This window comes from Pantoea sp. Taur (genome assembly GCF_009830025.1).
Taxonomy (GTDB): Bacteria; Pseudomonadota; Gammaproteobacteria; order Enterobacterales; family Enterobacteriaceae; genus Pantoea; species Pantoea communis.
In genome coordinates, this window is sequence record NZ_SZZZ01000007.1 from 173,015 (window position 1) to 230,685 (window position 57,671).

Here is a 57,671-nt window from a genome sequence, read left to right on the forward strand (position 1 = left end):
CGACGTTTTGAATCTCCAGCTGCTCCAGGGTTTCACGCAGATCGTAGGTGGCCTGATCGATATTCTGCTGCATCTCTTCGTGATAAGCGGTGAGCGACATCGCCATGGCATTGATGCCGTTTTTCAGGATGCTCAGTTCGCCCAGCATGTAGCCATCAACGCGGCTGTCGAGTTGGCCGCGACGAATGCGGTCCACGGTGGAAACCATGTTACGAATCGGCCCGGTGACGTCGCGCATCAGACGATAGGCAAACAGCATGGCGATGCACAAACAAAACAGTAAGAGCAAAGTGGCCACAAACACCTCTTTGTACTGCTCCAGCCGCACCGATTGCAGATCGAGTTCAATAGCCACATACCCCAACGGATTACCCGCCGGTTTGGCATCTTCTCCGGGCAGTTCGTCTACGGAATAGCGTTCGGAGATAATCGGGGTTCGCAGCACCATCAAATTGCCGTGGCGCTCGACGGAGACACCATCTTCCAGCGTCGAGATGTCTTCTTTCTGCAACAACGCCAGATTTTGGTTGTTGTTCGAAGTGACGTAGATGTGATTGTTGTTGTCGAAAACGGTAATGGCACGGACAATATCGGAATGACGACGATGCAGCAGGCTGACCAGCTCGCGAATCGCATCACGATTGTGCCAGGTCATGCCGTATTCGCTGGAGACTGCCAGCGGTTCGATAATGTTCGATCCGGCATCGCGCACCTGATGTTGTAATTCGTTATAACGGTGCACCACGAAGAAGGTACTGAGCAGCAGACCAATCATTAACGTTGGCGCCAGTATCAAAATCATCATTCGCGCCCGCAGGCTATATTTGGTCATAATTGTGGCCTGGCAACTCCTGGCATTGATATCCCTGTGCACAATCCGCTTGCGATGGCACACCCCATTAATTTAGAGAATTCACAACACTATGGCGCAATTTTACTCCGCAAAACAGCGTGTGGCGACAAAGCAGCGTATTACCGTCACTATCGAAGACCTTGACCCCTTTGGACAAGGTGTTGCGCGCCATAATGGCAAAGCGATGTTTGTCAGCGGCGCACTGCCGGGTGAACAGGCCGAAGTTATGGTCGTGGAAGATAAACGTCAGTTCTCGCGGGCCAAAGCCAAAAAGATTATGCAGCCAAGCGCACAGCGGGAAAAACCGCGCTGTGTGCACTTTGGCGTGTGTGGTGGCTGCCAGCAACAGCATGCCGCGATCGCGTTACAGGAGGACAGTAAAGCACGTGCGCTGAGTCGAATGTTGAGCCGGGATGCGCCTTTGCCGGTGCAGGTGAATGAGATCATCAGCGGTAACACCTGGGGCTATCGCCGTCGCGCCCGTCTGGGACTGCAATGGCAACCTAAACAGCAGCGTTTACAAATGGGGTTCCGCCAGGCGGCCAGCAACGATTTGGTTGAGTTAACTCAATGCCCCATTTTGGTGCCCGAGCTTGAAGCGTTACTGCAGCCGTTGCACCAGTGTCTGAGCAGCTTACAGGCCGCACGGCGACTGGGGCATGTCGAGTTAGTGCTGGCAGATAATGGCCCGGTGATGGTGCTGCGTCATCTTGATGCATTGTCCGCAGGCGATCGTGTAAAACTGGAACGCTTTTCGCATGAGCATCAGCTGATGTTGTATCTGGCGGACGGCAGCGAGCATTTGCAGCCGTTGGGGGATTACGCACCTTTCTACCAATCGTTTGATTTGAAACTGACTTTCAGCCCGCAGGATTTCATCCAGGTGAATGATGGCGTGAATCAGCAGATGGTGACAAAAGCCATTGAATGGCTCGATTTACAGCCCGAAGATCGGGTGCTGGATCTGTTTTGCGGTATGGGTAATTTCACTTTGCCTGTAGGAAAGTTCGTACAAAATGCTGTGGGTGTGGAGGGTGTTGCAGCATTAGTCCACCAGGCAGCGTATAATGCTGAGCTGAATAATCTTAAAAATGTCCGCTTTTTCCAGCACAACCTGGAGGAGGACGTTGCCCACCAGCCTTGGGCAGCGCAGGGATTTAACAAGGTGTTACTGGATCCAGCACGTGCTGGGGCCGCGGGTGTGATGTCGCATATCGTTAAACTTGCGCCGCAACGCGTGGTCTATGTTTCCTGTAACCCAACAACACTTGCGCGCGACAGTCAGGCATTACTGTCGGCGGGCTACCATTTGGAAAGGGTCGCGATGCTGGATATGTTCCCACATACCAGTCATCTCGAGTCCATGGTGCTGTTTAGCAAAGCATAAGCGGCGTTTTCGTCGTTATGGCAGGAGAGGATATGGTTGCGGTTAGAAGTGCGCATTTAAATACGGAAGGGGAATTTGCCCTTGACCAGTGGATCGCCAGTTTAAATATCAATAATCCGCAATCCTGTCAGCGATTGGCGGACACCTGGCGCTACTGTGAAACCGAAACGCACAACCATCCAGATCAGGCTCTGCTGCTGTGGCGCGGTATTGAGATGGTGGAAATACTCACCATGCTCAGTATGGACAACGATAGCCTGCGCGCGGCCTTACTGTTCCCGCTGGCCAACGCGGATGTGGTCAGTGAAGAAGAGCTGGAAAAGTCGTTCGGCAAAGGCATTGTCTCGCTGGTACACGGTGTGCGCGATATGGACGCTATCCGCCAGCTGAAAGCCATCCACAATGATTCTATGGCCTCCGAGCAGGTGGATAACGTGCGCCGCATGCTGCTGGCGATGGTGGAAGATTTCCGTTGCGTGGTTATCAAGCTGGCCGAGCGTATTGCCCACCTGCGTGAAATGAAGGATGCACCAGAAGACGAACGTGTTCTCGCCGCCAAAGAGAGCACCAACATCTATGCGCCGTTAGCCAATCGTCTGGGTATCGGTCAGCTCAAATGGGAGCTGGAAGATTACTGCTTCCGCTATCTGCACCCCGATGAGTACAAACGCATCGCCAAACTGCTGCATGAACGCCGTATTGACCGCGAAGGTTATATTGATAATTTCGTGAGTAACTTACGTGCAGAGATGCAGAAGGAGGGCGTGCGTGCTGAAGTCTATGGCCGCCCGAAACATATCTACAGCATCTGGCGCAAGATGCAGAAAAAGTCGCTGGCGTTTGATGAGCTGTTCGATGTGCGCGCGGTGCGCATCGTGGCAGAACGTTTGCAGGATTGCTACGGCGCGTTAGGCACCGTGCACACACTGTATCGCCATCTTCCCAGCGAGTTCGACGACTACGTTGCCAATCCAAAACCCAACGGTTATCAATCCATTCACACGGTGGTGCTCGGTCCGCAGGGCAAGACGGTAGAGATCCAGATTCGTACGCGCCAGATGCATGAAGATGCGGAGTTGGGCGTGGCCGCGCACTGGAAGTACAAAGAAGGCCCGACTTCCAGCAACGCGCGCGGTGCGGCAGGGCACGAAGAACGCATTGCGTGGCTGCGTAAGCTGATTACCTGGCAGGAAGAGATGGCGGATTCCGGCGAGATGCTGGAAGAGGTGCGTAGTCAGGTATTTGACGATCGGGTGTACGTGTTTACCCCGAAAGGCGACGTGGTCGATCTGCCATCGGGTTCTACACCGCTGGACTTCGCTTATCACATTCACAGTGATATCGGCCATCGCTGCATTGGTGCCAAAATTAGCGGTCGCATTGTGCCGTTCACCTATCAATTGCAGATGGGCGATCAGATTGAGGTGATTACCCAGAAGCAGCCGAACCCGAGCCGCGACTGGCTGAACCCGAACCTTGGCTATATCACCACCAGCCGTGGCCGTTCAAAAATTCACGCCTGGTTCCGCAAACAAGATCGCGACAAGAACATTCTGGCTGGCCGCCAGATTCTTGAAAGCGAGTTGAGCCAGCTGGATATCAGTTTCCGCGATGCAGAAAAAATTCTGCTGCCGCGTTATAACGTCAGCTCGCAGGATGAGCTGTTGGCGATGATTGGCGGCGGCGATATTCGCCTCAATCAGATGGTCAACTTCCTGCAGGCCAAACTCAATAAGCCGAGTGCGGAAGAGGAAGATCGTGAAGCGCTGCGCCAGCTGACGCAAAAATCACATCAGCCCTCATCTGCGCGCAGAGAAAGTGGACGCGTGGTGGTGGAAGGTGTGGGCAATCTGCTGCACCACATTGCGCGCTGCTGCCAGCCGATCCCGGGTGACGATATCGTGGGCTTTATCACCCAGGGGCGCGGTATTTCCATTCACCGAGCCGACTGTGACCAGTTAAGCGAACTGATCTCCCATGCGCCGGAACGTATTGTCGATGCGGTGTGGGGCGAAGATTACTCGAGCGGCTATTCGCTGGTGGTACGCGTCACCGCCAACGATCGCAGCGGGTTACTGCGCGATATCACTACCATTCTGGCGAATGAGAAGGTTAACGTGCTGGGCGTTTCCAGCCGCAGCGACACCAAAAAGCAGCTGGCAACCATTGATATGGATATCGAAATCTACAACCAGCAGGTGCTGGGTCGCGTGCTGGCGCGTCTTAATCAGGTGCCGGATATCATCGACGCACGCCGTCTGAACTGATGTGGCCAGGCCGCCATGAAAGGGCAGCCTGGCATTTACTGTACGCCCGAAATGGCACGTCCAGGTTGTTCTGCGCGTCGTCGAGATTTCGGTGCGCCTCAGGGTCGCCATTTTGGCGACCTTTTCCATTTTAACCCCTAAGGATTTCCCCATGACAGCCCTGAATCGTCTGCTCACCATCATGCAAACCTTGCGCGACCCGGAACGTGGCTGCCCGTGGGATCGTCAGCAGACCTTCGCCTCCATCGCCCCTTACACGCTGGAAGAGACCTACGAAGTGATCGACGCGATTCAGCGCGAGGACTTTGATGACCTGCGCGGTGAACTCGGCGATCTGCTGTTTCAGGTGGTGTTTTACGCGCAAATGGCCGATGAGCAACAGCGTTTCAACTTCGATGACATCTGCAATGCGATTAGCGACAAGCTGGAGCGCCGTCATCCGCACATCTTTGGTGATGTGCAGGCCGACACCACGCAGGAAGTACTGAAAAACTGGGAAGCGATCAAACACAGCGAGCGCGCAGAGAAGTCACAGCATTCGGTGCTGGATGACATCCCTAAAGCCTTGCCTGCACTGATGCGTGCTTACAAAATCCAGAAGCGCTGTAGCACGGTGGGATTCGACTGGAACAACCTGGGGCCAGTGCTGGATAAAGTGCATGAAGAGATCGATGAAGTGATGCACGAAGCGCAGCAGGCGGTGGTCGACAATGACAAGCTGGAAGAGGAGATTGGCGATTTGCTGTTTGCCACCGTCAACCTTTCGCGCCATCTGGGCAGCAAAGCCGAAATCGCCTTACAAAAAGCCAATGATAAATTTGAGCGTCGCTTCCGTCAGGTTGAATCCATCATCAGCGGGCAGGGACTGGCGATGCAGGATGCGACCCTGGATCAAATGGAAGCCGCCTGGCAGCATGTGAAATGCAGTGAGAACAAAGACTAAAGGGTTATTCTTCAAATTGTCGATTATTCCTGCATTGCGCATAAATTGTCCGCTTGAGCTTACTCGATTCAGCCAAGCGGCAACTTTGTGACGCACGTCAACATTTCCCCCTCGTCTATTCGCTATGTTATCGGCTGCAATGCGGGGGGGTGATGTGATTCATCAATTGTGGCTGAGGACGACTTCGGGTATACTATTTTCCCGTCTTGGTTATTCCACCGTCTTTAAACCTAAACTCTCAGGTTCAGCATGACAACGAATTATATTTTTGTGACCGGCGGGGTCGTATCCTCTCTGGGCAAAGGCATTGCCGCAGCCTCCCTCGCAGCCATCCTTGAAGCACGTGGTCTGAATGTGACCATCATGAAACTCGATCCGTACATTAACGTCGATCCGGGTACCATGAGCCCAACGCAGCACGGTGAAGTGTTTGTTACCGATGATGGGGCCGAAACCGATCTGGACTTGGGTCACTACGAGCGCTTCATCCGTACCAAAATGTCGCGCCGCAACAACTTTACGACCGGTCGTATCTACTCAGAAGTGCTGCGCAAAGAGCGTCGCGGTGACTATCTGGGTGCCACGATTCAGGTTATCCCACACATCACCAACGCCATTAAAGAACGTATTATCGAAGGCGGCGAAGGTCATGATGTCGTACTGGTGGAAATCGGCGGTACCGTAGGTGATATTGAATCCCTGCCGTTCCTCGAAGCGATTCGCCAGATGGCGGTTGATGTGGGCCGTGAACACACCATGTATATGCACCTGACTTTGGTGCCGTATATGGCCGCTGCAGGCGAAGTGAAAACCAAGCCAACCCAGCATTCAGTGAAAGAGCTGCTGTCGATCGGTATCCAGCCTGATGTGCTGATCTGCCGTTCTGACCGCGCTGTGCCGGCCAATGAACGTGCGAAGATCGCCCTGTTCTGTAACGTGCCAGAGAAAGCGGTTATTTCCCTGAAAGATGTGGATTCCATCTACAAGATTCCTGGCCTGTTGAAATCACAGGGTCTGGATGACTATATCTGTAAGCGTTTCAATCTGAGCGCACCGGAAGCGAACCTGGCCGAATGGGAACAGGTTATCTATGAAGAAGCCAATCCGGGCGGCGAAGTGACCATCGGTATGGTCGGCAAATATGTCGAACTGCCAGATGCGTACAAGTCAGTGATTGAAGCACTGAAGCACGGTGGCCTGAAAAATCGTGTAACCGTGAACATCAAGCTGATCGATTCGCAGGATGTGGAATCTCGCGGTGTCGAAATTCTGAAAGATCTGGATGCTATCCTGATCCCGGGCGGCTTCGGCTACCGTGGTGTGGAAGGCAAAATGCTCACGGCGCAATACGCGCGTGAGAACAACATCCCTTACCTCGGTATCTGCCTGGGTATGCAGGTTGCGCTGATGGAATTCGCACGCAATGTGGCCGGGATGGCAGACGCCAACTCAACGGAATTTGTGCCAGACTGTAAGTACCCAGTGGTCGCGCTGATCACTGAATGGCGTGATGAAGAAGGCAACGTTGAGCATCGTACTGAGCAGAGCGATCTGGGCGGCACCATGCGTCTGGGTAGCCAGCAGTGCCAGCTGACGCCGGAAAGTAAAGTGCGCCAGCTATACGGTTCTGACGTGATTACTGAACGTCACCGTCATCGTTATGAAGTGAACAATCTGCTGTTGAAGCCGATTGAAGCGGCGGGTCTGCATATTGCGGGCCGTTCCGGCGACGACCAGCTGGTGGAGATCATCGAACTCCCGAACCATCCGTGGTTTGTAGCTTGTCAGTTCCACCCGGAATTCACGTCGACCCCGCGTGATGGTCATCCGCTGTTCGCTGGCTTTGTTAAAGCCGCGCAGGAGCACCAGAAGCGGTTAGCGAAGTAAGAGTTTAACGAACAGCGCGCGAACTTTTCGCGCGTTGTTTGTCTTAGGATTGACTAACTTGTACTGAGGAAAATCGAATGTCCAAAATCGTAAAAGTCATCGGTCGCGAAATCATCGACTCCCGTGGCAACCCGACTGTAGAAGCAGAAGTGCATCTGGAAGGCGGTTTCGTTGGTCTGGCTGCAGCGCCATCAGGTGCTTCAACCGGTTCTCGCGAAGCACTGGAGCTGCGTGACGGTGACAAATCTCGTTTCCTGGGCAAAGGCGTGACCAAAGCGGTTGCCGCTGTTAACGGTCCTATCGCTGCAGCGGTAACCGGTAAAGATGCCAAAGACCAGGCGAACATCGATAAGATCATGATCGAGCTGGACGGTACTGAGAACAAATCCAACTTCGGCGCTAACGCCATTCTGGCGGTTTCGCTGGCTGCGGCTAAAGCGGCTGCGGCTTCTAAAGGCCTGCCACTGTACGCGCACATCGCTGAACTGAACGGCACCCCAGGCAAATTCTCTATGCCACTGCCGATGATGAACATCATCAACGGTGGTGAGCACGCGGATAACAACGTTGATATCCAGGAATTCATGATCCAGCCTGTTGGCGCGAAAAACGTGAAAGAAGCCATTCGTATGGGTTCTGAAGTTTTCCACAACCTGGCAAAAGTGCTGAAAGCCAAAGGCATGAGCACTGCGGTCGGTGACGAAGGTGGCTATGCGCCAAACCTGGGTTCTAACGCCGAAGCGCTGGCTGTTATCGCTGAAGCGGTGAAAGCAGCAGGCTACGAGCTGGGCAAAGACATCACCCTGGCGATGGACTGTGCAGCGTCTGAATTCTACAAAGACGGCAAATATGTGCTGGCTGGCGAAGGCAACAAAGCTTTCACCTCTGAAGAGTTCACGCACTTCCTGGAAGACCTGACCAAACAGTACCCAATCGTCTCTATCGAAGACGGTCTGGACGAGTCTGACTGGGCGGGCTTCGCTTACCAGACCAAAGTGCTGGGCGACAAAATTCAGCTGGTAGGTGACGACCTGTTCGTGACCAACACCAAGATCCTGAAAGAAGGTATCGATAAAGGTATCGCTAACTCCATCCTGATCAAATTCAACCAGATCGGTTCTCTGACCGAAACTCTGGCTGCAATCAAGATGGCAAAAGATGCAGGTTACACCGCGGTGATTTCACACCGTTCAGGTGAAACTGAAGATGCGACCATCGCTGACCTGGCGGTTGGTACTGCAGCAGGCCAGATCAAAACCGGTTCTATGAGCCGTTCTGACCGTGTTGCTAAGTACAACCAGCTGATTCGTATCGAAGAAGCGCTGGGCGACAAAGCCCCGTTCAACGGTCTGAAAGAAGTTAAAGGCCAGTAAGGGTCTGTTGATGTGGCCTGATGGGCCGCATCATCGCTGATAAAGCCCCGCCTCGTGCGGGGCTTTTGCTTTTTTGGCACGAAGCAGCTGTGAACCGGTGGTGAAAATCTGCCATAATCTGCGCCTCGAATTTAAGACGTGAGTAAAAAATGTTCTACCCGATTAACGAAATGTTCCAGACCCTGCAGGGCGAAGGATTTTACACCGGTGTTCCGGCGCTGTTCATCCGCTTACAAGGATGTCCGGTGGGCTGTAGCTGGTGTGATACCAAGCATACGTGGGAAAAACTGGCCGATCGGGAGACCTCGCTGGGTGATATTCTGGTGAAAACCGTGGAGAGTGATGCCTGGGGCAGTGCCGATGCGGCGATGCTGATTGAAACTATTCAACGTCAGGGCTGGACTGCACGCCATGTGGTGATCACTGGCGGCGAACCGGCTATTTTTGATTTGCGCCCGTTGACCGAGGCGCTGGAAGCGGCCGGATTTGAGTGCCAGATTGAGACCAGCGGTACACATGAAGTGCACTGTTCTGACAGCACCTGGGTGACGGTCTCACCGAAGGTCAATATGCGCGGTGGTTACGATGTGCTGCCTCAAGCGTTGCAGCGTGCCGATGAGATTAAACATCCGGTGGCGCGTGAGCGTGATGTCGAAGCGTTAGATGTGCTGCTGTCGGGCCTGCATGATGACAAGAAGCGCATTGTGGCGCTGCAACCGATCAGTCGTGGCGATGCCGCCACCAAACTGTGCATAGAGACCTGCATTGCGCGTAACTGGCGCCTTTCGATGCAGACACATAAGTATCTGAATATCGCCTGATTCATCAGGTTTGCATCCCTGCGGCACCTGACTCAAACCTGTTTGAAGGGGCGCCATTGATGGCGACCCTGTTCATTACCGCACCGGCTAAACGATATGGATAGCGACTTTTTCCATTACCCCGCCGACGCATGCTTAGGTTTTATTGCTTTGCTTTATACGCGTCGAAGGCCTGTTTGATCTCAGCCTTAGCTTTCGCCGCATCTTCAAAACCATTCAGCTCAACTTTCTTACGGCCATCTGGCAACTGCTTATACACGCGGAAGAAGGCTTCCAGACGTTCCTGCTCCATTTTCGGCAGGTCTTTCATCTCTTTGATGTCGTCATAGGTTGGGTCGATTTTGCTGGTTGGTACCGCAACAATCTTGTCGTCCACTTCGCCACCATCAATCATTTTCAGCACGCCAATCGGGCGCAGTTTGATCAGTGTGCCCGGTTGCAGTGGCGCGCGGGTGTAGAAGATCACATCCAGCGGATCGCCATCACCGCCCAGCGACTGGGTCAGTGAGCCGTAGTTTGCCGGATAGGCAACCGGCATCGACTGGAAACGGTCAGCCACGATAAAACCGGTTTTCGCGTCGGTTTCATATTTAATCATCCCGCCCGCCGGAATTTCAGTCACGGCATAGAACTCATCCGGTACTTTTTCAGGCTGCGGAAAATCGAGGACGTTTTGCGCCTGAACGGCGGCAGAGGCGGAAACCAGCAAAGCAATAACAGAAAGGCGTTTAACGAAGTTCATTGTTGATTCTCTTGATCTTTAATGAAGGAGACAACAACGTAGAGGGGGCGGATGACAGGGAGATGAAGTGAACGTAAAGAAGCGTATAGCTAAAAGTCAGGCTGCACAGCGGCAGCCCGTCAACAGTGATTAACCTTTATAAGTACAACCTGCGGTACAGGTCTCCTTGATCATCACTGCACTCAGTTCTGGCAGGATCGGTTTCATCTGATCCCAAATCCATTTTGCCAGCACTTCGCTGGTTGGATTTTCCAGGCCTGGAATATCATTCAGATAGTGATGATCGAGACGATCATAAATCGGCATAAACGCCGCCTTCAGTTCGGCAAAATCCATGACCCAACCGGTATGCGCATCCACTTCACCGGTAATTTCTAATCGCACCAGGAACGAATGGCCATGCAGACGACCACATTTATGCCCTTCAGGCACATGCGGCAGACGGTGGGCAGATTCGAACTGGAACTCTTTAAACAGCGTGGTAGACATAATGGCTCTCAGACTTAAAAACCGCCGAATTCTACCTGAATCACAGATTTTTCGCACCCGCTTACGATGAAAAGGGCATTTTGCGCACGCCTATACCGCAACATGTTGATTAACGTATTGAATAAAGGCGACTTTATTTACCACTTTTGCCGATTAACATTACCCGAAAAACCACTTAGTCATTTTGGTTATTAATTATGTCGAAGGCGTATTTAATCGTTAATATACAGCCCGGTAACCTACCCACTCTTCCGCCATATATCGGTCCGGACTTCAGACACTGGAATTTTTAACGCGATGACGACTCAGGCACCAGGTTCAATGCTCCCGCTTAATCCGGAGCAACTCGCGCGCTTACAGGCAGCGACCACGGATTTCAACACCACGCAGATGGCCTGGCTTTCCGGCTACTTCTGGGGCATGGTCAATCAGACGCCGGGCGCCGTTGCCGCACCTGCACCGGTGCAGGCCGAGGTGCCAACCATCACGCTGATTTCCGCGTCACAAACCGGTAATGCTCGTCGTCTGGCGGAACAGCTGCGCGATGATCTGCTGGCCGCCAAACTGAGCGTCAATCTGGTGAACGCCGGTGACTACAAGTTTAAGCAAATCGGTCAGGAGAAATTACTGGTCGTGGTCACTTCGACGCAAGGTGAAGGTGAGCCACCGGAAGAAGCCGTGGCGCTGCACAAATTCCTGCTGTCGAAGAAGGCGCCGAAATTTGCGTCTGGCTCCGCGTTTGCGGTGTTCGGCCTCGGCGATACCTCTTACGAATTCTTCAGCAAAGCTGGTAAAGACTTTGATGAGCGTCTGGCGGAACTGGGCGCAGAACGTCTGCTGGATCGTGTTGATGCCGACGTGGAGTACAAAGAGCAGGCTACGGCCTGGCGCCAACAGCTGACCGAGATTCTAAAAGCACGCGTGCCAAGTGAATCCTCAGTGGTCGCGGCTGTGACGGCTTCTGGCGTGGTGAACGACATCCACAGCAGCCCATACACCAAAGAAGCGCCACTGACCGCCAGCTTTGCCGCTAATCAAAAAATCACCGGTCGCGATTCGGATAAAGATGTTCGCCATATCGAAATCGATCTGGGCGATTCTGGTCTGCGCTATCAGCCCGGCGATGCGCTGGGCGTGTGGTTTGAAAACGACGCGGAACTGGTACAGGAACTGCTGCAACTGGTGTGGCTGAAGGGCGATGAGCCGGTTGATGTTAACGGTGAAAACCTGCCGCTCGCAGAAGCCTTGCAAAAGCATTATGAGTTGACGGTGAACACGCCGCAAATCGTTGAACAGTATGCTGCGCTGTCACGCAATGATGCGCTGCTGGCGCTGTCGGGTGATAAGCCGAAATTACAGAGCTATGCGCAGAGCTTCCCGATTGTCGATATGGTGCGTCAGGCACCGACTGAACTCAATGCAGAACAGCTCACTGGCCTGTTGCGTCCTTTAACACCGCGCCTCTATTCGATTGCTTCATCGCAAGCGGAAACGGATACCGAAGTACATATTACTGTCGGTGCGGTGCGTTATGAGATTGATGGTCGTCAGCGCGGCGGCGGTGCGTCAACCTGGCTGGCGGATCGCATCGAAGAAGACGGCGACATCCGCGTGTTTATCGAACACAACGACAACTTCCGCTTGCCGGCGAATCCGGAAACGCCCGTGATCATGGTCGGCCCAGGCACCGGTATCGCGCCGTTCCGCTCCTTTATGCAGCAGCGTGATAACGATGGCGCAGGCGGCAAAAACTGGCTGTTCTTTGGTAATCCGCACTTCACCGATGATTTCCTCTATCAGGTGGAATGGCAGAAATACGTCAAAGACGGCTTGCTGACCAACATTGATTTAGCGTGGTCACGTGACCAGGCTGAGAAAATATACGTACAAGATAAAATCCGCGCCAAAGGGGCGGAAGTGTGGCGCTGGATTGAAGAAGGCGCGCACCTTTACGTCTGCGGCGACGCTAATCGCATGGCGAAAGACGTTGAGCAGGCATTACTGGATGTGGTGGTCGAACACGGCGGCATGGATCGTGAAACGGCTGACGAATTTTTAAGTGAGCTGCGCATTGAGCGCCGTTATCAGCGAGACGTTTACTAATGAGCGAAAAACATCCTGGACCGCTGGTCGTTGAAGGCAAGCTGACCGACGCCGAGCGTCTGAAAAAACAGAGTAACTACCTGCGAGGCACCATTCTCGAGGATCTCGATGATGGCCTGACCGGCGGCTTCAGTGGCGATAATTTCCTGCTGATCCGTTTCCACGGCATGTACCAGCAGGACGACCGCGATATTCGTGCCGAGCGTGCGGCGCAGAAACTGGAACCGCGCCACGCGATGATGCTGCGTTGCCGTCTGCCGGGCGGGATTATCACGCCAACGCAATGGCTGGCGATTGATAAGTTTGCGACCGATAAAACCATTTATGGCAGCATCCGTCTGACTAACCGTCAGACCTTCCAGTTCCACGGCATTCTGAAAAAGAACGTGAAGCCGACGCACCAAATGCTGCATGAAGTGGGTCTCGACGCGCTGGCCACCGCCAACGACGTGAACCGTAACGTGTTGTGCACTTCGAATCCAGTCGAGTCGGAACTGCATCAGGAAGCCTACGAGTGGGCGAAAAAGCTCTCCGAGCACCTGCTGCCGCAAACCCGCGCATACGCTGAGATTTGGTGGGATAAAGAGAAGGTTGCTACCACGGATAAAGAACCGATTCTGGGCGAAACCTATCTGCCGCGTAAGTTCAAAACTACCGTGGTGGTGCCACCGCATAACGATGTCGACCTGCATGCGAATGACCTGAACTTTATCGCCATTGCTGAGAACGGCAAGCTGATTGGCTTTAACCTGTTGGTTGGCGGTGGGTTGTCGATCGACCACGGTAATAAAGCGACGTATGCGCGTACTGCGAGTGAGTTTGGCTTCCTGCCGGTAGAGAAGATCCTTGATGTGGCGGCTGCGGTAGTGACCACCCAGCGCGACTGGGGTAACCGTACCGATCGTAAAAATGCCAAAACCAAGTACACGCTGGAACGTGTTGGCGTTGAAACCTTTAAAGCGGAAGTGGAAAAGCGTGCTGGCCTGACGTTTGAACCGATTCGTCCTTATGCGTTCACGACCCGTGGCGATCGCGTGGGCTGGGTGAAAGGCATTGATAAGAAATGGCACCTGACGCTGTTTATTGAAAACGGCCGTCTGCTGGATTATCCAGGCCGTCCGCTTAAACGCGGCATCGCCGAAATTGCCAAAATTCACCAAGGCGATTTCCGCCTCACTGCCAATCAGAACCTGATCGTAGCTGGCGTGCCGGAGAAGCAAAAAGCGCAGATCGAAGCTATCGCCCGTGAACACGGTTTGATGGAAGCGGTGACGCCACAGCGTGAAAACTCCATGGCCTGCGTGGCCTTCCCAACCTGCCCATTAGCGATGGCCGAAGCCGAGCGCTTCCTGCCTTCGTTTGTCACCAAGGTTGAAGAGATCATGCATAAGCACGGCGTCGGTGAAGAGCACATCGTGCTACGCGTTACCGGTTGCCCAAACGGCTGTGGCCGTGCTTTGCTGGCGGAGTTGGGTCTGGTGGGTAAAGCACCAGGCCGCTACAACTTACACATTGGCGGCAACCGCATGGGTACGCGCATTCCGCGTATGTACCGCGAGAACATCAACGAAGGCGAAATTCTGGCCAGCATCGATGAGCTGGTGGCGCGCTGGGCAACCGAGCGCCAGGCCGATGAAGGCTTCGGTGACTTCGTGATTCGCGCTGGCATCATCAAAGCCGTGGTGGATCCCGCCCGTGATTTTTGGGACTCGGAGGCAGTATGACGGTACTTGATCTCGCAGCACTGAATAGTGGCAGCAAAGTGGATCGCATCATGGCACTGGCCGAAAGCAACGTGCAGCTGGAGAAACTATCCGCTGAGCAACGCGTGAGCTGGGCGCTGGAGAATATGCCGGGCGCGTTCGTGCTGTCCTCCAGCTTTGGTATTCAGGCGGCGGTTCTGCTGCATATGGTTACGCAGCAGAAGCCGGATACGCCGGTGATCCTGACCGATACCGGCTATCTGTTCCCGGAAACTTACCGCTTTATTGATGAGTTGACTGAGAAGCTCAATCTCAATCTGCAAATCTTCCGTGCTGAGACTTCTCCAGCATGGCAGGAAGCGCGCTACGGCAAGCTGTGGGAGCAGGGCGTCGAGGGGATTGAGCAGTACAACCAAATCAACAAGGTCGAACCGATGAATCGCGCGCTGCAAACCCTGGGTGCGCAGACCTGGTTTGCGGGTCTACGCCGTGACCAGTCAGGCAGCCGCGCCAGTTTGCCTGTGCTGGCGGTACAGCGCGGTGTGTTCAAGATTCTGCCGATCATTGACTGGGATAACCGTCAGGTGCACCAGTACCTGAAACAACATGGCCTCAAGTATCATCCGTTGTGGGATGAAGGCTATTTGTCAGTGGGCGATACGCACACCACTAAGAAGTGGGAACCGGGCATGGCAGAAGAAGAAACTCGCTTCTTTGGCCTGAAGCGCGAGTGTGGATTGCACGAAGGTTGATTTACCGGGTCGGCATCAATGCCGACCTTTCAGAGTCGTCGTAGGGAGCGCATTGATGCGCTCCTTTTTATTAAATCCCTTTTAACCCTTCAAACGCCTCCGCTGCACGCGTCACGTTCACTTTGGTCACGTCATAATGCGCCACCGCGACAAAGGGATCTTCCGCGAGGATCGTATCCAAACGGGCGCGATCCATATCCTTCACCAGCACCATACCGCCAGTGCGCGGATCTTTACGGCCTGCGGCAATAAAGTCACCGCTGTCAAAGTAACGATCCAGCCACTCAATGTGCGGCGCCAGCAGCGCATCGGCTTCTTCTGCCGGACGGAAATAGTTGAGATACACCACGTACATAGTAAATCCTTAAGTTGTTGGGTTAGCCAGCTCAGTGACCAGCGGCAGTAGGATCTTCACGCTGTCACGCGTGCGTTGCGTAATCCGGCCCGGGAGCCAGCGATCCAGATAATTGAGATTATCGCGGTCCGTCTGGTGGCGTACGTTGCCCTCCGGGAAGTGGCTGCTGTGCGCCCGCTGCTGCTGTCCGTCTTTATTACCCAGCGCCCAGTTGGCGGCGGTGACATCCAGCAGCGGCATACCGGCTTTATCGAACGGATTCACACCCGGATAGTCGCGTGCCGTCAGCGTGTGGCTGGCGGCAGAAATACCGTAGCGATGCGCGAGCTGCACGGCGCGCGCGCTGGTCTGCTTGCGTACCGCTGAGGGCGTATTGGCACCACTGTTAAAATAGAGGTGATCGCCGACGATCAGACTGTTGAGATCAATCACCAGCAGCGTGTTCTTTTTCTCCTGCGCACTCATGCGTGTCAGATAATCATCCATGCCGTGTAATCCGGCTTCACCAGCGCTGAGCGCGACAAAACGCACACCGTAGTGCAGCGGGGTTTTACTCAACTGCTGAGCCAGCTCCAGCATTACGCCAAGGCCAGAAGCATTGTCATCGACGCCTTGTAAACGCAGGCCGCCCAGATTGTTATCCGCTTCATGACGGCTGAGTGGCGTCCAGGTGTCGAGATGCGTGACGATCAGGATCTCTTGCGGCACCGCGCCGGCCCGCGCGGCAATGACCGAGGTGGCGGATACCTTGCGCGGGCGCGTCTCACCCTTGCGCTCTAACCAGTTGTAGCTGGTATTGAACTGGCGGGTATTACTCTTGTAACCCAGCTCGGTGAATTGCTGTTGCAGATAATCGGCCGTCATCAGCTCAGCAGGGCTGCCGCTCATACGGCCAGGGAAATAGGTGGCGATATGGCGCAGCTGCTGTTCGGCAAAATGCCCCGGCGCATAGGTTGCGGCTTGGGCAAAGAGAGGCAAACCGCCCGCGATCAGTGCAGCCAGCACGGTGCGGCGGAGGGTGGCAAACATAGTTAAGGTCCTTTTGTGACATCCCGTCAGGCTAAAAAAATTCTGGATTAGTATGAAACTGTGACCGCGATTGCACAATTTGAATTGCTCCGAAACACCAGCAATATCATTTGTTAAGCACAAATTGTTATCAGCAATCCTGGGGCGTTATTCCATTCGGTAACTACTAATGCCAATTCGTAATTTCATCTACCAGAAGGCAGGGACGTATAGTCGCGTTAACTTATTGTAAAACTAACAAGGTTAACGTGGATTATCTGCCTCTATTTGCCGATCTCAAAAACCGTCCAGTGCTGGTTGTTGGCGGTGGTGAAATCGCGGCGCGTAAAATCGAACTGCTGCGTCGTGCCGGTGCGCGCGTGCGGGTAGCTGCGCGCGACCTTGGCCATGAGTTGCAGGCGCTGCTGGAAATCGACGCCATTGAGTGGATTGCACATCACTTCGATCCGGTTCAGCTGGATGGCGTCTTTTTAGTCATCGCTGCCACTGACGATAACGCGCTCAATGCGCAAGTCTTTGACGCCGCCAATGCCCGCCACAAGCTGGTCAACGTTGTCGACGATCAGCCCAAGTGCAGTTTTATCTTCCCCTCTATTGTCGATCGCTCCCCCTTGGTGGTGGCGATCTCCTCTAGTGGTACGGCGCCAGTGCTGGCCCGCTTATTACGTGAAAAAATTGAGTCGCTGTTACCTGCCAACCTCGGTCAGATGGCTGAAGTGGCAGGACAGTGGCGTGACAAAGTTAAACAGCGCTATCACAGCATGTCGGAACGTCGTCGTTTTTGGGAGCGGGCATTTAACGGTTTGTTCGCCAGCCAGATGTCAGCCGGTAACGTCAATGAGGCCCGCCGCACGCTGGATCGCGAGTTAGAGAACAGCAGCGACAATCAGGGTGAAATCACCCTGGTGGGCGCGGGTCCAGGTGACAGCGGTTTACTGACGTTACGTGGCCTGCAGGTGATGCAGCTGGCGGATGTGGTGCTGTATGACCATCTGGTGAGTGACGAAGTGCTGGAGCTGGTGCGCCGTGATGCTGACCGCATCTGCGTCGGTAAACGTGCTGGAGCACACTCCGTATCCCAGGAAGAGACCAATGCGATGCTGGTTGAGCTGGCGCAGCAGGGTAAACGCGTGGTGCGTCTGAAAGGCGGCGATCCGTTCATCTTCGGTCGCGGCGGCGAAGAGCTGCAGGCGGCGAAAGCGGCGGGCATTCCTTTCCAGGTGGTGCCGGGCATTACTGCGGCAGCGGGAGCCACTGCTTATGCCGGGATTCCGTTAACCCATCGCGATCACGCGCAGAGCGTGCTGTTTGTCACCGGCCACTTACGCAGTGATAGCGAGGGCATTGACTGGCCGACGCTGGCGCGTGCGCGTCAGACCTTAGCGATTTATATGGGCACGTTGAAAGCGGCAGAAATTGCGGCGGGCCTTATCAAACATGGACGCGCGGCATCAACGCCGGTAGCCGTCATTGGCTGCGGCACGCGTCAGAATCAACAAGTGCTGACCGGTACCTTAGATCAGCTTGAGGCGCTGGCGGTTGCCGCGCCCACACCGGCCCTGATTGTGGTGGGTGAAGTGGTGAATTTGCACGGGCAATTAGCCTGGTTCCAACATTCGGCACAGCAGGGGGCTCGTGAGTCCGCCGTTGTCAATTTGGCTTGAGGAAAAATTATGGACCAAAATCGTCTTACTCATCTGCGCCAGCTGGAGGCAGAGAGTATCCATATCATCCGCGAGGTGGCGGCCGAGTTCAGCAATCCGGTGATGATGTACTCCATCGGTAAAGACTCCTCGGTAATGCTGCATCTGGCGCGTAAGGCCTTCTATCCTGGCACGCTGCCATTTCCGCTGCTGCACGTTGATACCGGCTGGAAATTCCGTGAAATGTACGAGTTTCGCGATCGCACCGTGAAAAACATGGGCGCGGAACTGCTGGTTCACCGCAACCCGGAAGGCGTGGCGATGGGCATCAATCCGTTTGTCCACGGTAGCGCCAAACACACCGACATCATGAAAACCGAGGGCCTGAAACAGGCGCTGAATAAGTACGGTTTTGATGCCGCTTTCGGTGGTGCGCGTCGTGACGAAGAGAAGTCACGCGCCAAAGAGCGTATTTACTCGTTCCGTGACCGTTTCCATCGTTGGGATCCGAAAAATCAGCGTCCAGAGCTGTGGCATAACTACAACGGCCAGATCAACAAAGGCGAAAGCATCCGCGTGTTCCCGCTCTCCAACTGGACCGAGCTGGATATCTGGCAGTACATCTTCCTGGAAAACATCGAGATCGTTCCGCTGTACCTTGCGGCACCGCGTCCGGTGCTGGAGCGTGATGGCATGCTGATGATGATTGATGACGATCGCATTGATCTGCAGCCTGGCGAAGTGATCAAACAGCGCATGGTGCGTTTCCGTACCCTCGGCTGCTGGCCGCTGACCGGTGCGGTGGAATCCGAAGCGCAAACGCTGCCGGAAATTATTGAAGAGATGCTGGTCTCCACCACCAGTGAACGCCAGGGCCGTGTGATTGACCGCGACCAGGCCGGTTCGATGGAAATGAAGAAACGTCAGGGCTATTTCTAAGGAGACGCAGATGAATACCGTAATTGCACAACAGATTGCCGATCAGGGCGGTGTAGAAGCCTGGCTGACCGCGCAACAACATAAGAGCCTGCTGCGTTTCCTGACCTGCGGTAGCGTCGACGATGGCAAAAGTACGCTGATTGGTCGCCTGCTGCACGATACCCGTCAGATTTATGAAGATCAGCTCTCTTCGCTGCACAACGACAGCAAGCGTCATGGCACCCAGGGCGAGAAACTCGATCTGGCGCTGCTGGTGGATGGCTTGCAGGCCGAGCGTGAGCAGGGCATCACCATCGACGTGGCATATCGCTACTTCTCCACCGAGAAGCGCAAATTTATCATCGCCGACACGCCGGGACACGAGCAGTACACCCGCAACATGGCGACCGGCGCATCCACTTGTGATCTGGCGATTCTGCTGATCGATGCGCGCAAAGGCGTGCTGGATCAGACGCGTCGTCACAGCTTTATCTCTACGCTGCTGGGTATCAAACACCTGGTGGTCGCCATCAACAAGATGGATCTGGTGGAGTATAAACAGGAGACGTTTGAGCAGATCAAACAGTCCTACCTCGATTTCGCTGGCCAGCTCCCCGAAGATCTGGATATTCGTTTTGTGCCGATGTCGGCGCTGGAAGGCGATAACGTGGCGACGCCGAGTGTGACCATGCCATGGTACAGCGGCCCAACCCTGCTTGACGTGCTGGAGACCGTGGAGCTGAACCGTGTGGTGGATCATCAGCCAATGCGTTTCCCGGTGCAGTATGTGAACCGTCCAAATCTCGATTTCCGTGGCTATGCTGGTACCCTAGCCTCCGGTACGGTGCAGGTCGGACAGAGCGTGAAAGTGTTGCCTTCAGGCGTCGAGTCTTCGGTTTCACGTATCGTCACTTTCGATGGCGATCTGCAGGAAGCAGCAGCGGGTGAAGCGATTACGCTGGTGCTGAAAGATGAGATCGACATCAGCCGTGGCGACCTACTGGTCGATGCGGCTGCAGAGTTGCAGGCGGTGCAGTCTGCCACTGTTGACGTGGTGTGGATGGCAGAACAGCCGCTGCAGCCGGGTCAGAGCTATGAAGTGAAGATCGCCGGCAAGAAAGCGCGTGGTCGTATTGAAAAGATCATCCATCAGGTGGAGATCAACACGCTGGAGAAACTTGCGGTGGAAAGTCTGCCGCTGAACGGCATCGGCTTAGTCGAGATCACGTTTGATGAGCCGATGGTACTGGATGCCTATCGCCAGAACCCGGTCACAGGCGGCATGATCTTTATCGATCGCCTGAGCAATGTCACGGTCGGTGCGGGGATGATCAATCAGCCGCTGACTGATGTGCGTGGGCAGGCTGGCCAGTTCAGTGAATTCGAGCTGGAGTTGAATGCGCTGGTGCGTCGTCACTTCCCACACTGGAATGCACGCGATCTGCTGGGTGGCAAGTAATGGCCCAACACGATGAAAACGTGGTGTGGCATGACCATCCGGTCACCCGTGAAGAGCGGGAACAGCAGCATGGCCATCAGGGCGTAGTGCTGTGGTTTACTGGGTTATCAGGCTCGGGAAAATCCACGGTGGCCGGTGCGCTGGAGCAGGCGCTGCATCGCGCGGGCGTCAGCACCTATCTGCTGGATGGCGATAACGTGCGTCACGGCCTGTGCCGTGACCTCGGCTTCAGCGATGACGATCGCAAAGAGAACATCCGGCGCGTGGGAGAAGTGGCGAAACTGATGGTGGATGCCGGTTTAGTGGTATTAACTGCCTTTATTTCGCCGCATCGCACGGAGCGTCAGATGGTGCGTGATTTGCTTGGCGCCGGGCAATTTGTCGAAGTGTATGTCGATACGCCGCTGGCCGTGTGTGAAGCGCGTGACCCCAAAGGTTTGTATAAAAAAGCGCGTGCCGGTGAGCTGCGCAATTTTACCGGTATCGACAGTGTTTATGAGGCGCCAGACGCGCCGGAAATTCACTTAGATGGCGAACAATTAGTTACAAACTTGACCGCCCAATTGTTAGACCTCCTGCGTCACCGCGATATCATCAGATCCTGAACCGACAGCGGCAAATCTCGATTGGTTTGCCGCTTTTTAGCGTCAACAGGATCTCTATGCAGAACGTTACCCCCATGCTGGCACGCAAAGATGAACGCACCCCGGATGAGTCCCGCTCATCACTGCCGGGCGGCGTGATTGGCTTTCTCTCGTACTGGTGCGCGCTGGCGATTCCGTTCATGCTCTACGGTTCCAACACGCTATTCTTCTTCCTCTACACCTGGCCGTTCTTTTTGGCGCTGCTACCGGTATCGGTGCTGATTGGTATCGTACTGAGCTTAATGATTCGCGGACGCCTGTTCTGGAGTGGGGTGATCACCGCTATCGTGGTGGTGTGCCTGTTCTGGCTGCTGTTCTCATTTCTCTCGGGTTGGTAATCCGATCCTGATGTGCAAACGCATCGGCAGGTTACAAAACTTTACCTGCCGTCCCGCTTTTAGCCTTGCCGTTTTTTGTACAGACAATCGTCTGCTGCTGGCATTTTCGCTGTCGCTGTGGAGTCCTGTGCGAAGTTATGGGATGATTAGGCCGTTTTTCAGGGGGCGGGGATGGGAAAACTGACGTTACTGTTGCTCGTGCTGCTGGGATGGCTCCAATATTCCTTGTGGCTGGGTAAGAACGGTATTCATGACTATACGCGCGTCAATGAAGACGTCGCGTCGCAACAGGCGAATAACGCCAAACTCAAAGCACGTAACGATCAGTTGTTTGCCGAAATTGATGACCTCAATGGCGGTTCAGAAGCAATTGAGGAACGTGCACGTAATGAACTGGGTATGATTAAGCCCGGTGAGACTTTCTATCGTCTGGTGCCAGACCAGAATAAACGTAACGCGCAACAAGCTGCGCAAAATCAACAACGATAAACCATGAACAACCTCTCTTCCCTTGCGGATGTGATTGCCGTGGTGCCTGCCGCAGGCGTGGGCAGCCGTATGCAGGCTGCCTGCCCAAAACAGTATCTGACCATTGGTCAATTTACCCTTCTTGAACACAGCGTTGCGCGCTTGCTGGCTCATCCAGCCGTTAAACAAGTGATCGTGCCCATCAGTCCTGATGATGGCTGGTTTGATTCGCTGCCACTGGCGCAGGATTCACGCGTACTGCGCGTGACAGGTGGCGACACGCGTGCTGAGTCGGTGCTGGCAGGTTTGCAGGCGATTAAGCATAGCGAATGGGTACTGGTGCACGATGCCGCACGGCCATGCTTGCACCCGGATGATCTGGCACGCCTGCTGGCAGTTCGTGAGCACAGCAAAGTGGGTGCGATTCTGGCGGCACCGGTGCGTGATACCATGAAGCGTGCTGAACCTCGCAAAACGGCGATTGCGCATACCGTTGAACGCGAAGATCTCTGGCACGCACTCACGCCACAATTTTTCCCGCATCAACTGCTGACGGCGTGTTTAACGCGTGCACTCCATGAAGGCGCTACCATTACCGATGAAGCGTCGGCGCTGGAATACTGCGGCTATCATCCAGAGCTCGTCAGCGGACGCAGCGACAATATTAAGGTGACGCGGCCAGAAGATCTGGCGCTGGCGGCCTTCTATCTCACCCAGATTCAGTTAAAGGAGAGCGCATGATGCGTATCGGTCACGGTTTTGACGTTCACGCTTTTGGCGGCGAAGGTCCGTTAGTGATTGGCGGGGTGCGTATTCCCTTCGAACACGGTTTTATTGCCCATTCAGATGGCGATGTGGCACTGCATGCATTAACGGATGCGCTGCTGGGCGCGGTGGCGATGGGCGATATCGGCAAGCTATTCCCGGACACCGATCCCGCCTTCAAAGGGGCGGACAGCCGTGGCTTACTGCGTGAAGCCTGGCGTCGTATTCAGCAGAAAGGTTATCGCATTGGTAATGTCGACGTGACCATCATCGCGCAAGCGCCGAAAATGCTGCCGCATGTGCCGCAGATGCGCGTCAACATCGCTGAAGATCTCGGTTGCCATATGGATGATGTCAACGTCAAAGCGACCACGACTGAGAAGCTTGGCTTTACCGGCCGTGGCGAAGGCATTGCCTGTGAAGCCGTGGCGCTGCTGGTGAAGGCCGATTAAGTATGAGTGAACTGCTTTACCTGCACGGCGTTCCGAGCGCCACCGGCGTGATCAAGGCCAATCCCGAAGATTTCGTGGTGATTGAAGACCTCGGCTATCCCTATGATGGCGAAGGCGAGCAGGTGCTGGTGCGCATCCGCAAGATAGGCTGCAATACACGCTTTGTCGCCGAAGCTATCGCGAAATTCCTCGGCGTGCATCAACGTGATATGAGCTATGCCGGGATGAAAGACCGCCATGCGGTGACTGAGCAGACGCTGTGTTTCCGCGTGCCGGGTAACGCGATGCCGAATTTGGCCGGTTTCCAGCTGGAAGGCGTGGAAATTCTGCAGGTGATCCGCCATAAGCGCAAATTGCGCACTGGCGCGCTGGCGGGGAATGCGTTCCGTTTGGTTGTGCGTCAGCTTTCGGATCGCGCAGAAGTGGAAGCGCGCTTGCAGCATATCCAGCAAAGCGGCGTGCCTAACTACTTTGGTGAACAACGCTTTGGCCGCGGCGGCAATAACCTGACGCAGGCAAAATTGTGGGCAGAAGATAAGTTCCGCCCGCGCGATCGCAGCATGAAAGGTATTTTGCTGTCTGCTGCGCGCAGTCAACTGTTTAATCAGGTCACCAGTGCGCGTTTGCAGCGTGATGGCGTGTTGGATCAGGTACAAGCGGGTGATGCACTGCAGCTGGCCGGTCGCGGCAGTTGGTTTGTGGCGCAGGCGGAAGAGCTGGCGGAATTGCAGCAGCGTGTGAATCATCATGAACTGCGCATCACCGCGCCGCTCGCCGGGCGAGGTGATCTGGGCCCCCAGGGTGACGCGCTGGCCTTTGAGCAGGCTAATCTGGCACCGGCTGAGGATTTGCTGGCGCTGCTGGAGCGTGAGCGCGTTGATGCGGCACGCCGCGCCATGCTGGTGGTGCCAAAAGATCTGCGCTGGAACTGGTGGGATGACGTCACGCTAGAGATGCAGTTCTGGCTGCCAGCCGGGAGTTTCGCCACCAGCGTGGTGCGCGAACTGCTGAGTAACGGTGCCGCTGCGCCTATCAGCGATGAATAACCCCCACTTTACCCGGCCTCAACGCCGGGTAAATATCTGCTCCGGCTGCATAATGTTGCGGCAAACGCCGGAAGTTCCGTGATTTACGCCTACCACTTCCCGCGCCTCACCGCTAGAATGCAAACATCTTCGTCTCGCCAAATCTTGTTTTTGCGGCACCCCAACAGCGGATGCCAGGCGAGTTGAGGACCCGTTGAATGAACAAAGGTCAGGAACAGATGCGGATATTGCTCAGCAACGACGATGGAATTCATGCCCCCGGCATTCAGACGCTGGCTCGCGCACTGCGTGAGTTTGCGGAGGTGCAGGTTGTCGCGCCCGATCGCAATCGAAGTGGCGCATCAAATTCTCTGACGTTAGAAACCCCGCTGCGTACTTTTACCCATGAGAATGGTGACATCGCTGTACAGATGGGCACGCCGACGGATTGCGTGTTTCTTGGGGTTAACAAACTGATGCAGCCGCGTCCGGACATTGTGGTTTCAGGCATCAACGCTGGCCCCAATCTGGGTGATGACGTGATTTACTCTGGCACCGTGGCCGCTGCGATGGAAGGACGCCATCTTGGACTGCCTGCGCTGGCGGTTTCACTCAACGGTCATCAACACTATGCCACCGCGGCGGCGGTGACCTGCACGCTGCTGCGTGCGTTGTCCCGCGCACCGCTGCGCACCGGGCGTATCCTGAACATCAATGTGCCTGATCTACCGCTAGCGGAAATCAAAGGTTTCCGTGTGACGCGTTGTGGCAGCCGCCATCCGGCCGATCAGGTGATTTGCACGGAAGATCCGCGCGGCCATACCCTGTACTGGATTGGCCCGCCGGGGGACAAACTGGATGCGGGCCCCGACACCGATTTCGCTGCGGTAGATGCAGGTTACGTGTCGCTGACGGCATTGCATGTCGATCTTACGGCACATGCGGCGCAGGAAGTATTAAGCGACTGGTTGATCGAGGCTGAGGTAAATCTCGCATGGTGAACCGGCGCATCGAAACGCTGTTAGAGCAACTGCGTGCGCAGGGCATTCACGATGAGCATCTGTTAAAAGCCATCGCTGATGTCCCGCGTGAACGCTTTATCGATGAGGCGTTTGAGCATAAAGCCTGGGAAAACGTTGCGCTGCCGATTGGCAGTGGGCAGACGATTTCACAGCCCTACATGGTAGCGCGGATGACCGCGTTACTTGAACTGAACCCGGAATCGCGCGTGCTGGAAATCGGCACCGGTTCAGGCTATCAGACCGCTATTTTGGCCCATCTGGTCAATCACGTTTATTCCGTTGAACGCATAAAAGGGTTGCAATGGCAGGCTAAGCGCCGCCTGAAACAACTCGACCTGCACAATATTTCGACTCGCCATGGTGACGGTTGGCAAGGCTGGGCAGCACGTGGCCCGTTTGATGCCATCATTGTCACCGCTGCACCCCCTGAAATTCCGACTGCGCTGATAGCGCAATTAGGTGAGGGTGGCAAAATGGTGCTGCCAGTCGGCGAAGATCAGCAGGTTTTAAAGCGTTTGCGTCGTCAGGGTGGTGAATTAATTGAAGAAATCATCGAACCCGTCCGCTTTGTGCCGTTAGTTCAGGGCGATCTGGCCTGAGCCATTGCTACGTAAATCTTCACAACTGTTACATGGCATGGCGCAGTTGATATTGTTACTATCCTTGTTAATCAATGTGAAAGACCGTATTCCGCCTGTTGCGCAGTGAATAATGCGGTCACAACCACGACACAGTTACATCCAGGATTGCCATAACGGGGGATCAATGAGCACGGGAAGCACAGTATTTCAATTACGCCGTTTGGCGGCACTCTCACTGGTAGGTTTTTGGCTGGCGGGCTGTAGCTCAGGCGACAACACGCAAGCTCCGATTAGCCAGATTGGCGGCGGTGGCGACAGCGGTATGATGTCCTCTGGCGGCGGCATGACCTCCTCACCGAGCAGCGGTGGCATGCTCTCATCGCAGAACAGCACCGTGCCAGCTATGCCACACGGCGGAATGTTAAGCGGCGGTACACCATCAGCTGCACCCTCCGGGGGAATGGTTAGTGGCAATAATAATGTTGTCACGCAAAATGGTCGTATCGTGTACAACCGTAATTATGGGAATATTCCTAAAGGTAGTTACGGTGGTGAGACTTACACCGTTAAACGTGGAGATACCCTGTTCTACATTGCCTGGATTACCGGCAATGACTTCCGCGATCTGGCGCAACGCAATAACGTCCCGGCCCCGTATGGCCTGGAAGCGGGGCAAGTCCTGCAGGTTGGCAACGGTAATGGCCAGACCATCACCGGTGGCAATGCGATAACCGCAGCGGATGCGACACAGGGCGGCGTGCCGGTGGCATCCAACCAAACGCAAATTAAATCGGCCCCTGTTGCACAGCAACCTGTTATTACGTATTCTGATGATTCGGGTTCGACAGGCGGTAAAATGCTGCCGTCGAAAGGGGCAAATAATGTGGCAACGACCACAGCTCCGGTTACCGCACCGCCTACAGTCAGCAGCACGACTAACAGCACAACCCCAGTGGGAAGCTGGCGTTGGCCGACTGATGGGAAGATCATCGATAACTTCTCCGCTGCGGAAGGCGGAAACAAAGGGATCGATATCGCCGGTTCGCGTGGACAACCTGTTGTCGCCACTGCTTCAGGAAGGGTGGTATACGCAGGCAACGCGCTCCGTGGGTACGGTAATTTAATCATCATCAAACACAATGATGATTATCTGAGTGCTTACGCCCATAACGATTCCATGCTGGTCCGGGAACAACAGGAAGTTAAGGCGGGGCAAAAAATCGCTACCATGGGTAGTACCGGAACCAGTTCGGTAAGATTACATTTTGAAATTCGTTACAAGGGGAAATCCGTAAACCCGTTGCGTTATTTACCGCAGCGATAATCCGGCAGAACCTTAGGTGTTCTGCCCTTGGATCACGGGTAGGAGCCGCTTATGAACCAGAATACGCTGAAAGTTAACGAGTTACATGAAGATGCGGAATTCGAGGAGAACGGAGCTGAGGTTTTTGATGAGAAGGCTCTCGTTGAGAACGAACCTGGTGATAACGAAGTAGCTGAAGAAGAGCTGTTGTCACAGGGTGCGACGCAACGCGTTTTGGATGCGACGCAGCTTTACCTTGGTGAGATCGGTTACTCTCCACTACTGACAGCAGAAGAAGAAGTGTTCTTCGCTCGTCGTGCACTACGTGGTGACATTCCTTCTCGCCGCCGCATGATTGAAAGTAATTTACGCCTGGTGGTGAAAATTGCCCGTCGTTATAGCAATCGTGGTCTGGCACTGCTGGATCTGATTGAAGAGGGTAATCTCGGCCTGATTCGTGCCGTAGAGAAGTTTGACCCAGAACGTGGGTTCCGTTTCTCAACGTACGCCACCTGGTGGATTCGTCAGACTATTGAACGGGCGATCATGAATCAAACCCGTACCATTCGTCTGCCGATCCACATCGTTAAAGAGTTAAATGTTTATCTGCGTACCGCGCGTGAACTTTCGCACAAGCTTGACCATGAGCCGAGTGCAGAAGAGATTGCCGAGCAGTTAGACAAGCCGGTTGATGACGTAAGCCGTATGCTGCGTCTCAATGAGCGTATTACCTCGGTTGACACACCGCTGGGTGGAGATTCCGAAAAAGCGCTGCTGGATATCCTGGCCGATGAAAAAGACAACGGCCCGGAAGACACTACGCAGGACGATGATATGAAACAAAGCATCGTTAAGTGGTTGTTTGAATTGAATGCCAAGCAGCGTGAAGTGCTGGCGCGTCGTTTCGGCCTGTTAGGCTATGAAGCGGCAACGCTGGAAGATGTGGGCCGTGAGATCGGGTTGACCCGTGAGCGCGTCCGTCAGATTCAGGTTGAAGGTCTGCGCCGTCTGCGTGAAATCCTGCAGACTCAGGGCCTCAACATTGAAGCACTGTTTCGCGAATAAGCCGTAACCGGCAATAAAAAACGGTGACCCTTGGGTCACCGTTTTTTTATGTGCGTTATCAGGCCGTTACGCTAATGAGCGACGTCATTACCCGCCGCTCATTAAAATTGAACTAGACCAATGTTTTAAGGCGGTAAATCCACTCCAGCGCCTGTTTTGGCGTGAGACTATCAGGGTCCAACGCTTCCAGTGCGTCTACGGCTGGCGATGTTTCTGCCACCAGCAGCTGCATTTGCGATCCTTCTACAGTGGATGCCGCAGAACTGCCGGAGAGCGCTTCCAGCTCTTTCAGCTTGTTGCGCGCACGTTTGATCACGTCCTTCGGCACACCCGCTAATGCAGCAACTGCTAAACCATAGCTTTTGCTGGCTGCACCATCTTGTACGCTGTGCATAAATGCAATGGTATCGCCATGCTCCATGGCATCAAGATGCACATTCACTACGCCTTCCATTTTTTCCGGCAGGGTCGTAAGTTCGAAGTAGTGGGTGGCAAACAGTGTCATCGCTTTGATGCGGTTTGCCAGGCTCTCCGCACAAGCCCATGCCAGCGACAGCCCATCGTAGGTCGATGTGCCGCGACCGATTTCATCCATCAACACCAGGCTGTTCTCCGTGGCGTTATGCAGGATATTGGCCGTTTCCGTCATCTCAACCATAAAAGTTGAACGCCCAGAAGCCAGGTCATCAGCCGCACCGACACGAGTAAAGATACGATCGATAGGGCCCATTATGGTTTCTTCGGCTGGCACATAGCTGCCAATCCACGCCATCAGCGCGATCAATGCAGTCTGACGCATGTAAGTACTCTTACCGCCCATATTCGGACCGGTGATGATCAACATGCGGCGTTGATTTGACAGCGATAGCGGGTTAGCAATAAACGGCTCTTTCAGAACCTGCTCCACGACAGGGTGGCGACCCGCGGTGATGCGGATACCGGCTTTTTCCTGCAGTACCGGGCGGCAGTAATTCAGTGTCCAGGCGCGTTCTGCCAGGTTAGCCAACACATCCAGTTCAGCCAGCGCCGCGGCACTGATCTGCAGTGCTTCAAGATGTGGCAGCAACTGATCGAGTAACGCTTCGTACAGGCCTTTTTCCAGCGCTAGCGCTTTGCCTTTTGAGGTCAGTACCTTGTCTTCATACTCTTTCAATTCAGGAATGATGTAGCGCTCGGCGTTCTTCAGCGTCTGGCGGCGGACATAGTGAATCGGCACCAGGTGGCTTTGGCCGCGGCTGACCTGAATGTAGTAACCATGAATTGCGTTAAAACCCACCTTTAAAGTATCCAGCCCTAGCTTCTCTCGTTCGCGAATTTCCAGGCGGTCGAGATAATCAGTGGCACCGTCGGCCAGCGCACGCCATTCATCTAATTCAGCGTTATAGCCGGGCGCAATCACACCACCGTCACGCACCAGCACGGGAGGAGATTCAATGACGGCTAGTTCCAGCAGCTCGCGCAATTCAGTAAATTCACCCATCTGCGAACGCAGATTGACCAATTGAGTCGCCTCGACACCCTCCAGCTGCTGGCTCAACTCCGGCAACTGCTGGAAGGCATGTCGCATGCGAGCTAAATCACGCGGGCGCGCGGTGCGCAGTGCCAGACGCGCCAGGATGCGTTCCAAATCGCCCACCTGGCGCAGTACCGGCTGTAATGCTTCACTCAGAGATTGCAGTTCGGCAATCGATTCCTGGCGACGACTGATGGTGGTGACATCGCGCAGCGGCATATGCAGCCAGCGCTTCAGCATACGGCTGCCCATCGGGGTAACGGTTTTATCCAACACTGCCGCCAGGGTATTTTCGGTGCCCCCGGCCAGGTTCTGCGTGATTTCCAGGTTGCGGCGAGTGGCTGCATCCATGATTACGCTGTCCTGCTGGCGCTCCATACTTAACGAGCGAATATGTGGCAGGGAAGTGCGTTGGGTATCCTTAACATATTGAAGCAGACAACCCGCAGCGCGTAGTGCCAGATGAGCCTGTTCAACACCAAAGCCGCTAAGATCACGCGTGCCGAATTGCAGGTTTAATTGCTGTCGTGCAGTGTCGATTTCATATTCCCATAGCGGACGACGGCGCAGACCACGGCGCTGATCGATCAGCGCCATGGCCTGGAAATCTTCGGGATAGAGCAGTTCAGCAGGATTAGTGCGCTGGAGTTCTGCCGCCATGGTCTCCTGGTCGACAGGTTCGCTCAGGCGAAAACGCCCCGAGCTGATATCGAGGGTGGCATAACCAAACCCGCGCTGGCTCTGGAAGATGGCCGCCAGTAAGTTGTCCTGACGCTCCTGCAGCAGCGCTTCATCACTGATGGTGCCTGGTGTCACAATGCGCACGACTTTACGCTCAACCGGTCCTTTGCTCAGTGCCGGGTCGCCAATCTGTTCGCAGATCGCCACGGATTCACCGAGCTGGACCAGTTTTGCCAGATAACCTTCAACAGCATGATAGGGCACGCCCGCCATCGGGATGGGTTCACCCGCTGACGCGCCGCGTTTCGTGAGTGAAATCTCCAGCAGTTGTGAGGCTCGCCTGGCGTCGTCGTAGAACAGCTCGTAAAAATCGCCCATGCGATAAAACAGCAGGATTTCGGGATGGTCAGCCTTCAGGCGCAGGTATTGCTGCATCATCGGCGTATGGGTGGAAAAGTCCTTGTCTACAGACTCTTTCATATTGAATTTACTCATTTTTATGGTTTTAGAAGTACTCAAGTGGCCCCATGTGAAACCATGATAAACCCATCTAAATCCGAAAATTTGTATGCCAGATGTATTCTAGATACTATCCAGAATACAACATGTCACTTTGGTATACATGAGGCGAAAATCGTGAAGATGATTCTGAGTCAATCCATAGTAATCAACAAGTTGTCTATAGAGACAAAACCCGAGTTTGATTCAGATGGACGAATTATGTATGTGCCTAATGTATCTGGTAAGCCGTATCTTATCACTGACAGCCACCGTGATTCACCAGTTGGCTTTGGCGTTAAGATCAGTGCCACAAAGAAGACCTATATCATTCAACGAAGGGTTTCAGGTGCGAGCAGAAGCCCTTCAGAGGGAAAGTCACCTTCGCAGGTCATCAGAGCAACCATAGGTAATGTTTCGGATTTCGCTTCGATTGATCAGGCTCGTGAGGTTGCGAGAACCTATGCACAATCGATGAAATCTACCAAAAGAAATCCAAATGCAGTTAAGCGAGAGGCTGATATTGCTGAACTGACCCTAAGTGAGATTTTTGCCCAATACCGAAAGCATCTTCTTGGACGAAGCAAACCAGCAAAACCAAATTCAATCCGGGTGCTGGATAAAGCGGAACAAAAGCTTAAAGAGTGGGAGCGGTATAGGGTCCGTGACCTTACAGGAAGCCTCATTCTAAAAAAGTTTGATGAGATAGCCTCAAAGACCAGAACGACGGCTGAGCAGACTTTCAGGTGGGCAAATGTGGCAGTTCAACATTCTATCGATGTAGAAGCGATGAATGCACAGAGCCAGCAACGACTTCCTGTTCTCACTTACAACCCATTCACTGTGCTTCGAGTGCAAAAGAAATACCGTAGTCGCTCTGAACTGGAAGAAAGCTATCAGTCAAAAGGTGTGAGAAATCCGCTTTCAGCAAAAGATACATTGGGTAAGTTTCTGGATGCACTGAACAACAAGAGAAGCTTTAACCGCCTTGGTTGCGATTATCTCCTGCTAACGGTGTTGCTTGGTGCGAGAAAGGAAGAAACGGCATCTCTATGCTGGAGAGAGGAGCTATCGGCAGAAGAAGCAAAGTCTACGAGCTATGTCGATTTGGTTAACAGGAAAATTTTCTTCTTTGATACCAAGAACAGGACGAATCATGAGCTTCCCATCTGTGATGCTGTCAGATGTTTATTAGAGCAAAGAAGGGATATCGTTTTTGATAAAGAAGTAAAAGCGAGTCGCAGAAAATGGGTGTTTCCAGCACGATCACCTCGAAGCAAAAGCGGGCACTATAGTGATAGTAAAACACTTAGGGAATACCTATGTGCAGAAGCCGGAATCACTAAGTTAGGCACTCATGACCTGAGAAGAACCTTTGGCAGGATCGCTGAAGAGATTGGTTCCTATGCTATTGTAAAGAAGCTCCTGAATCACCGTAACACAACCGATCCTACCGAGAGGTATGCTGAACCGGACAAAAACCGAGTGTTTGAGGCACTACAGCGGATTGAGCTACACATACTGATGACTGCGCCAGGGTTATATAATAATTTACTGGCTTCAGCAAAATACCCACCAATACCTGAATATTCTGGGAAGCAAGCATGAGTGCTATTGAAACCTTGAGAGAGATGTCAGAGGTCTGGAGTTTGTTCGGTGACATGCCGGATGATGCCACCATTGGGGTAGATTTAGCGGCATTGTATTTAGGGGTAAGTGTTAAAACCCTTGCTCGTTATCGCCAGAATGGAGATGGCCCACCCTATGTGCAGTATCAGTCTTCTGAAAGCAAAGCCCGAAATCAGCGAGTAAACTATCTTCTTGGCGATCTTAGAGCTTGGCGAAACAATCATAGAGTTAGTGGCACCATGCAGGCCGCTCAGGTTAGGGGATTGGCTTTTACCTCTTTAAAGGATTTTGTCGAACCTAAGCCATTCTATGTAGATAGCTATGAAAATGAGATAATTGGACAAATTCTTACTTTGCCAGACAATGTTTTTAAAGATTGCCTAAAAAATCATACTTGCGAGGTAATTTGGATAAGTGTTGAAGAAGCACTATCAAGGCAATGGAAAAATGCAGAAGAAAGAAAAATATGGCACAGTGTTTTCTGTGAGACTATCCAATGCATTATTCTTGAATCAACTTCACAACAAGAGAAACATGAAATATTATCTAATTTGGATTTGAGGCATTAAGCGAAAATATTAAGGTGCTTTATTCAAGCACCTTTTTTTACTAATAGCGAAGGTCTTCACTGTTAAATATCTGACAAGTTTTTGTTTCTTTATGAAGCATTTTCCTGGTCTCCTCATCATATCTTTTGGAAGCTAAGATGTAATGCAGAGTGGCTTTATAGGAATCTAAAACATTGGGAGGGCATACAAGTTCTAATGTACCAAATGAGAAAAGTTTAACCCCATCAAAAATATAAAACTTCCCATCGTTGGATGTTGATAAATGCCACTGTGGATCTTTGAATTTTTCAGCGGGCCGATTTTCGACTGAAATTGCTGGTCTTAAGACTTCAAAGCCATTTATTCCGACTAATCTTGCTGCGAAATTAACAATTAAAGTGGGAATAACAGGAAGCATTAGAGAAAGAGCTATCAGAAAAAACAAAGCCAATCCAAAAGTTGTCATGCTTTGCTTTATATAACTAACCGAATTTTTTATCTGAATGAAGTAGAAAGCAGGCATCAATGTGATGGTTAGGAACACTATACCTAAACCGTAATACTTGAGAACTTGAATTGATTCCGAGTCAGCATTGTCAAACTTGAGACTCTGGGTAATAATAGGGAACGGGAAACAAAACATCCAAGACACTAACCCTATGAAAAAGGCTCTACCTACAAAGAGAGAAAATAATCTAAAAATGTCTATTTTTGAATGTGATATGTTGTAGTTTTCAATTATTGACCTCTTATTAAAAAACAAGCTAAAAACTATTGGGAAAAAAGTGCTGCATAGTATTATTTTAAATACGTTAAATTGGTTCATTTCAGTTTCCGTAAATTCTGCCAAATAAACCAATAAAGTGAAAGATATTAATGTGCTCAAAAGTAATATTATTGAATGAGTTTTCTTTACACGTTCATAGCCTAAAATATTTGGAACTTCTCTTTTGATAACTAAGCAACCCATTAAAGACGGAGAATAAAACAGGAACATAAAAAGAATAAAGCTAAAAAGAATTATTGCACCAGAAAAAGAAAATAAACTTTCAAAAGTAACTGCTTTTAAGAAAAGATCTGTTCTGCCTAAAAAGACAAGATAAGTCCATATAAATCCAACAGTAATAAGAGTTAAAAAAGCACCCGAAGCAAAGAATTTGATAGCGGGTTTCTTGAATTTCTCAAAAGTCATGAGTTACATCCTTTAAAGAATGAAAATATCCTGCAAGATTATAACCTGCCTTAGTTGACAAATCTATTTGATATGATAAGAACATTTCGATAAACCGATGATGATTCAAAAAGTTTATAGAAAGAAAATGCAAGATTTAGATAGGTTTTAAGCAAGTATATTGCAAAATACTTTACAGAAATATTAATGACATCAGATATATCAATGGTTTGAGTAATTAAAGGTTAGTATAAGGTAAATAGAAAAAGCCTTCTATCTACCTTATATATAAATGTAAAAATAATTTTAGATCCACTTGATATTACTGGATTTATTAAGTAAAAGACAATAATTTATTTGCAAGATACTTATAGGTCATTTCCTATGTAGCTTATACATATACCTATTTTGCAAGATTTTTAATTAAGAATGGAACTAAAATAATGTAAATAAAATAAGGAGACGTATGGATAGAATAGTAACTAATACAATAAAAATGGATACTGGAGAGAGATGTTGTTTGATTACTGATAAAGTTTCAAAAGTGCCGCTTTATTATCCGTGTTTGTATATATCAACTGAGTTAAGAAAGAAGAACGAATCAATTTCAACTATTGAGCTACATTCAGCGAGTATAGCTCTTTTTTATAGATTTCTGAATCTCAAGAACATAGACATAGAAGCAAGGATCAGAACAGCAGAGTTTCTTCATCTTCAAGAGATTGATGGACTAAAAGAATTTATAACTAAGAGAATGAAAAAAGAGAAGGTTGCAAATCTTGATAGCGGGTGCAGGGTTAATAGTAATACTCAGTACTTCAGATTAACAGCAATTATTAAATATCTTGAATGGTTATGTGACTTCTTCACAGTGAGTTATAAAAGAGATCACAAACTTATTGAAAAATTCATTGCGAAATTGAAAAGTCACAGACCTAAGATCAGATTCAGGAACCAAGATCCAGCAAAAGATAGAAACCTCAATCAAAATCAAATTAATATTTTGTTTGAGATTTTGAAAATAGGTTCAGAAATGAATCCATTTAATTCTGATGTTCAAAGGCGAAACAGACTAATGATACTGATTCTTTATAACTTGGGATTAAGGGCAGGAGAGTTACTAAACATCAAAATCGCAGATATTGATATAGGTTCTCAGACAATTTTTATCAACAGGAGAGCTGATGATCCTCATGACTCAAGGATTAAACAACCACTTGTTAAAACCCTAAGTAGGAAGTTATCAATATCTGATGACTTAAGTCAGGAAATTTCCAATTATATTAAAGTAGAAAGAAGAAAGCACAGAATGAAAAAAGATAATGGTTATCTTTTTATTTGTCATAAAAAGGGAAATACGTTTGGAGAACCATTATCTATTCAGGCATATCATAAAATCATTAATGCCTTAAGGATATCTTGCCCCGACCTTTCCAGAATGACAGGGCATAAATTAAGACACACCTGGAATTATGAATTTTCTTCAAAGATGGACCGTATGGAGAGTCCACCTAATCAATATGAGCAAGAACAAATGAGGTCTTTACTCATGGGCTGGAAAGAGGGTTCGGGAACTGCTTCTACTTATAACAGAAGATTCATCGAAAACAAGGCCGCAGAGTTAGCTCTGAATATGCAGAAAGATATGATCAATAGAGGAGGTGTTTAATGTTAAAAGTATATGTTAATGGTGAAGATAATGAGAGCGCTTATGAGGCTAAAACGAAAGGTTATTACTTTTTCCTAAATGATGAGGCATGGAGACTAAGCCGAAATGTGACGGTTAATATCAAAATGGTTAAGGATGTAATTGATAAAGAATTAATGGAAGGATATTTAAAGGTGCTTAAATTTCTGGCTTGTGAATTAAGCCCTGCTTCAGTTAAAGTAATAAATAATAATTTCAGGAGGTTTATTGTAAGTGTAGAGCCAAAGCGAGTTGATGAGTTTTCCCTTGTGAGGTTTAGAGGATCTGATGGCAAGAACAATAATATTATGTCATCGGTAAGGATACTCATAAAAAAATGGTATGAATTGGGCTACTCTGGAATAGATGAAGATGCATATGATTTCTTGTGTAAATTGATAATACCTGACAACAAAAAAGGAGAAGTTGTAAGAAGAAGAGATCAAGTTAAAGGCCCATTTACTGATATCGAATTACAATCTTTTCTTGAAGCTTGCTATAGAGCATATGACAAGGGAAACATAGATATTACTCAATTAGCAATGGCTTTGCTGATAAGCGCAACCGGAAGAAGGCCACTACAGATTTCACAGATGAAGGTCTCAGATATAAGAAGGCTAAAAGTAAATGAGGACAGCTATTCTTATGTTATTAGCATCCCAAGGATAAAGCAAGGCTTGGGATTCAGGGAAGCCTTTAGAAAATTTCAGGTGACAAAAGAGTTGTACGATTTACTCCGTAAGCAGTGTGATTTGAGCATCGAGCAAACTCGTAGCACACTTAAAAGAGAGCTAACTGATAAAGAACTTGGAAATACACCGCTATTTATATCAATGCAAAAGTTAGAAAGCTTCAAAATCAATAACGAACTGAGAGAAATATTTGTAACGGATAAAGCTCACGAATACTCTATGAAAATAAATAAGACACTTAGTTTTATTGCTAAAACAGAAAATATTATTTCGGAAAGAACTTATGAAAGATTAAATGTAAACCCTCGACGATTTCGTTATACGGTTGGCACAAGAGCTGCGAGAGAAGGTGCCAGCGAATTAGTCATTGCAGAACTATTAGATCACTCTACAACTCAATATACGGGGGTATATGTTGAATTTAATGCTGATCATGTTGCAAGAATTGATGAAGCAGTAGGAATCCATATAAAAAAATATGCTGGTTTTTTTCAGGGTAAAATTCAGGGTGATAATTCAATAAATAAAAATGAATTAGCAGTAAGGGATTTATCAGGGGAGGTCACTGGAGCATGTGGAGGTTGTAAATCATGTCAGGCTAATGTTCCAGTCCCTTGTTATACCTGTCATCACTTTCGACCATTTATTGATGCACCACATATAGAACTACGAGATCATTTATTAAAACAAAGAGAAAGAATCATGACTGATACTAATGATGAAACTATGAGTAAAACATTAGACAGAACAATAATGGCTGTAGAAGAAGTAGTAAAAAAATGTGAGACTTTAAAATTACAAAGGAGCAATATATATGAATGAAAGTGATATAATTAATTTTAAGAATAAAACAGAGATCTTAGCAGCGAAAAATCTTAACGAATTTATTCTAAATTGCAAAGAACAACTAAGTGGCAATCTACTTGATAATAACTGGGAGAGTAATCATTGGAAGAAAATATTTAAATTTTCTAAATTTAAGATGAAGAATGTTAAGTTGGACTCGTTCAGTAAGGCAGAAGATCTTGATTCCTCTTACATTGGATTTTGCAAATCATATGTAGCTTATATTTTTTGCTCTAATTCAAAAGGATCTGATAAGTTAACTTTCCCCATTGTGCTTAGGATGATTGAAAAAAATTTATTAGTTTTTACTGGGTCTGGTGATATAAAATCACTAAACCCAGTCATTCTCGATGAGTGCTTGTCCGACATTAATAAAAACTACACTAAAGGAGTTGCATATAGTTGTGGTAAATTTATGGAGAGATTGGTTGCTTTCCTGAATGAGAAAGAATTCCTTAATTGTGGATTAATGAAGTGGAGTAGTTACATCAGACCACCTGAATCAAGGCTGTCGATCTCTGATAATGCAGACAATACCAGATTAGCGAAACTGCCTAATGAAAGAGCATTACGAGCAATTGGTGAAATCTTTTCAATGCAGGATTATGGCCTTCACGAAAGAGACCTGTTTGTTACTTCAGTGTTTGCATTGCTGATGTGCGCACCCAGTCGTATATCTGAAATATTATCACTTAGAGCTGATTGTGAAATTGTTGAGAAGAATAGGGAAGGAAAGGAATGCTATGGACTGAGATTCTATTCATTAAAAGGTTTTGGGGCAAACATTAAGTGGATACCTGAAATTATGGTTCCTACTGCCAAACTTGCCATCAAAAGGTTGCTAAGAATATCTGAAAATCCAAGAGCAAGAAGTAAGATACTTGAGGAAGAGATGAAAAAAGAAGGAGGCGGAGAAATATGGTTTGATAAGGAAAAGGATGTTCGCTTCAGTAATGCTCTTTGTGCTCTATTCGATAATCAGCTCAGCATGAAACGTCAAACTGGTAATGATTTGTTTAAGATAACAAATACCTTCTTCTCTAAAGAGTTAGGCTATTCAAAAATCAGTAAGCATAAGAATCTTTTCAAAAGGCATGGTTATCACGATGAGTTTAATAAACCATTATTTCTCAGAACTCATCAAGCAAGACATTTACTCAACACTCTCGCTCAGAGAGGAGGCCTCGGAGAACTGGATATAGCAAAGTGGTCAGGTAGAGTGTCCGTTACCCAGAACAGAGTTTACAATCACATCACCGAAGACGAAATGATTGAAAAGGTGAAAGCTCTGGGAATTAATCAAAATAACATAATACCCTGCAATAGCGATATAAATGAGAACTTCGAAATTTCTACTATTCATGAATTAAAAAATAAGTTAGAGCATGGGGCGGTTCATACTACAGAATATGGATACTGTGTACATGATTATACTTTTGCTCCCTGTAGCAAGTACTTTGATTGTATCAACTGTAGTGAGCAGGTATGTGTCAAAGGGGAGAAGCAGAAACTTGAAAAGCTCAGGTCCTTAGTTGATACAACGGAAAACCTTGTAGATAAGGCCAAAGAAGCTATTAGTGAAGAGGAACTTGGGGCTGACAAGTGGTATCAGCATCAAACGAAGACACTTGAGAGAGTGAAGGGGATTATTGCATTGATGGAAAATCCCGAACTACCTGATGGTTCGCTTATAAGAACACATGGCGATGATTTTTCACACCTCTCTCGTATTTTAGAAATGAAGAAGGATGACAAGATAATTAACAAGGAGAACAATAATGGCTAAACACCTAACTAATAAAGATCTACAAATCATTATAAATTCTATTGCAGGATGGCAGAGTTCAAGACAAGGGAAGTTTACCTGGGAAAACCTTTGTGACTCTGTTACTGATCTCTTGGGTAAGAGACCAACAAGACAGTCCCTTAGTCAGCATAAAGAAATAGTTAGGGCTTTTGAAATTCAAAAGAAAAGCATAAAATCTGGATCTTCTGAGGTCAAAAGACCTGCAAACCTGAATGTAGCTTCACAGCAGATAAAAAATTTGCAGTTAAAAAATGAATCGCTAAAAGAAGAAGTTAGAGTTCTAAAACAACAATTCATAATATGGCAGTTTAATGCTTATAAATATGGGATTAAGGAACATCAGCTCAATGCACCCCTTATGCCAGTTGATAGGGAAAAGACTGATAAAGAGTAAATTATTTAGGTGAGAAAAATTGATTTTAAAATAGAATACGTTATAAATAATATGTCACGGATGACAAACTAGCAAGGATGCTTACTATGAATGGATTACAAAGATATTTGCCAGATCAAAGGTTTTTGATTTTACTCAATAGATTTATAATTAGATATGATGAGTCTCAGTTTAATAAAGAAAAGATTGTGAAAGATGCCTACCTTTTCTGTGTGGGGTACTTTTTAAAATATCAGCATGATTATGAAAATCCTTATTTAAAAGGACCGAGTAATATTATTGCTGTTTTAAGTTCAGCTTTACTTAGTTCTAATTTCTACACAATACCTTCAACTATCAGTCTAGACCGAATTCTATATTTCTATAAATTTATTGTTGAATACATAATATGGAATGAACATGAGGTAGAGACGGTATTCAAAAATCAGGAATTAGGTTTTAGAAAAGAAATTTCCTGTGAAATTAAAAAATCATCTTCTTGTAAGAAAAAGAGGTTGTAATAACTATTCATTACTGAATCCCAGTTTAATAACTTCTTAAACAATGGCTTTTGACTTTCTCAAAGGGAAGTCATATAGGCCATTTTTTTAAGCATTTACAGCTCCTCACTCACTTGTCCTGCCTCCTGCCTCCTGCCTCCTGCTGAACCCTGCTGTCATAAATTCACCCATTAAGTAATCATTCTAACTGTTTTATAAGGTTACTAATGAGTGTTTTTCAAGTTGCGCTTTTTAAGTACATGTTAATAAAATGCTGATAAAATCATCATCAGCATAATCTTAACTCCGGATTTTTCTCGCAAATCCAGTGGTTTGTTCTTTTAATATTTTAAATTAACAAAGAGTATGGGTTTTTACCGCTAGGGTTATTGACGAATAAATCATTAATGTTGTTTATTGGAGTGGTATCGATACACAAACACAACTTTACAAACCTAACTGAACAAGCAAGAGGGTATCACTATGATCAAGTTCTCTACTCTGTCTCAGCGCATTTCTGCTATCACTGAAGAAAATGCTATGTATACCAAAGGTCAGGTTATCGTCCTTAGCTGATAACGTATGACAAAGGCCGCATCTCGTATGCGGCCTTACTTTTTTGGAGCACACCATGTCACTAACGAATGTAAAACCCCTCATTAAAGAATCTCATCACATCATCCTCGCAGATGATGGAGATATTTGTATTGGAGAAATTCCGGGAGTATCTCAGGTCATCAATGATCCTCCTTCCTGGGTAAGACCAGCTCTTGCCAAAATGGATGGCAAAAGGACAGTTCCCCGGATTTTTAAAGAACTGGTTAGTGAGGGTGTCCAGATTGAAAGTGAACATCTGGAAGGACTGGTTGCGGGCTTGGCGGAAAGGAAGCTCCTTCAGGACAACTCCTTCTTCTCAAAAGTGCTGTCTGGTGAGGAAGTAGAAAGGTACAACAGGCAAATCCTTCAGTTCTCCCTGATCGATGCTGATAACCAACATCCTTTCGTGTATCAGGAACGGCTAAAGCAAAGTAAGGTAGCCATCTTCGGGATGGGAGGATGGGGCACATGGTGTGCACTTCAACTGGCTATGTCAGGTATAGGCACCTTAAGGCTGATTGATGGGGATGATGTTGAGTTGTCAAACATCAACAGACAGGTGTTGTATCGCACAGATGATGTAGGCAAGAACAAAGTTGATGCGGCCAAAGATACGATCCTTGCCTATAACGAAAACGTGAATGTGGAGACATTCTTTGAGTTCGCATCTCCAGACAGAGCAAGACTTGAAGAACTCATTGGTGACAGCACTTTCATTATCCTTGCTTGGGCAGCACTGGGTTACTATCGTAAGGACACTGCTGAAGAAGTCATCCATAGCATAGCTAAAGACAAGGCCATCCCTGTTATTGAGCTGGGTGGTGATCCTTTAGAGATCTCAGTTGGTCCCATCTACCTCAATGATGGTGTTCATAGCGGTTTCGATGAAGTCAAGAATTCTGTTAAAGATAAGTATTACGACAGCAATTCAGACATTAGAAAGTTTCAGGAAGCCCGGCTGAAGCACTCGTTCATAGATGGTGATAGAAAGGTAAATGCCTGGCAAAGTGCTCCCTCATTATCAATCATGGCTGGTATCGTTACAGATCAGGTTGTTAAAACCATAACTGGCTACGATAAACCACACCTTGTAGGTAAAAAATTCATTCTTTCATTACAGGATTTCAAGTCTCGCGAAGAAGAGATTTTTTAAATGAGTATTGAAAGTATTACCTTTAACGACAAAGGGTATCTTACCAAAAATATACAGTCTCAATTCGGTTCAAAAATTTATGAGATTATGGAGTTATCACAAGCTTCATCTGAGGAGTCTTGGACTTACATATACAAAAATTCCTTAGAACAAAAAGATCTCTCATTCTTGACTCCGGCAGATGAGATTGAAAAGAGTTTCAATTCTTGTTTTGCAGATTTTTGCGATAATAAATTCAGTTTCTTCTTCAGAAGACTTTCCAATGAAGTGAAAGATAATGTTGCTTCAAGTGAAGCTTCAACAATTGCTTATAACTTTTGTAATTCCGATGAGTTTAAAGATCTGATTACTAGCTTAACCGGAAGGAAGATAGGAAATACCGACCTTTTCTATATCAATCGTTTCGATAAAGGCCATTTTCTCAACACCCATACAGATTCAGGAAACAATGTCGGGGTAGCCTTGAATATTACTCAAAAATGGGACCCGAACTTTGGTGGTTTAACACATATACTTGATCAGGATAGAAAGAAGGTTGTTGATACATTGACACCAGGTTTTGCGGAGTTGTTTCTTTTTGATACATCAGAGAAACAGGTTCCTCATTTCGTATCGATGGTGACAGCTAATCAGAAAAGCAGGCGGATGTCTGTTATAGCAAGGTATGGGAAGGCTTAGATTAATGACTAAAAGTTCTTTATGGCTTACGATGTTAATGGCTTTAATATGGGGTACTTCATTTCCTGTTTCAAAAATTGCGATCAATGTGATAGGGCCTTATGCATTCCGAATGGCGGGGTCGCTTGTTTCATGTGGTATTATCTTTTTCATATTCAACAAAAGTATCTGTGAAAGCCTTAATACACTTAATTTTGATGAATTTTTAAGAATTGCAATAATTGCGGTGCCAAATGTTTTCCTGGTTCCAACACTCAATAGCATCGCTCTTCACTTTACCTCAGTTACGAATGCGACGATCCTCGTTTACACCATGCCTTGCTTTACCTCGATTATACTCATGGGCTTAGCAAGAAAACTGAACTTACTCTCTCTGTTCTCGCTGCTGCTCTGCTTTTCGGGGATTTTCTTGATACTCAAAGAAGTCCATGTTGGGTTGGGTGAGGTTGTAATTCTGTGTAGTGCCATTTTCTGGGCTATGGGAGCTGTCGTTTCTCAAAAGATAGTGACTGTCACTCCATTTAAGGCGAGATTATTCTGGCAGATATTGGTTTCAACTATTCTGGTTTCCATTACTTATCCTTTCTTTCAATCAGGTCCATTACTTCAACCTCTTGTTACCGCTTTCACTAATACCGAGTGTCTTCTTTGTGTTCTCTATCTCGGTATTGTAGGTAATGCACTGGTATACTTCATCTGGTTTTATCTCATTCAGAACGAGAGTGCAGAATTTGCAAGCTATGCGACTCTGCTATCACCTGTTATAACCGTTATTATTGCTTCTACATTTCTCAATGAACAACCTTCAAGTAAGCAAGTAATTGGTTTTAGCTTGATTTTAATGAGTGCTCTTTTGGTTAATGTAATTAGACCATTTTTTGCAAAAGGAAAATGAGTTATCTTTTATTTAATGGTTACTCATTATTGTTAAATTATATAAAAAATATTTGAAAAAGTGAGTTGTATTTAATGAAGACAGTATACATTTTAGGTGCTGGATTTTCTGTTGAAGCTGGAGCACCAACTCAGCAGAGTATAATTTCAAAAGCTTTCGACTTGAATGATCAGGATGAAAGTAACTTTGATAAAAATAAATTTAAAATTTTCAGGAGTTTTATTGTTGATCAACTCAATGTTGAGTTCAACAATGCTGGGAAAGTAGATTTAGAAGATATATTTACCCCATTGGATCGGTGTATAAACGAAAATAGTCAATATAGAGGTGTGAGTGTAAAGAGTTTAGCTGATGTTAGAGAGGCTACTTTTTATGTTGTTGGTAAAACAATACAATTATTATTAAATAAAACTACTAATAATAAAGATTATATCGACCTATTTGCTAAAAGCTTGATTTCTCACTCGCGGAGGAAAAAAGGTAATGAATATACTCAAGTTGATCCTGTAAGTGTGATAAGTACAAATTGGGATATTCTATTAGATAATTCTGTTTATCATGAAATCATAAAAAGTGAGGAAGATGCTGTAGTAGATTATTGCTGCTATATTAGTTCGTTGACGAAAGAGGATCATACGGTAAAGCCTGGGTTAGAAGTGCTTGGAAGAGGCGGTTATAACGTTAAAATTCTCAAAGTTCATGGCTCCTTAAATTGGCTACAATGTCCTCGCTGTATGAGGCTTTATGTAGGTTTTTCAAAGAAAGAAGCAATTTACAATTTTCAACAACTAAGTTCATGTCGCCACTGTGATCACAACTTTCCTGAAGAAATTGGCAATCATAATCTTTATTCAAATTTGATAATGCCAACTTTCATTAAAGATTTAACTAATCCTCAATACAAAATTGTCTGGCAAAATGCTGGAGTTGAAATTTCTGAAGCTGATAAATTAGTTTTCATTGGATACTCATTACCGAGCGCAGATTTTGATATGAGACAACTTTTATCAAGAATGACAAGAAAAAGTGCTGAGATTGAAGTTGTTGATAAATGTAATGATCCAGAGGAAATTTCAAAAAAAGAAGCTCATTGGAGAAAGTTTTTTGGTAAAAGAGAAATTTCATTTCACTTTAATGGAGCTTCCGATTATCTTAGTAAGATAAGTTGATTTTTCCTGTTTTAATTCCCTATGAACGTAATTTTTTACTGAGCTGAGCCAGCAAAAATGCTGGCTCAAAAAATCTTGTTATCCTTTGTTTATAACTTTATCAAAAACATGCATCCACCGCTTGAGTTGCAGTTCTGTATCACGGATACCTTCCTGTGAGTTGAAGTCACCCTTTTGAGGAAAGAACATTACCCGCCATTCTGGATACTGAACATCGTCTACTGCGATGTAAAACCCTGATTCTCTAAAGTCATGGGTGCGGTCGAGTTCTCTATCCAAGCCTGTTCTTTGTCTTGTGGTAGACAAGTTGTATCTCCACTCCTTGACCGCAGAGAAGGGATAGGTATTTTGTTTATTCTCTTCCCTGAGATGAATCAGTCCCCTGTGCTGGTCGAGTTTCATTGAAGTAGGGCCAAATTCATGGCTCCACATCCCGTCCTGCTCGCCAAAATGGTCCCTGGTGCTGGCATTCCACTTTTTGATGCGGAATTTTTTATAAGCAAACATCAAGAGCATGATGCTTGCGAAAACCCAAATAATAGCGAGTTGCACTAATCCTTTCATACCCAAGAAGTAGAAGATGACAATTGGCAGAGCGATGGCAATCCATACTCGTTTCATCATCAGGAAATTAGGCTGCTTTACTTCAGTCATTGTTGTCATAGAACCATCCAGTATTGTTTCGTTGGATTCAGAGCGCACGCATCTATCAGCTTATTTTGCTGATAAATCAGTGAGCTATATCGCTTCGTTTGAAGTTACATTACGGCCAGTAATGAGTGTCTAGCAAATCATTTGTACCGATCGATCAGATCTTTTTGATAGTTACAAGCTATCATGATAGTTAAATTGATCTGTAAAAACGATCGATCGGTTTTTCCTATCAATATGATTATTAATAAGAATAGATAGCGCATTTGACTTAATGTGTAGTTTTAAACTACTGATAACTAGCAGGTTTAAGAGGCATCAAATAGAAAATCTTTTTTTCTCAGTGGTGCTTTCTTTGATAATTGCGAGTGATTTTTTATCGCCAGTGTTTTGGGTAGGAGTAAAGAAGTGGATGGGTTTCATCTTGATTGACGGCTTAAGAATGCTCAGGCCCGTTGCTTTCAAGGCTTGGATAATCTGCTTCAGGTATGGGACCCATAGTAGCCAGCGAACCCTGCCGTTCTGTTTAGTATTCGGCTCCTCAATATGCGGAATAGCAGGGGAGTGGAACATTGGCTCGTCGTCTATGTTCGCCAGTCTTTCCACTGCTACTAACTCCTCCTCAGGCAACTCTGTATCAGCTATTACCTGAGGCTCGACAGCAGGGGAAAGGGTAACCTTCTGGCTCAGACTCGACCATGAGTAGGCTCTACCTAACTGAGATGCTTTGAAGGCGACTCCTGCATACTTAAATGAGAAACCATTCATTTTACCAGTAGAAGCAATGCTCGCACTGGCTGTTATATTTTGCTTACCGAGTTCATAGATGAAATCGTCAATGGTGATGGTGCCATAGAAACTGAGCACAGCCTCAATTGCTTCCTGGATGATTTTCTTTGGTGCTTTATTGCCTGTCCTAGCTTCCATCATTTCCTCATTCCTGCCAGTTTTCCTGACTTTGGGTGTTGAAGAAGGAGATGAACCTTTGGTTCGTGCGAGCTGATGATCCTGCTCAAGCTCTTGAATGATTCTGGTGCTGATGAGGTTCTCATTTCTACCGAGGTAGAGCTGGCCATCAGGTAAACGAATGCGGGAAGCGATTATATGTATGTGCTGGCCGGCCTCGTCATCATGGAGGACATAGCAACGGAGATGAGTATCACTGAAGCCCATTCGCTTCATGTAGTCGTCAGCAATAAGCTTCCACTGCTCATTACTGATTGAATCTCCTATAGGGAGTCGAAGGGAGTTGTGCCAGACGGGTTTCTGCACGTCTGGGCGAAACTTCTGTGTTCGCTTGAACTCATCAGTAACTTCATCTACAGATGAGCCAATAATGTTAACGCCGATTATCAAAGGAGCTATCTTGTGATGAGGTGCTGGGGCAAGTGCATATGAGACTACACCTCTGAAGCACTTACCCCTGCGGATTTTCTGCATTCCTTTCAAGAGTGGAATATCACTTATCGAGTGAGAGCAGGGCATCTCTCACATGAGACAGCTTTAGCCTGAGAGTATCTACCTCATTACTCAAAGGCTGAGCATCAGATCCACGACGAATCAGAAATGAAGTGAGGTCATTCAACTTTTGCAGGGAAGCCGTCAGTTGATGCCAGGCTTCTTTGTTTACCTCTGGAACTGAGGGAGGCAATTGCTTTAGAGCTGACGATCTAAGCCAATAGCTCCTGCTTAGCTGACCTCTGGACTGGTTTACTTTGCTCAACTCCACTTCATTCAATCTGACAGTTACTGAGTATCTGCGAAGACGATTAGGGGGTAGTTTCTTTGCAATAGTATTATTGGTAAACGTAGAGGGAAACTCATCATCAAAAATAATATTTATTTTATCCATATCAACTCCTTTTGATATTTAGGCTAAATAGCAAATCCGTATGCTATATATAAAAATACCATAAAGATCAATAGTGTCAATGGCTTGGCCTTTGGTTTTGAGGTGGCTTTGATCTTTCTTTTTCAACCGAAGGGCAGAAAAAGCAAGGCAACTCAAAGATGCGGAGCATCGATGAGTTAGCCCTTGCTGAATTGTTAATTGTAATTCTAGCTATTGACAAATTATCATAAAGTATTTTAATAATTAAAATTAAAAGGAGGTTTTCATGATAAATAGAAGATTTTTAGTATTCATATCAAAGTTTGCACCGCTGTTCATATTTGTTTATCTGATTGTTGTTGTTGCTTATTTAAATTTATCTGAAGAATTTGATCTGTCGCAGTTTGACAGAGTGAGTTTTTTCTTACAGTTCCTAAGTGTATCAGTTGTTATGTCTGTTTTTTTGCTACCATTTGCCTTGATATTGAAGGGGGTTTTGAAGTGACATGCCACTCAGTCTTATAATTTGCTGTTTTTTTTACCTTTTTAAATGATTATTTAATGTATGAATTAATGTTTTCTTTACTTTCAGCTATTGCAATAAATGCCTTGATAAATAAAAAAATTGAATAGAATGATAAGGCTATATATGTAATTCCATTTTCTAAAAGAAATGTAAAGGCATCAATTTTGCTATGTGGGACCGTTTTTATCACGGCAAATAAAGCAACAATGCCTGATATTACATATAGTAAAGAGTCATTAACCGATTTGATAATGTCTCTTTGCTTTTTTTCTTTACATGCAATGTAATTCCATGAGAAGTATATTGCTGGTAATGGCAGGGTTAATAATAAGTATGGCGTGTATGAACTGTTGTTTTCTATTTCGAGCACTGAGAATAAAATGCAAAGAATAATATAAGTTATTATCACCGTAAAATATTTAAGCATGAATTTTTTTGGGAAGTTCTCTCTATCTTTTATTAATATGACTGCTAAAGGTAGCTTGTTTTTTTTATTGGTTAACACAGGTTTTAATTTATTAGACATTTGAATTCCATTTTGAGAAGGATTGTATGCTATCTAACAAGCCTAAAAATTTTGATAATAAATAAAAATAACCTCAGATATACATATCAAAAGGAAGATTGATATCTCATAATTTTTAAGCCATTGATTATGCTGGTTTTTTAGGGTGATGCATTTCTTGAGCTAATCTCACATTTACAACTTACTGTGCATCTATCCATAAAATTTTGAAAGTAAAGTATTAATTTTTAAACCTCGATAGACATTAATTCTGCTAACTATAGTTTCATGAATTAAGAAGTTTATCAAAACAATTTTACTTCTTTCGAAGCATTATATAGGATTTACCTTAGGGTGGGTATCTTGCATTTGAAAATATACTTCAATAAAATCATTTGCTTGTGTTAATTTTGTGGTTTTCAGGACGTTTTCAAAAGAAGTAAAAAAATTAATTGTTCATTTTCTTTCACTTTCTGGATGGTGATGTAATGAGGAAAAGTACGTCAAAAACAATGTATTCTGAGTGGGTGATGAGGAGTAGTCTCTATTGGATGAGTGCTATCACTCGCTGGAAGCTAGATGAAGATGCTCAAAGCTGGTTCGTCTCGTTCGATGACTGGAATGGCGGGGTTGAGTTCGAGTTTGAGCGACTGCTGAATGACTACAAGCTCAGGGAGAAGCTTCAGGCTCATACCGGCCAGGTCAGGGCTTCTATCATCGACAATGTTCTGAGGAGTATCGATTCGAGACTCTCTCAATGAATACGATGCCATTCAACTTTGACCGCCTGAGTAATGGCAAAGTCTTCATCAGCAACCTTGCTGGCTTTCACAGCTTCGTCGATAACGAAGAACTCAACCTCCTTGCCAATAACATTTTTCCTCCGGAGCAAACCAACTCCCGACTGCTTGAAAGCCGAATGTTCATTGCTGACGATGCAACTCAGGCAGTTTCAAAAGCCTCCCTAAGTTCTGCCTTTGCCAAACGACTGATGAACGAGCTGGCCGTCAGACCAATCTTCATGATTGTGCCGACTCTCAGGTGCGATCACACATGTAAGTATTGCCAGGTCAGCAGAGCATCGGTTACCGCTGATGGTTACGACCTGAATCCAGAACTGATACCGCAAATCATCAGCACCATTAAGAAACTGGGCACTCCACCTTACAAGATAGAAGTGCAGGGCGGTGAACCGCTTCTCAGATTCGATCTCGTCCAGGCAATTTATGAAGAGTGTGTGAGTTCTTTAGGTAGTGATGCTTTCGAAATGGTTATTGCTACAAGTCTCTCCATACTCGATGGAGATATCATCTCTTGGGTTAAAAAACGGAACATCACTTTCTCCGTCTCGCTTGATGGTAATGAAGCCATCCACAACAAGAATCGTATCCTCACCGACTCTCAGGCTCACAATAAAGCCGTCACGGGCATTAGAAAAATCACAGAAGAGCTGGGAGCAAACCGGGTAGCAACGGTCACCACAGTTACTAAGGAGCTGACAAAAGAACCAGCCTCCATAGTAGATGCTCATCTGTCTCTTGGCCTCACTGACATGTTTATCAGACCCGTCAGCCCATACGGGTTTGCTAAGAAGCAGAGCTTCACTTTTTCAATGCCTGAATATTTTGAGTTTTATAAAGAGCTGATGCAGGAAGTGTTGCTTCAGAATCAGAAAGACATACCTGTCGTTGAGCATTCGGCTTCAATTCATCTTAAGCGGATTTTCAATCCGGGTTTCAGTGGTTATGCAGATCTGAAATCACCAAGCGGAGTCGTGCTGAACTGCATCCTGTTCAACTATGACGGTAAAGTTTACGGTAGTGACGAAAGCCGTATGCTTCAGAAAGTAAATCCCGAAGCAGATTTCAGTGCAGGAGAGTTTGCTTCACTGTCATTCAGTAGCAACGAATACTACCGTTCCGCTCTCTCATCATCATTCAACTTCGCCATGCCCGGTTGTGACACGTGCGCATATCAGCCTTTCTGTGGGGCAGATCCTTGTCAGAACATAAGTGTTCATGGCGAGCCTGTTGGTGACAAGAGTCGGTCTACATTCTGCCAGTATCATAAAGGGATGTTCCGCTTCCTTCTGAATGAAATTTCTCAGGATGGACCGATGGCTGAGATGCTCAAAAGGTGGGCTTATGTCTGAGGTGCTGAGAAACGATATTTTCCGGTTTTCATCAGACTTACCAGTTCAGCAAGGCTTCTATTGCCTGTGTAAAACCAAGCCCGAGAATCCTCAATTCTATCTGCCAAATTTGCTTGTCACTGCGACACAACTCAAGTCCAGACTGCCTGCATATTTTGCAGACTCGATTGTGAGTCAGGAACTTTTCGTTTCCATTGAAGATGGTGACATTGGGATCGTCAACAACGGCAACATGCTCCGGGTTATACTGTCCCGTAGAGCAAACCACAACACTGTCCTTGTCACTGAAAGGTGCAATAACAGTTGCCTGTTTTGTTCTCAGCCTCCTAAAGCTGGAAACGATGACTGGCTTCTCAACCAGTCAGCTCTCGCTATCGCTTCCTTCTCTCTGAAAGGAGTAGTGGGAGTGAGCGGTGGAGAGCCTTTGCTCTATGGCGAAGACTTCCTGCATTTTCTGGACTTCATAATCGAAAATTCCCCTGACACAGCACTGCATGTTCTAACTAACGGACGGAAGTTTGCGGATGTCAGCTTTACCCAGCAGATGAAAGAAAGAAGCGAAAAGATCAAAATCACGTTTGGGATACCGCTTTATTCTTCAAGAGCATCAGTGCACGACTATCTGGTCGGAAGCGAGGGAGCCTTTGATGAAACAGTCAGGGGACTGATCAATGCCGGTAACTCAGGTATCAACATCGAACTGAGAGTCATCCCTACTCAGGCTAACTATACAGAGCTTGATGACATCGTTGAGTTTGCTGGTCGTGTGTTCTCGAACATTAACCAAATCTCCCTGATGGGGTTAGAGTCGATTGGATGGGCCCGTAAGAACTGGTCATCAATCTTCATAGAGCACGACAACTACAGCGAAAAAATCCTTTCGGCTGTAGACACTGCACGCAGGTCAGGTATCCCTCTTACCATCTTCAATTACCCATTGTGTCACCTTCCAGAAAGGGCATGGGGTTTTGCTACACAGTCCATCTCTGACTGGAAAAATTACTATCCCAAAGAATGTGATGAATGCACTCAGAAGTCTTCCTGTGCTGGTTATTTCAGTTCATCAAAAGGCCGTTTTCATCAACCTCCGAGACCAATAATATGAAAAAGTTTGATTTCGCGGCTCTGCTTCCTGGTTTTTTGGCTCTTAATAACTCTGTTTGGGCAAGTGATTCATCTACTGGTGCCAGCGACTTACCTGGTATGACCCTGAATGAGCATGATTTGGTGATAGCCCCACTCAACACCGAAGTGCCGTTCTACATTGCAGGACACAGAAGTCACAGCTCTCACCGTAGCCACAGCTCACACCGTTCTTCATCAGGCGGGGGCTACTATGGTGGAAGCACTCCTTACTATCCCAAAACATACAGCTCCCCAAGCACCTCAGATTCATCCAGTTCAGGAACTCGTTCGTCCTCGTCTTCCTCCTCTTCTGTCCGTTCACTTCGCTCTAATGACACGGATACCTCAACCACAACAAACTCAGCAGGAACCTCTGGTGCCAATCGAGCAAGTAGCGGGCTAACTTCAGATACAGAAAAACGTAAGCGGTTGATCATGAGAGTGCAGTTCGCCTTACTCGATAAAGGTTTTTACAACGGTAATATTGACGGGAGCATGGGGCCTGCAACACGAAATGCCATCAAGAATTATAGAGTAGCGAATGGTTTGCCTACTCCAGTAAGAGAAACATTAGACACTGAGTTATTGAACTCTTTAAATATACTTGCCCGATAAGATATTGGGAATAAAATAATGAAGATAAAACTTTCAATTTATAAAGCAAAGAGAATCACGGACGATATTGATCAAATTTTGAATTTGGAAAGGGTCCAAAAACCTATTGAATTTGAAATGAATGATGCGAGAGTATACCTTTATGCAAAGCAAATTTCAGACCCAGTGCTACCTGAATGGACAACTTTATTTACAAGCCAAAAGACGAACATAAAGCCCGATTTCTTCGGTATGAATAGTAGCACTGGAGCAGTTCTGGTTGTAGAAGTTGATAATACGAGATATCTTATTCCGTTCGGAACTGGTCATCACTTAATCAATGATGACCGTATCGTCAAAGGTTTTGGTCTTAAAACAACATTAAACTGTATCGAGCATAAAAAAATCCGTAGCCTGGATAAAGGTAGTCATAACGAAACAAATATTCTAACTCGTAGTCAGAGCAGTAAGGAAGTCGATATATACAATCTCAAAATAGATTCTGAGATGGATATTCTAACAACCCTTACAGGCACTTCCACTGAAGACGTATTAGGAAATAAAATAACGGGCAAAGATGCCTTTGTAATTGTTCCTGATGTTGACTTAAAATCAATCCCTGAGTTATTAACGAAAATAGAATCTATTTATCAGTCACCTCTTCCTGAAGAATTTGAATGGGTTAATAATATAAAAGAAGCCGATGAGGCAGAAATTGAGATATTGGATTCTATTTTAATTGATTTAATAAAACAAAGAGACTTCAGTGACATATGGCTAGGTGAGCCAGAAATTGTGGATTGGGAAAATCAAATAGGATATTGTTTCGAGAGAAGACAAAGAAGTATTATTTATGAAAGCTTGTCAGTCGATCACATATGTGAATATTTTAATGGAAAAAATGCGGATGTTACTGTTGATGAACTTAAAAGAAGTTGCTTGCATGTTTTGAATGCCGATTATGAATCGATAAAGAAATGGTCTTTGTATAGATGCATTTATGCTGAAATAAAAGAAGGCGATCAAAACTACATCCTGCGAGATTCCATATGGTATGTGGCCGATAGAAAATTCGTAACAACCATTGATGATGAGATGAGAAAAATTCTACATTATGAGGAGTCTGATAAATTTCCGGTATACTCCTTTAAGAGAGAAGAAGACTACAATGAAAATGTGTGTCTTATTGACAAAACATTTACACATATGGACCAAAAATTTATTCATCACGGCGGGGGGAAAAGTAAAATTGAATTTTGCGACCTTATTAAAGATGCATCAGATTTTATCCATGTGAAATATTATAGTGGTTCACAAAGTATGAGCCATCTTTTCTCACAAGGATTTGTCGGTTCTGAACTTTTCATAAGCGATTCAGAGTTTCGAGGAAAACTTAATGAGAAACTCCCCGCCCATATAAAATTAGCTGATCATATGATAAGGCCTGATGCTAAAAATTATAAATTAGTTTTCGCCATAGCTACCAATAAAAAACTCCCTGAAGATCTACCTCTATTTTCAAAAATAAACTTGAAGAACTTTCACAAGAGCATCAGCAATTTTGGATACGAAGTCAGGATCTGCAAAATAGATGTAGATCCTAACATTTACAAAAGGAAGTTATGTAAACCCCAAAAGAACAAGCTTTAAGATAACTTGTTAATGTCAGATATTTCAGTCAGTTCATTGAGATAATCGCTTTTGTTCCTTAGTAGCCAATGAAACACTTTTGGATTTTCAAGCAGTTTCTTGATATGAGAAATGATAATTGTAAGTTTTAAGCTATTGGAGCCGTATGTTTCTTTAATTTTTTGAGTGTCAAAATGAACTTGAGCCATTTCTTTTTCAAGTCTTTCTATTGCTTTTCTATTGGCAAGCTTAGAATCTGATTTCTTTTTAGGTTGCTGTATAAGGCACTCTGAAGAGGAGCTATGATATAGAGAATCTGAGAATAGTGTTGAAAAATTTTCGAATTTAACCATCAAGTTCGCACATTCTATTTGTCTCAATGGAACCATTTTCTTTAAATTCCTAAAAGTATTTATCGGGATATCTCTATCATTAAACAACTCTATCACTTCCGGACAGATACCTTTTAAAACTGATAGATTAGATTTCAGAGCTTCAGCACTTATATTTAATGCGGTGCAAAGCATTTCAGCAGGAACTCCTACTCTTACAGCCTCTTTTAGCATTCTTTGGGTTTGAATGATTGTTATACGGTTAACTTTTTTATTAGGTGTGTAGGTGTCGTATGTTGTTGAAATAAGGCAGTTTACTTTATCTTCTCCAAGGTCTTTAAGGGCCTCGACCCGAAGATGACCATCGAGAATTTTCACAGAGTTATCCGTTTCATCAATAAAAACAAGTATCGGTTCTATTAAGCCAATGGCTAATATAGTGCTTTTTATTTGATTGTATTTTTTACTGATTTGGAAGTTTGTAGGAAGCTTTTTTGTGTAAGTGAGATCTGTAAGTTTGAAACTTATTGATTTTTCGTTGAAGCAATATTTGATCATTTCACACCTCAATTAGTGTTTTTAACTATGACTTTGACAACATCTTGTAAACCTTCATCATTTACTATTTTAGAAAAGCTTTCATTACTTGTGAGTTCTTTGAATATCTGACTTGCAACTAATAGTTTTATTTCCACATATTCAGCTTTGTTTTTAATTTTTTTATGTTGGGAGATGTTATCCTGATAAAGTTGTTGTAACTCATCAGTGGTCATTTTTCTTTTCTTCTTAGCGACCCCAAAATTATTATTTATAAATCCCTTTAGTCCTTCATCCCGCGAGTCGAGAATTTCGCGAATTTTACCAACATCTTTTTGCTTTATAAGACCTTCATCAAAAGCTTTTATCAATAATTCCTGACCACCCTCGAAGTCTACTCTTGCAACCTCTACAGCAAAAGATATTGGTATGCATCCTGATTCAACTGCTGATAAAAGTTTGATTTCTCCTTTGTTAATAAGCATGGTTAGACTTGTAATCCAGTGCAAAGATAGCCCAGTAGAGTTTGATATTTCTTTATTGGTTAATCCTTGCTCAGTCATTTCTTTTATTCGTTGGAACTGTTCTCCCGCTCTTGGGATTACTCGGGCCATATTTTCAACTAAACTCATTATATAAGCTTGATTTTCGTCTATATCCAATATAAATGCGGGGACAAATTCCTCTCCCAGGGCTGTCAATGACTCAAGTCTACCTTGACCGCATATCAAAGCGAAATCGTATTTTTTATCAGCGATCCTTCGAATCGTTATCGGTTTTCTTAGCCCGCTTGCATCAATGCTTTCTGTTATTTCTGCATGGCGAAATTTGTTCCTCGACCGAGGGATTACAACCTTAATAGAAGATATTTTAACCATGTGAACATTTTGATCTTGCATTTATATTACATCCTTATTATCGGTTGATAGCATATTAAAGAATGGTTTGATATCATCAAAACGATACATTTCGAACAAAAGGTTATTGTTATCTTTGAGTTTTAATTCATTTTCAAAAAAATCTAATGACGGTAATATGTAGTAATCAACAGGCTCTATGTTGAGACTGTTCATTCTTGCAATGATACTAATTTCTGGATTTAGACTTCTGTCCAATCGCACTATCCATCTATGCTTGTTTAAACCTACTTTTTTACATCGTGAAAGCACTATAGAGAAGCTTAAAGCTTTATTAACTGAAATCAGTTTATTTTCAAGTGTTTTCACTTCACTACTTAGAATTTCATTTTGTATTTTTTTAACAATATCACCGTGTTTTTTTCGCAGGTAAGAGTTTATCTCTAAGTATTGATAATCTCGATCAGGGGTATAGTCTATTAATTTATAGGCATTGAGAAGACCTCCAAAGCGGTTTGCAATTACACTGCTTGATGGACCATCCTCCTCATCTATAATAAAGCCTGATATTTTTCCATGCTTGGAAAGAATTTTTCTCAAACAATCAAGAATTTTTTCATTGCTCATTTTTATACAACGATTATCAATTATTTCCTTGGCTAATTTGAAATTTCTTCTGAAATGATGGGTTTAAAAAAGGAACTATACTCAATCCATTCATCTTCAGGGTTTCTGACCTTTTTTGTCTTTAACTTTTGTGATGTTCGGTTGTATGTGTATTTTCCTGTATATCTGCTATTAATAAGAACGGAGTGAATTCGACCACGTGTCCATTCTGTTTTATCGCTGAATCTATACCCCTCCTGATTAATTCGTGAAGCGATAAGATACTCATTTAATCCGTCAAAAATGAACATATTGAAAATCTTTTTTATCAGCTCAATTTCTTTTTTTGTTCCAGGAACGAGAACTATTCTATCTGTTTGAAGACTCTTTCTCTCGCCATGAGCGAGTATCATCTTTGGTTTATTATTATTATCAAGTAACTTTCTTTTAAGCCCATATCCGGGTTTTCCTCCTTGATAGTATCCTCTTTTCACCAAGTTAACATGTCCTGCAAATACCTTTATCGAAAGGTTTTTACTTAAGGCTCCCGCTGCGTACATCAGTGAAGAAAGTATGAATGTTTCAGTTTCACTATTTTCCGGGAGGTTTTCGGCACAATAAATGACATTCACATTGTTCATTTTAAGGAGATATTTATAGTAAATGCCCTCTTGAGGATCCTTGAATCTACCAAAACGACTTACATCGTATACAAGGACTGCATCGATATTAATAACCTTTGTCAGAACATCATTAACAAGCTTATTAAAGTCATGCCTTCCAGTAGTAGTTACACCACTCTTACCTGCATCGTCATAGGTATGTATGATTTCCATATTATGCTCATCAGCATATTTTTTTATGAATCGTGCTTGGTTATCTAAAGAAAACTCCTGAAGATTAGTAGACATCCGTAGATACTGGGCAACCCTAACCTTATGTATCTTATCAGTTTTATCAATCATTTTAGTGCCTTGATGAAACTACTTGAGAAATTAATTGGTTAAAAATTGATCATTTTTCAATCGCTTTCAACCTTTTTTTGTTTTCTGCAAGGCGGATTTTTGAGATACGGAATGAACATTTTCTCGGAAGGAACAAACGATGAGAGGTTTGAGGGTGCTAAAGAGTGGAAAGCTGGATTATCTCTTTGTGCTGGGAGTTAAACGGAACTTTTAAGTTTTGCCGTAAAAATTTTCTTAAAAAGTATTTTATATGTAGCCTAAAAAAGAAAACTTTATAATTTTTACTTACAAAACAGAATGTTAATAGATGTTTATAAGTACTGCTGCATCATGGGCGTGTGGCCAGTAAAGTCCATTTGCGCTGCTCCTTTCATCTCGTTTTCGCTCAAAATTCACTCGTTCAATCATGGCTGCCCGATATGAGCAGGCCAGTGTGGTGCGTTATCTCACAGACAGATAACCAAGGCGCAGATATTAACATTTTGCCCTGCGCGCATCATCCGGCTGCAATGGATTCTGGCTGCCGACCTTAACAAA

At 46.7% G+C, this 57,671-nt stretch carries 54 protein-coding genes (1 of these 54 cut by a window edge); 39 read left to right on the forward strand and 15 right to left on the reverse strand.

Going from position 1 to position 57,671, the window contains the following annotated elements:
- Nucleotides 1-832: the 5' portion of a two-component sensor histidine kinase BarA gene (barA, locus tag FD744_RS12185; RefSeq protein WP_160833105.1), read on the reverse strand. Its footprint begins 1,898 nt before the window's first position; the window shows 832 of its 2,730 coding nt (coding positions 1-832); the start codon lies at nt 830-832; its stop codon lies beyond the left edge, outside the window.
- Between the two features lie 91 nt (nt 833-923).
- Here barA and rlmD point away from each other — a divergent pair, with 91 nt between their 5' ends.
- The 6 genes from rlmD (at nt 924) to queE (ending at nt 9,531) form a co-directional block, all read left to right on the forward strand.
- Nucleotides 924-2,240, forward strand: coding sequence for a 23S rRNA (uracil(1939)-C(5))-methyltransferase RlmD (gene rlmD / locus FD744_RS12190; RefSeq protein WP_058961507.1), 1,317 nt, complete (start codon nt 924-926; stop codon nt 2,238-2,240).
- Between the two features lie 32 nt (nt 2,241-2,272).
- A complete protein-coding gene (gene relA / locus FD744_RS12195; protein WP_034823050.1) occupies nt 2,273-4,507 on the forward strand; it encodes a GTP diphosphokinase in 2,235 nt (744 codons plus the stop codon).
- Nucleotides 4,508-4,658: 151 nt separating this feature from the next.
- Entirely contained in the window at nt 4,659-5,450 is a 792-nt protein-coding gene (mazG, locus tag FD744_RS12200; protein WP_160868337.1) for a nucleoside triphosphate pyrophosphohydrolase, read from the forward strand.
- Between the two features lie 249 nt (nt 5,451-5,699).
- Nucleotides 5,700-7,337, forward strand: a complete 1,638-nt coding sequence (pyrG, locus tag FD744_RS12205; RefSeq protein WP_160868338.1) for a glutamine hydrolyzing CTP synthase — start codon at nt 5,700-5,702, stop codon at nt 7,335-7,337.
- A 77-nt stretch (nt 7,338-7,414) separates the two neighbouring features.
- Nucleotides 7,415-8,710 carry a phosphopyruvate hydratase gene (gene eno / locus FD744_RS12210; RefSeq protein WP_034823037.1) on the forward strand — a complete coding sequence of 432 codons (1,296 nt, stop codon included), beginning with the start codon at nt 7,415-7,417 and terminating at the stop codon, nt 8,708-8,710.
- Between the two features lie 149 nt (nt 8,711-8,859).
- Nucleotides 8,860-9,531, forward strand: a complete 672-nt coding sequence (gene queE / locus FD744_RS12215) for a 7-carboxy-7-deazaguanine synthase QueE (protein ID WP_160868339.1) — start codon at nt 8,860-8,862, stop codon at nt 9,529-9,531.
- 142 nt (nt 9,532-9,673) lie between these two features.
- Here the strand turns inward: queE and FD744_RS12220 are convergent, their stop codons facing one another.
- Both FD744_RS12220 and queD read right to left on the reverse strand, forming a co-directional pair.
- On the reverse strand, nt 9,674-10,273 hold the full coding sequence (locus FD744_RS12220; protein ID WP_097117965.1) for an inorganic diphosphatase: 600 nt from the start codon (nt 10,271-10,273) through the stop codon (nt 9,674-9,676).
- A 129-nt stretch (nt 10,274-10,402) separates the two neighbouring features.
- Nucleotides 10,403-10,765 (reverse strand): 6-carboxytetrahydropterin synthase QueD, encoded by a 363-nt coding sequence (gene queD, locus FD744_RS12225; protein WP_176505758.1) that lies wholly within the window; start codon nt 10,763-10,765, stop codon nt 10,403-10,405.
- Between the two features lie 294 nt (nt 10,766-11,059).
- On the opposite strand from queD, the gene cysJ reads away from it, so the two are divergent.
- Genes cysJ through FD744_RS12240 form a run of 3 tightly spaced genes read left to right on the forward strand, consistent with a single transcriptional unit; the run spans nt 11,060 to nt 15,320 of the window.
- Nucleotides 11,060-12,865: an NADPH-dependent assimilatory sulfite reductase flavoprotein subunit gene (cysJ, locus tag FD744_RS12230; RefSeq protein ID WP_160868340.1), complete on the forward strand. Its 1,806-nt coding sequence runs from the start codon at nt 11,060-11,062 to the stop codon at nt 12,863-12,865.
- Nucleotides 12,865-14,589 carry an assimilatory sulfite reductase (NADPH) hemoprotein subunit gene (gene cysI / locus FD744_RS12235; protein ID WP_034823019.1) on the forward strand — a complete coding sequence of 575 codons (1,725 nt, stop codon included), beginning with the start codon at nt 12,865-12,867 and terminating at the stop codon, nt 14,587-14,589. The genes cysJ and cysI overlap by 1 nt, the downstream gene beginning before the upstream one ends.
- Nucleotides 14,586-15,320, forward strand: a complete 735-nt coding sequence (locus FD744_RS12240; protein WP_097117963.1) for a phosphoadenylyl-sulfate reductase — start codon at nt 14,586-14,588, stop codon at nt 15,318-15,320. Before cysI ends, FD744_RS12240 begins: the two co-directional genes overlap by 4 nt.
- Nucleotides 15,321-15,390: 70 nt before the next feature.
- On the opposite strand, the gene FD744_RS12245 is transcribed toward FD744_RS12240, so the two are convergent.
- Nucleotides 15,391-15,675 (reverse strand): YciI family protein, encoded by a 285-nt coding sequence (locus tag FD744_RS12245; protein WP_160868341.1) that lies wholly within the window; start codon nt 15,673-15,675, stop codon nt 15,391-15,393.
- 9 nt (nt 15,676-15,684) lie between these two features.
- Nucleotides 15,685-16,704, reverse strand: coding sequence for an aminopeptidase (locus FD744_RS12250; RefSeq protein WP_160868342.1), 1,020 nt, complete (start codon nt 16,702-16,704; stop codon nt 15,685-15,687).
- A gap of 248 nt (nt 16,705-16,952) precedes the next feature.
- Between FD744_RS12250 and cysG the strand changes: the two genes are divergently transcribed.
- The 13 genes from cysG to rpoS all read left to right on the forward strand — a co-directional run bounded on the left by cysG (nt 16,953) and on the right by rpoS (nt 28,387).
- Nucleotides 16,953-18,368 (forward strand): siroheme synthase CysG, encoded by a 1,416-nt coding sequence (gene cysG / locus FD744_RS12255; protein ID WP_097117961.1) that lies wholly within the window; start codon nt 16,953-16,955, stop codon nt 18,366-18,368.
- 9 nt (nt 18,369-18,377) lie between these two features.
- Nucleotides 18,378-19,286 carry a sulfate adenylyltransferase subunit CysD gene (cysD, locus tag FD744_RS12260; protein WP_034823008.1) on the forward strand — a complete coding sequence of 303 codons (909 nt, stop codon included), beginning with the start codon at nt 18,378-18,380 and terminating at the stop codon, nt 19,284-19,286.
- A gap of 10 nt (nt 19,287-19,296) precedes the next feature.
- The gene (gene cysN, locus FD744_RS12265; protein ID WP_160868343.1) at nt 19,297-20,724 is read left to right on the forward strand and encodes a sulfate adenylyltransferase subunit CysN; all 1,428 of its coding nucleotides are present in this window, start codon (nt 19,297-19,299) and stop codon (nt 20,722-20,724) included.
- Nucleotides 20,724-21,329 (forward strand): adenylyl-sulfate kinase, encoded by a 606-nt coding sequence (gene cysC / locus FD744_RS12270; protein WP_160868344.1) that lies wholly within the window; start codon nt 20,724-20,726, stop codon nt 21,327-21,329. The genes cysN and cysC overlap by 1 nt, the downstream gene beginning before the upstream one ends.
- Nucleotides 21,330-21,385: 56 nt before the next feature.
- Nucleotides 21,386-21,706: a DUF3561 family protein gene (locus tag FD744_RS12275; RefSeq protein ID WP_058961495.1), complete on the forward strand. Its 321-nt coding sequence runs from the start codon at nt 21,386-21,388 to the stop codon at nt 21,704-21,706.
- A 171-nt stretch (nt 21,707-21,877) separates the two neighbouring features.
- The gene (gene ftsB, locus FD744_RS12280; protein ID WP_007893240.1) at nt 21,878-22,195 is read left to right on the forward strand and encodes a cell division protein FtsB; all 318 of its coding nucleotides are present in this window, start codon (nt 21,878-21,880) and stop codon (nt 22,193-22,195) included.
- Between the two features lie 3 nt (nt 22,196-22,198).
- Entirely contained in the window at nt 22,199-22,915 is a 717-nt protein-coding gene (ispD, locus tag FD744_RS12285) for a 2-C-methyl-D-erythritol 4-phosphate cytidylyltransferase (protein ID WP_058961494.1), read from the forward strand.
- A complete protein-coding gene (gene ispF, locus FD744_RS12290; protein ID WP_045816453.1) occupies nt 22,915-23,391 on the forward strand; it encodes a 2-C-methyl-D-erythritol 2,4-cyclodiphosphate synthase in 477 nt (158 codons plus the stop codon). The genes ispD and ispF overlap by 1 nt, the downstream gene beginning before the upstream one ends.
- 2 nt (nt 23,392-23,393) lie before the next feature.
- On the forward strand, nt 23,394-24,437 hold the full coding sequence (truD, locus tag FD744_RS12295) for a tRNA pseudouridine(13) synthase TruD (RefSeq protein ID WP_160868345.1): 1,044 nt from the start codon (nt 23,394-23,396) through the stop codon (nt 24,435-24,437).
- A gap of 218 nt (nt 24,438-24,655) precedes the next feature.
- A complete protein-coding gene (gene surE, locus FD744_RS12300) occupies nt 24,656-25,417 on the forward strand; it encodes a 5'/3'-nucleotidase SurE (RefSeq protein ID WP_097118184.1) in 762 nt (253 codons plus the stop codon).
- A complete protein-coding gene (locus tag FD744_RS12305) occupies nt 25,411-26,037 on the forward strand; it encodes a protein-L-isoaspartate(D-aspartate) O-methyltransferase (RefSeq protein ID WP_058961492.1) in 627 nt (208 codons plus the stop codon). Before surE ends, FD744_RS12305 begins: the two co-directional genes overlap by 7 nt.
- Before the next feature lie 166 nt (nt 26,038-26,203).
- Nucleotides 26,204-27,343, forward strand: coding sequence for a murein hydrolase activator NlpD (gene nlpD, locus FD744_RS12310; protein WP_034822994.1), 1,140 nt, complete (start codon nt 26,204-26,206; stop codon nt 27,341-27,343).
- Between the two features lie 51 nt (nt 27,344-27,394).
- The gene (gene rpoS / locus FD744_RS12315; RefSeq protein ID WP_034822992.1) at nt 27,395-28,387 is read left to right on the forward strand and encodes an RNA polymerase sigma factor RpoS; all 993 of its coding nucleotides are present in this window, start codon (nt 27,395-27,397) and stop codon (nt 28,385-28,387) included.
- Nucleotides 28,388-28,499: 112 nt separating this feature from the next.
- On the opposite strand, the gene mutS is transcribed toward rpoS, so the two are convergent.
- The gene (gene mutS, locus FD744_RS12320) at nt 28,500-31,061 is read right to left on the reverse strand and encodes a DNA mismatch repair protein MutS (protein ID WP_202403495.1); all 2,562 of its coding nucleotides are present in this window, start codon (nt 31,059-31,061) and stop codon (nt 28,500-28,502) included.
- Nucleotides 31,062-31,217: 156 nt separating this feature from the next.
- On the opposite strand from mutS, the gene FD744_RS12325 reads away from it, so the two are divergent.
- Together FD744_RS12325 and FD744_RS12330 are read left to right on the forward strand one after the other, a co-directional pair.
- Nucleotides 31,218-32,687: a tyrosine-type recombinase/integrase gene (locus FD744_RS12325; protein WP_160868347.1), complete on the forward strand. Its 1,470-nt coding sequence runs from the start codon at nt 31,218-31,220 to the stop codon at nt 32,685-32,687.
- Nucleotides 32,684-33,277: a hypothetical protein gene (locus FD744_RS12330; RefSeq protein ID WP_160868348.1), complete on the forward strand. Its 594-nt coding sequence runs from the start codon at nt 32,684-32,686 to the stop codon at nt 33,275-33,277. The genes FD744_RS12325 and FD744_RS12330 overlap by 4 nt, the downstream gene beginning before the upstream one ends.
- Nucleotides 33,278-33,317: 40 nt before the next feature.
- Here FD744_RS12330 and FD744_RS12335 read toward each other — a convergent pair whose 3' ends face one another.
- Entirely contained in the window at nt 33,318-34,448 is a 1,131-nt protein-coding gene (locus tag FD744_RS12335) for a hypothetical protein (protein WP_160868349.1), read from the reverse strand.
- A gap of 445 nt (nt 34,449-34,893) precedes the next feature.
- Here FD744_RS12335 and FD744_RS12340 point away from each other — a divergent pair, with 445 nt between their 5' ends.
- The 10 genes from FD744_RS12340 (at nt 34,894) to FD744_RS12385 (ending at nt 44,824) form a co-directional block, all read left to right on the forward strand.
- Nucleotides 34,894-36,096, forward strand: a complete 1,203-nt coding sequence (locus tag FD744_RS12340) for a site-specific integrase (protein ID WP_160868350.1) — start codon at nt 34,894-34,896, stop codon at nt 36,094-36,096.
- Nucleotides 36,096-37,628 (forward strand): site-specific integrase, encoded by a 1,533-nt coding sequence (locus tag FD744_RS12345; protein WP_160868351.1) that lies wholly within the window; start codon nt 36,096-36,098, stop codon nt 37,626-37,628. Before FD744_RS12340 ends, FD744_RS12345 begins: the two co-directional genes overlap by 1 nt.
- Nucleotides 37,621-39,438 (forward strand): integrase, encoded by a 1,818-nt coding sequence (locus FD744_RS12350; protein ID WP_160868352.1) that lies wholly within the window; start codon nt 37,621-37,623, stop codon nt 39,436-39,438. The genes FD744_RS12345 and FD744_RS12350 overlap by 8 nt, the downstream gene beginning before the upstream one ends.
- Nucleotides 39,431-39,853, forward strand: coding sequence for a hypothetical protein (locus tag FD744_RS12355; RefSeq protein ID WP_160868353.1), 423 nt, complete (start codon nt 39,431-39,433; stop codon nt 39,851-39,853). The genes FD744_RS12350 and FD744_RS12355 overlap by 8 nt, the downstream gene beginning before the upstream one ends.
- An 86-nt stretch (nt 39,854-39,939) precedes the next feature.
- Nucleotides 39,940-40,353, forward strand: coding sequence for a hypothetical protein (locus FD744_RS12360; RefSeq protein WP_160868354.1), 414 nt, complete (start codon nt 39,940-39,942; stop codon nt 40,351-40,353).
- A gap of 462 nt (nt 40,354-40,815) precedes the next feature.
- Nucleotides 40,816-40,908: a pantocin A family RiPP gene (locus FD744_RS12365; RefSeq protein ID WP_012770338.1), complete on the forward strand. Its 93-nt coding sequence runs from the start codon at nt 40,816-40,818 to the stop codon at nt 40,906-40,908.
- Between the two features lie 55 nt (nt 40,909-40,963).
- Nucleotides 40,964-42,082 carry a ThiF family adenylyltransferase gene (locus FD744_RS12370; RefSeq protein ID WP_160868355.1) on the forward strand — a complete coding sequence of 373 codons (1,119 nt, stop codon included), beginning with the start codon at nt 40,964-40,966 and terminating at the stop codon, nt 42,080-42,082.
- Complete coding sequence (locus tag FD744_RS12375; RefSeq protein ID WP_160868356.1) at nt 42,083-42,760, forward strand: 2OG-Fe(II) oxygenase family protein; 678 nt, start codon at nt 42,083-42,085, stop codon at nt 42,758-42,760.
- Nucleotides 42,761-42,764: 4 nt separating this feature from the next.
- Nucleotides 42,765-43,655, forward strand: coding sequence for a DMT family transporter (locus FD744_RS12380; protein WP_237449386.1), 891 nt, complete (start codon nt 42,765-42,767; stop codon nt 43,653-43,655).
- A gap of 74 nt (nt 43,656-43,729) precedes the next feature.
- The gene (locus tag FD744_RS12385; RefSeq protein ID WP_160868358.1) at nt 43,730-44,824 is read left to right on the forward strand and encodes a hypothetical protein; all 1,095 of its coding nucleotides are present in this window, start codon (nt 43,730-43,732) and stop codon (nt 44,822-44,824) included.
- 78 nt (nt 44,825-44,902) lie between these two features.
- On the opposite strand, the gene FD744_RS12390 is transcribed toward FD744_RS12385, so the two are convergent.
- The 4 genes from FD744_RS12390 to FD744_RS12405 all read right to left on the reverse strand — a co-directional run bounded on the left by FD744_RS12390 (nt 44,903) and on the right by FD744_RS12405 (nt 48,358).
- Nucleotides 44,903-45,487, reverse strand: coding sequence for a DUF4755 domain-containing protein (locus FD744_RS12390; RefSeq protein WP_160868359.1), 585 nt, complete (start codon nt 45,485-45,487; stop codon nt 44,903-44,905).
- A gap of 306 nt (nt 45,488-45,793) precedes the next feature.
- Nucleotides 45,794-46,924: a relaxase/mobilization nuclease domain-containing protein gene (locus tag FD744_RS12395; RefSeq protein WP_237449387.1), complete on the reverse strand. Its 1,131-nt coding sequence runs from the start codon at nt 46,922-46,924 to the stop codon at nt 45,794-45,796.
- A 10-nt stretch (nt 46,925-46,934) separates the two neighbouring features.
- The gene (locus FD744_RS12400; RefSeq protein ID WP_160868360.1) at nt 46,935-47,327 is read right to left on the reverse strand and encodes a hypothetical protein; all 393 of its coding nucleotides are present in this window, start codon (nt 47,325-47,327) and stop codon (nt 46,935-46,937) included.
- Nucleotides 47,328-47,860: 533 nt separating this feature from the next.
- Nucleotides 47,861-48,358, reverse strand: a complete 498-nt coding sequence (locus FD744_RS12405) for a hypothetical protein (RefSeq protein WP_160868361.1) — start codon at nt 48,356-48,358, stop codon at nt 47,861-47,863.
- Nucleotides 48,359-48,825: 467 nt separating this feature from the next.
- Here FD744_RS12405 and hxsD point away from each other — a divergent pair, with 467 nt between their 5' ends.
- The 5 genes from hxsD to FD744_RS12430 are packed head-to-tail and all read left to right on the forward strand — an operon-like array spanning nt 48,826 to nt 53,858.
- Entirely contained in the window at nt 48,826-49,098 is a 273-nt protein-coding gene (gene hxsD / locus FD744_RS12410) for a His-Xaa-Ser system protein HxsD (RefSeq protein ID WP_160868362.1), read from the forward strand.
- Nucleotides 49,095-50,489, forward strand: coding sequence for a His-Xaa-Ser system radical SAM maturase HxsB (hxsB, locus tag FD744_RS12415; RefSeq protein WP_160868363.1), 1,395 nt, complete (start codon nt 49,095-49,097; stop codon nt 50,487-50,489). Before hxsD ends, hxsB begins: the two co-directional genes overlap by 4 nt.
- Nucleotides 50,482-51,594 (forward strand): His-Xaa-Ser system radical SAM maturase HxsC, encoded by a 1,113-nt coding sequence (gene hxsC / locus FD744_RS12420; protein WP_160868364.1) that lies wholly within the window; start codon nt 50,482-50,484, stop codon nt 51,592-51,594. The genes hxsB and hxsC overlap by 8 nt, the downstream gene beginning before the upstream one ends.
- Nucleotides 51,591-52,229, forward strand: coding sequence for a His-Xaa-Ser repeat protein HxsA (gene hxsA, locus FD744_RS12425; RefSeq protein WP_160868365.1), 639 nt, complete (start codon nt 51,591-51,593; stop codon nt 52,227-52,229). Before hxsC ends, hxsA begins: the two co-directional genes overlap by 4 nt.
- An 18-nt stretch (nt 52,230-52,247) precedes the next feature.
- Entirely contained in the window at nt 52,248-53,858 is a 1,611-nt protein-coding gene (locus tag FD744_RS12430; RefSeq protein WP_160868366.1) for a TIGR04141 family sporadically distributed protein, read from the forward strand.
- Here FD744_RS12430 and FD744_RS12435 read toward each other — a convergent pair.
- The 4 genes from FD744_RS12435 to FD744_RS12450 are packed head-to-tail and all read right to left on the reverse strand — an operon-like array spanning nt 53,855 to nt 57,134.
- Nucleotides 53,855-54,727 (reverse strand): plasmid partitioning protein RepB C-terminal domain-containing protein, encoded by an 873-nt coding sequence (locus FD744_RS12435; RefSeq protein WP_160868367.1) that lies wholly within the window; start codon nt 54,725-54,727, stop codon nt 53,855-53,857. The genes FD744_RS12430 and FD744_RS12435 overlap by 4 nt on opposite strands.
- A gap of 8 nt (nt 54,728-54,735) precedes the next feature.
- Nucleotides 54,736-55,605 carry a ParB/RepB/Spo0J family partition protein gene (locus tag FD744_RS12440; RefSeq protein WP_160868368.1) on the reverse strand — a complete coding sequence of 290 codons (870 nt, stop codon included), beginning with the start codon at nt 55,603-55,605 and terminating at the stop codon, nt 54,736-54,738.
- Entirely contained in the window at nt 55,606-56,190 is a 585-nt protein-coding gene (locus tag FD744_RS12445) for a hypothetical protein (protein ID WP_160868369.1), read from the reverse strand. It lies immediately after the preceding gene.
- Nucleotides 56,191-56,222: 32 nt separating this feature from the next.
- Nucleotides 56,223-57,134: a recombinase family protein gene (locus tag FD744_RS12450; protein ID WP_160868370.1), complete on the reverse strand. Its 912-nt coding sequence runs from the start codon at nt 57,132-57,134 to the stop codon at nt 56,223-56,225.
- Nucleotides 57,135-57,671: the final 537 nt, after the last annotated feature.

What these genes read in the sequence shown, in the direction of transcription:
- rlmD (WP_058961507.1), top strand. Translation starts at nt 924, where the DNA reads ATGGCGCAATTTTACTCCGCAAAACAGCGTGTGGCGACAAAGCAGCGT.
- relA (WP_034823050.1), top strand. Translation starts at nt 2,273, where the DNA reads ATGGTTGCGGTTAGAAGTGCGCATTTAAATACGGAAGGGGAATTTGCC.
- mazG (WP_160868337.1), top strand. Translation starts at nt 4,659, where the DNA reads ATGACAGCCCTGAATCGTCTGCTCACCATCATGCAAACCTTGCGCGAC.
- pyrG (WP_160868338.1), top strand. Translation starts at nt 5,700, where the DNA reads ATGACAACGAATTATATTTTTGTGACCGGCGGGGTCGTATCCTCTCTG.
- eno (WP_034823037.1), top strand. Translation starts at nt 7,415, where the DNA reads ATGTCCAAAATCGTAAAAGTCATCGGTCGCGAAATCATCGACTCCCGT.
- queE (WP_160868339.1), top strand. Translation starts at nt 8,860, where the DNA reads ATGTTCTACCCGATTAACGAAATGTTCCAGACCCTGCAGGGCGAAGGA.
- FD744_RS12220 (WP_097117965.1), bottom strand. Translation starts at nt 10,273, where the DNA reads ATGAACTTCGTTAAACGCCTTTCTGTTATTGCTTTGCTGGTTTCCGCC.
- cysJ (WP_160868340.1), top strand. Translation starts at nt 11,060, where the DNA reads ATGACGACTCAGGCACCAGGTTCAATGCTCCCGCTTAATCCGGAGCAA.
- cysI (WP_034823019.1), top strand. Translation starts at nt 12,865, where the DNA reads ATGAGCGAAAAACATCCTGGACCGCTGGTCGTTGAAGGCAAGCTGACC.
- FD744_RS12240 (WP_097117963.1), top strand. Translation starts at nt 14,586, where the DNA reads ATGACGGTACTTGATCTCGCAGCACTGAATAGTGGCAGCAAAGTGGAT.
- FD744_RS12245 (WP_160868341.1), bottom strand. Translation starts at nt 15,675, where the DNA reads ATGTACGTGGTGTATCTCAACTATTTCCGTCCGGCAGAAGAAGCCGAT.
- FD744_RS12250 (WP_160868342.1), bottom strand. Translation starts at nt 16,704, where the DNA reads ATGTTTGCCACCCTCCGCCGCACCGTGCTGGCTGCACTGATCGCGGGC.
- cysD (WP_034823008.1), top strand. Translation starts at nt 18,378, where the DNA reads ATGGACCAAAATCGTCTTACTCATCTGCGCCAGCTGGAGGCAGAGAGT.
- cysN (WP_160868343.1), top strand. Translation starts at nt 19,297, where the DNA reads ATGAATACCGTAATTGCACAACAGATTGCCGATCAGGGCGGTGTAGAA.
- cysC (WP_160868344.1), top strand. Translation starts at nt 20,724, where the DNA reads ATGGCCCAACACGATGAAAACGTGGTGTGGCATGACCATCCGGTCACC.
- FD744_RS12275 (WP_058961495.1), top strand. Translation starts at nt 21,386, where the DNA reads ATGCAGAACGTTACCCCCATGCTGGCACGCAAAGATGAACGCACCCCG.
- ftsB (WP_007893240.1), top strand. Translation starts at nt 21,878, where the DNA reads ATGGGAAAACTGACGTTACTGTTGCTCGTGCTGCTGGGATGGCTCCAA.
- ispD (WP_058961494.1), top strand. Translation starts at nt 22,199, where the DNA reads ATGAACAACCTCTCTTCCCTTGCGGATGTGATTGCCGTGGTGCCTGCC.
- ispF (WP_045816453.1), top strand. Translation starts at nt 22,915, where the DNA reads ATGCGTATCGGTCACGGTTTTGACGTTCACGCTTTTGGCGGCGAAGGT.
- truD (WP_160868345.1), top strand. Translation starts at nt 23,394, where the DNA reads ATGAGTGAACTGCTTTACCTGCACGGCGTTCCGAGCGCCACCGGCGTG.
- surE (WP_097118184.1), top strand. Translation starts at nt 24,656, where the DNA reads ATGCGGATATTGCTCAGCAACGACGATGGAATTCATGCCCCCGGCATT.
- FD744_RS12305 (WP_058961492.1), top strand. Translation starts at nt 25,411, where the DNA reads ATGGTGAACCGGCGCATCGAAACGCTGTTAGAGCAACTGCGTGCGCAG.
- nlpD (WP_034822994.1), top strand. Translation starts at nt 26,204, where the DNA reads ATGAGCACGGGAAGCACAGTATTTCAATTACGCCGTTTGGCGGCACTC.
- rpoS (WP_034822992.1), top strand. Translation starts at nt 27,395, where the DNA reads ATGAACCAGAATACGCTGAAAGTTAACGAGTTACATGAAGATGCGGAA.
- mutS (WP_202403495.1), bottom strand. Translation starts at nt 31,061, where the DNA reads ATGAAAGAGTCTGTAGACAAGGACTTTTCCACCCATACGCCGATGATG.
- FD744_RS12330 (WP_160868348.1), top strand. Translation starts at nt 32,684, where the DNA reads ATGAGTGCTATTGAAACCTTGAGAGAGATGTCAGAGGTCTGGAGTTTG.
- FD744_RS12335 (WP_160868349.1), bottom strand. Translation starts at nt 34,448, where the DNA reads ATGACTTTTGAGAAATTCAAGAAACCCGCTATCAAATTCTTTGCTTCG.
- FD744_RS12340 (WP_160868350.1), top strand. Translation starts at nt 34,894, where the DNA reads ATGGATAGAATAGTAACTAATACAATAAAAATGGATACTGGAGAGAGA.
- FD744_RS12345 (WP_160868351.1), top strand. Translation starts at nt 36,096, where the DNA reads ATGTTAAAAGTATATGTTAATGGTGAAGATAATGAGAGCGCTTATGAG.
- FD744_RS12350 (WP_160868352.1), top strand. Translation starts at nt 37,621, where the DNA reads ATGAATGAAAGTGATATAATTAATTTTAAGAATAAAACAGAGATCTTA.
- FD744_RS12355 (WP_160868353.1), top strand. Translation starts at nt 39,431, where the DNA reads ATGGCTAAACACCTAACTAATAAAGATCTACAAATCATTATAAATTCT.
- FD744_RS12360 (WP_160868354.1), top strand. Translation starts at nt 39,940, where the DNA reads ATGAATGGATTACAAAGATATTTGCCAGATCAAAGGTTTTTGATTTTA.
- FD744_RS12365 (WP_012770338.1), top strand. Translation starts at nt 40,816, where the DNA reads ATGATCAAGTTCTCTACTCTGTCTCAGCGCATTTCTGCTATCACTGAA.
- FD744_RS12370 (WP_160868355.1), top strand. Translation starts at nt 40,964, where the DNA reads ATGTCACTAACGAATGTAAAACCCCTCATTAAAGAATCTCATCACATC.
- FD744_RS12375 (WP_160868356.1), top strand. Translation starts at nt 42,083, where the DNA reads ATGAGTATTGAAAGTATTACCTTTAACGACAAAGGGTATCTTACCAAA.
- FD744_RS12380 (WP_237449386.1), top strand. Translation starts at nt 42,765, where the DNA reads ATGACTAAAAGTTCTTTATGGCTTACGATGTTAATGGCTTTAATATGG.
- FD744_RS12385 (WP_160868358.1), top strand. Translation starts at nt 43,730, where the DNA reads ATGAAGACAGTATACATTTTAGGTGCTGGATTTTCTGTTGAAGCTGGA.
- FD744_RS12390 (WP_160868359.1), bottom strand. Translation starts at nt 45,487, where the DNA reads ATGACAACAATGACTGAAGTAAAGCAGCCTAATTTCCTGATGATGAAA.
- FD744_RS12400 (WP_160868360.1), bottom strand. Translation starts at nt 47,327, where the DNA reads ATGGATAAAATAAATATTATTTTTGATGATGAGTTTCCCTCTACGTTT.
- FD744_RS12405 (WP_160868361.1), bottom strand. Translation starts at nt 48,358, where the DNA reads ATGTCTAATAAATTAAAACCTGTGTTAACCAATAAAAAAAACAAGCTA.
- hxsD (WP_160868362.1), top strand. Translation starts at nt 48,826, where the DNA reads ATGAGGAAAAGTACGTCAAAAACAATGTATTCTGAGTGGGTGATGAGG.
- hxsB (WP_160868363.1), top strand. Translation starts at nt 49,095, where the DNA reads ATGAATACGATGCCATTCAACTTTGACCGCCTGAGTAATGGCAAAGTC.
- hxsC (WP_160868364.1), top strand. Translation starts at nt 50,482, where the DNA reads ATGTCTGAGGTGCTGAGAAACGATATTTTCCGGTTTTCATCAGACTTA.
- hxsA (WP_160868365.1), top strand. Translation starts at nt 51,591, where the DNA reads ATGAAAAAGTTTGATTTCGCGGCTCTGCTTCCTGGTTTTTTGGCTCTT.
- FD744_RS12430 (WP_160868366.1), top strand. Translation starts at nt 52,248, where the DNA reads ATGAAGATAAAACTTTCAATTTATAAAGCAAAGAGAATCACGGACGAT.
- FD744_RS12435 (WP_160868367.1), bottom strand. Translation starts at nt 54,727, where the DNA reads ATGATCAAATATTGCTTCAACGAAAAATCAATAAGTTTCAAACTTACA.
- FD744_RS12440 (WP_160868368.1), bottom strand. Translation starts at nt 55,605, where the DNA reads ATGCAAGATCAAAATGTTCACATGGTTAAAATATCTTCTATTAAGGTT.
- FD744_RS12445 (WP_160868369.1), bottom strand. Translation starts at nt 56,190, where the DNA reads ATGAGCAATGAAAAAATTCTTGATTGTTTGAGAAAAATTCTTTCCAAG.
- FD744_RS12450 (WP_160868370.1), bottom strand. Translation starts at nt 57,134, where the DNA reads ATGATTGATAAAACTGATAAGATACATAAGGTTAGGGTTGCCCAGTAT.